Source organism: Nostoc sp. FACHB-888, from assembly GCF_014696655.1.
Taxonomy (GTDB): domain Bacteria; phylum Cyanobacteriota; class Cyanobacteriia; order Cyanobacteriales; family Nostocaceae; genus Nostoc.
The window spans coordinates 1-57,671 of record NZ_JACJQM010000013.1 but is presented as its reverse complement, the minus strand read 5'-3'; the positions used below and the strand labels follow the sequence as shown (position 1 = coordinate 57,671).

Below are 57,671 nucleotides of genomic sequence, written 5' to 3'. Positions count from 1 at the left end.
ACAACTTTAGGAGATAGCCAGACGTTTGAAATTTCCCAAAAAGTTGTCAAAGACATCCAGATTCGTTTTATTAATGGCAAAGATGAATTGTTTGATGACAAAGGTCAGCCAATCAAAGGGCGGACTCAGACAGATTTTATCATTGGTTTGCTGAGACTCAAACCAGGTCAGGTATTCCGTGAGGATTTACTTCAAGCAGACTTACAACGATTGAGGAGATTAGAGTCATTTAATCAAGTCAATGTTTACTTTGAAGAAGATGCTTCTAGTATTAATATCATTTATGAAATCAAAGAGCGTAGCTTCCCTTCTTTCATCTTAGGAGGCGGTAATAATGAAGATGTTGGGCTATACGGGCGGGTAGGTTACAAAGATGCAAATATTAGTGGTTTGAACGATAAATTAGATACAACTGTGCAGTTCAGCAGTAAAGATGTCCAGTTTAATGGTCAATTCACTAGTCGTTATCGTCCTGAAGAACCAAACCGTTTAGGCTATAGCATTAGAGGTTTTCGTAGTCGAAATATATCGGGAACTTTCAACGAAGATATCAGATTGTCTAACGGCAACAAAGTGCGAGAGGGAAGGTTTGGCGGTTCTGTAGGACTCTTACGCTCTTTTGATGACTGGGATACAACCGTGGCTCTCAACTATACCCGGATTAGCCTACGCGATCAAGAATATAATGTTGCACAGGTCGATAGATTAGGTAGTCCCCTATCTGTTAGCGGTACTGGAATTGATGACCTATTTACAGTATCATTTGCTGTATCCAGAGATCAACGCGATCGCCGAGACAATCCGACTCAAGGATCAATCCTCACCTTCAGCACAGAACAAGCGATTCCCATTGGACTGGGCAATATTTCCAGCAACCGCCTACAAGGAGACTATATTCAGTATTTACCAGTCAGTTGGATAGGTAATGGTAGACCAACCGACAATCCAGAAATGTTGGCTATTAACTTACAAATTGGTACGACCATTGGAGACTTTCCACCAGCTGATGCCTTTAATATTGGTGGGCTAGATTCTGTCAGAGGTTACGGTTATGGTAAAATTGCCAGTGGTCGGAGTTATGGTTTAGCTTCCATTGAATATCGTTTTCCACTTTTTCAGTCAATAGGGGGAGTTCTCTTTACTGACTTAGCCTTAGATTTCGGCTCTAGCGAAACCGTGCTAGGAGAACCAGGAGTGCTGCGAGACAAACCTGGAAGTGGCTTTGGTTACGGCTTAGGATTGCGAGTCAATTCATCTTTTGGGCTGATTCGAGGCGACTTAGGAATTAGCGACCAAGGAGAAGTTAGATTTGAAGTGACTACAGGTCAGCGATTTTAATCTCATTCGTTTTTACTCTACGTTCCTATCCTGGGGAAGGCGTTCGCGTAGCGTCTCGTAGAGAAGCGCCTATGCGTTAACTTAGACAGAATAGTGACGCATGATAATATAGGCGATCGCTGGGATAAAGCTAACATTCATGATTTTCGCGGAACCTTTGGTGGTTATGTGCGCGAAAGGGTAGATGTACAAATTCTACAGCCCCAAAAAAGTGCTTCTATCTCAACACCAGCAAGCATTTCACCCCGCTAATTCACCAATTGCCATCCGCGCAATCTTTGAAATACTTACAAAAGGTGAGTTTCAACTTTTAAGGTTTTCCGGCACTCTTTCCAAACAAATTCTCTAATGCTATGATGGCTCTAGAATCGCGCAACCGCACCTTGAAAACTAAATATAGCTTGGCTTTCAGGCTCCCGCTATTGCAATTAATCAAAATCCCTATTAGGGATTGAAACTTAAGTAACCACCTGTTGACAGGTAAATAAAACTATTGCAATTAATCAAAATCCCTATTAGGGATTGAAACCACTCACGGTAATAAAGAAGATAGATCAAGCAGTGGAATTGCAATTAATCAAAATCCCTATTAGGGATTGAAACCGGGCTACCCATTGGCATCTGGCAACTCTTGAAGCATTGCAATTAATCAAAATCCCTATTAGGGATTGAAACGTGGTAGTGCTGGTGAGTGCGGTATGGAAGACCACAAATTGCAATTAATCAAAATCCCTATTAGGGATTGAAACGCGTAACTCTTATTTTCCAGATGAATGTTAAAATACTCTCCAATGAAGCAACTTCAGACACGTAATCTCGACTATTTTATTGCGAGTTGATACATGAGATGACTCAGGAAGAATGGACTGCGGTCGATGATTACTTTACCGATTTGCTTGTGCCGCCCGATCCTGTGCTGGATGTAGCTCTCCAGACCAGCGCCGCAGCCGGACTGCCACCGCATAACGTTTCACCAAACCAGGGCAAACTGCTGCTGCTGTTGGCGCAAATCCAAGAGGCGCGAACCATCCTAGAGATTGGCACGCTAGGCGGCTACAGTACTATCTGGCTAGCACGGGCGTTACCCAGCGACGGCCGTCTGATTACGCTTGAAGCTAACCCAAAGCACGCCGAAGTCGCCCGTGCCAACATCGCCCACGCTGGTCTATCCGACATTGTTGACCTGCGCCTCGGACAGGCACTCTCTACGCTGCCAGATATCGCCGCAGAGGGTCATACATTTGACCTGATTTTTATTGACGCAGATAAACCAAACAATCCAGATTACTTGACATGGGCGCTCAAGCTTTCCCGTCGCGGCAGCCTGATCATCGCCGATAATGTTGTGCGTAACGGAGCAGTGGTTGATGCCACTAGTAACGATCCTAATGTCCAAGGGGTGCGTCGCTTCAACGAACAGCTTGCCTCTGAGCGACGCCTCAGCGCTACGGCGATCCAGACTGTAGGCAGCAAAGGATACGACGGGTTTGCGATCGCAATAGTAAACCAAAAATAGCAAAAGATTGTTATTTGCTCAGTCTTGGGAACGATTTTGAGGGAACAGGTAGGCGATCGCAGCATAACCCGAAACACTGAGTAAACTAACTAAAAAAGCAGCCAGAACAAAAGGAGACATACAAAATTATACCCAAATGCCAAATCAACATATTCAATGCAATTCCAAAATCTTGGCATCTATTCAAAAAATAAGATTTTGGATACCTTCAAATTAGCAATTAGGTATGACACAACCGTGACTAGCTTATGTCAATCCTTTGTATCTCCAGATTTTGACTCAACTTAAGCCAAAGGCAGAAAAAACCGAAACGTACTGCCAACTCCCAACTCGCTTTCTACCTGAATCTCACCGCCTTGTAATTCAATCAAACGATGGGAAATAGTTAAGCCAACACCAGTACCTCCCGAATGGCGATCGCGTGATTGGTCGGCTCGCCAGAAGCGTTCAAACACATGGGGCAAATTTTCTGGAGCGATACCAATACCTGTATCTATAACCGCAATCCAGAGTCGAAATGCTTCAGTTCCAACACGAATGGTAATTGAACCTTCGTTAGTGTAACGCACTGCATTACCTAGCAAATTAACCAACACCTGTTCTGTCCGGTCAATATCTGCCAACACAGGAGGTAGCACAGATGGACATTGTAAGAGCAGAACTGGCCCATCTTCCAACAGTTGGTCGGTGAATTTCTCCACTAATGACTCTAACAACGGACGCAGATTTACCCGTTGTATATTAATTGGCAAATAACCAGCTTCTGCCTTAGACAGTTCTTGTAAATCGTTCACCAACCGCTCTAAACGCCTAGTTTCTTTAGCTAAACGCCGATAAATTTCAGGAGACGCTTCAATTTCCCCATCAGCCAATTCTTCCAAGTAACCGCGCACAACTGTTAATGGTGTCCGTAGTTCATGGGTCATGTCTCCAATCACTTCTTGCCGCCGCGCTTCTACTCCTTCTAAACTGGCTGCCATTCGGTTGAAACTAGCACCCAGTCTATTAAGTTCTGGAATGTCAGACAGAGGTAATCGTGCATCCATCTGACCAGCAGCAAATTTTTGGGTGATTTGTTCCATCTCCGTCAAGCGTTGCATAATTCGTCTGGACACCCAGTAACTCAATCCTCCAGCTGCGGTGCTACCAACTAAGACTGACCAAATAGTGCTTCGCTGCCAAGCAAATTCAAATCCTGTAACCAATTTAGTACGAACATTGATTAAGTTGAACCCCTGATTTTCTAATCGTTCCAAATGCAAGATAAACAAGTGGGGGGAAGAGATTTTGCTGATGCTTACTAGACTAGCTACCCCCACAATCATTACTACTAAATGGGAGAAAAATAAGCGCTCTCTCAGCCCCATCTTCATAACATTTACGCTACCAGAGGATCTTCAAATTTATAGCCAACCCCAACAACAGTTTTAATAAAAGTAGGATTTGCCGAATCAGGCTCAATCTTTTTTCGCAACCGAGCTACATGAGTATCTACTACTCGTTCATCGCCAAAAAAGTTATCTCCCCAAAGTTTATCAATTAGTTGAGTGCGGTTCCAAACTCGACCAGGATTGCTGACAAATGTAGTTAGCAAGTTAAATTCTAGGGTAGTTAAGTCCAAAACTTCAACCTCTTGAGAATTCAGCTGACGACTAGCAGTGCGCTGCTCTACATTGACAATAAAGTGTTGCGTACGATTGACTTGATGTTGTCCCCCTTGCCGGAGGCTACGCCGCAATAGTGCCCGCACTCTAGCTACCAATTCTCTGGGGCTAAAAGGTTTGACCATGTAATCGTCAGCACCTGTAGACAAACCAATCACGCGATCAATTTCCTCACCCTTAGCCGTGAGCATCAAAATGTAAGGATCTTTTGCACCTGGTTTCTGGCGAATTCTGGCACAAACCTCCAACCCATCCAAACCAGGAATCATTAAATCTAGAATGATTAAATCAGGTAGTTGCTCCTGAAACATCTGCAAGGCATTCACACCATCGCGGCTAATGCGACAAAAAAATCCTTCTTTTTCTAAAGATAGTTGGATTAAATGAGCAATTTCTGGTTCATCTTCAACTATTAAAATGTCCATTTCAATTAATAAAAATACAAACTGTTGGTATCACAGCTTACTAAGTTTTTCGCAAACTCAAACTTAATATTTTGTTATATATTGCAAAAAAAATCAATATTGTTGTTATGCAATATTTTTACAAAATGTTAAGGTCATTTCATGAAATATTTGCTAATCTTTGTGGCTTATGGATTGTATTTAAGACTACAAATTCACTTAATGCAAATATCCTCCGAAAGTTAGATGGAAAGGGTAGTCATTAATTAGTTTATTACTTTGTATGGAAATGAATTGCATCATACCGCCTAAGGATGTAAGTCCAAGAATTAAGCCTGTTTTACCCTCAATACTCACCAGCTTTTGCTATTTAGATTAGATTAACCTCCAATTTAAGGCTGAAAGGGTGCTGATTCAATTGCAAAAAGTTGCTGGCTCATTAGAACTAGCAACTTGGATTAGCGTTTAAGGAGATGTAATTAAATTGCATGGCCACAAAATATCCTAAATTTAACCAGGATCTCGCACAAGACCCGACTACACGTCGGATCTGGTACGCGATGGCTACAGGAAATGATTTTGAAAGCCATGATGGCATGACCGAGGAAAATCTTTACCAAAAGATTTTCGCTACTCACTTTGGTCACGTGGCAATCATTTTTCTGTGGGCATCTAGTCTATTGTTCCACGTAGCCTGGCAAGGTAATTTTGAACAGTGGATTAAAGATCCCCTTCATATTCGTCCCATTGCCCACGCGATTTGGGACCCTCATTTTGGTAAACCAGCAATAGAAGCTTTTACCCAAGGGGGCGCTAACCATCCTGTTAACATTGCTTACTCTGGTGTCTACCACTGGTGGTACACCATTGGGATGCGGACAAACAGTGACCTTTACCAGGGTTCAGTGTTCTTGTTGCTGTTAGCAGCGTTATTTTTGTTTGCTGGTTGGCTGCACTTGCAACCCAAGTACCGTCCTAGCTTGGCTTGGTTCAAGAGTGCTGAACCTCGCCTGAATCACCACCTAGCAGGTTTGTTTGGTGTTAGTTCTCTGGCTTGGGCCGGACACCTTGTTCACGTTGCTATTCCCGAATCTCGCGGTGTTCATGTTGGTTGGGAAAATTTCCTGACTACCTTACCTCATCCAGCAGGTTTAGCACCTTTTTGGAGAGGGGATTGGGGTGTTTACGCGCAGAGTCCTGATACAGCAGGGCATTTGTTTGGCACATCTCAAGGCGCAGGGACGGCAATACTGACTTTTTTGGGCGGTTTTCATCCCCAAACTGAATCGCTATGGCTGACCGATATGGCTCATCACCATTTAGCGATCGCAGTTATCTTCATTGTCGCTGGTCACCAGTACCGGACTAACTTCGGCATTGGTCACAGCATCAAAGAGATGCTCAACGCCAGAAATTTCTTTGGTGTCCAAACTGAAGGTCAGTTTAACTTACCACACCAAGGCCTGTACGACACCTACAACAACTCCCTGCACTTCCAGTTGTCCATACACCTGGCAGCGTTAGGTACTGCATTATCATTGGTAGCGCAACACATGTATTCGCTGCCTCCTTACGCCTTCATGGCTAAGGACTACACCACACAGGCGGCGCTGTATACCCATCACCAGTACATTGCTGGCTTCCTGATGATTGGTGCGTTTGCCCATGCTGGCATCTTCTGGGTTCGAGATTATGACCCCGAGCAGAACAAAGGTAACGTACTTGAGCGTGTCCTTCAGCATAAAGAAGCGATTATTTCACACTTGAGTTGGGTGTCGCTATTCTTAGGTTTCCACACCCTCGGTCTGTACGTCCACAACGACGTTGTTGTTGCCTTTGGCACTCCTGAAAAGCAAATTTTGATTGAGCCAGTATTTGCTCAATTCATCCAATCTGCTCACGGGAAACTGATGTATGGGATGGATACTTTATTATCTAACCCAGATAGTATCGCCTACACAGCTTGGCCCAACTACGGTAACGTCTGGTTACCAGGCTGGACAGAAGCAATCAACTCTGGCACTAACTCCCTGTTCTTGACGATTGGGCCTGGTGATTTTCTGGTTCATCATGCGATCGCTTTAGGTTTGCACACCACCACGTTAATTTGTGTCAAGGGCGCATTGGATGCCCGTGGTACCAAATTGATGCCTGATAAAAAGGACTTCGGCTATACCTTCCCCTGCGATGGGCCTGGTAGGGGCGGTACTTGCCAAACTTCCTCTTGGGAACAGTCTTTTTATCTCGCTATGTTCTGGATGCTGAATCTCCTTGGTTGGGTAACTTTCTATTGGCACTGGAAGCATCTAGGTGTTTGGCAAGGTAACGTCGCTCAATTCAATGAGAATTCCACATACCTGATGGGTTGGTTCCGTGATTACCTCTGGGCTAACTCCGCTCAGTTAATTAACGGTTATAACCCCTACGGCACAAACAATTTGTCTGTCTGGGCTTGGATGTTCCTCTTTGGACACTTGGTTTGGGCAACTGGTTTCATGTTCTTGATTGCCTGGCGTGGGTACTGGCAAGAGTTAATTGAAACCTTAGTTTGGGCACACGAACGCACTCCTTTGGCTAACTTAGTTCGCTGGAAAGATAAGCCTGTTGCTCTGTCTATTGTCCAGGGTTGGTTAGTAGGTCTAGCTCACTTCACAGTTGGCTACATCCTTACCTATGGAGCATTCCTCATAGCCTCAACCGCTAGTAAATTTGGTTGAACATTTTTAAATCCTCTGACTTAGCCATCTCCCCCTCTTACCTAACGGTATAGAGGGGGATTTTTGTATATTCAAATGAAGGCTGATGACCGTTAACAGTTAACGTTTAATGCACTATTTTAGCCTTGCCACGCTACTACGGGTATTTCAAAAATCAAATCAAATATAATTCCTATATAGCAAGTTCCCATTCAAATGCGGTACAACCTTATACTCCGAAGTCTAAAGGCACAGCAGTGCTGTGCCCCTACGGATGTACCTCACGTAAACGAGAAACGCTATAGTTACTTTAGGTACTAGTATTTGATTCTTCACCTGGCCGTTCAGTAGCAGGAGGATACTTGACACTTTCTTCGACTCTATGGACTTCTGTGTTGGTTTGCTCCTCAGACAGGAGATCATCAGGGTTTAATGATTCATCAGCAGCATCATCAATTACTCCATTAGCATTAATATTGGGTTTATTGGAAGTGCTTTTATGGCTTGCATGTCCACCAGGCATAACTATTACCTCTCATTTTTATAACTAAACATCTCCAGCCTAAACTCTTTTCTTTAGCGAAATCACTATCAGAAGGCTTATAGCAGAACTATCAAAATCCAGTCTGGAGTTATATAGATTTCTCATAAAGGCACAGCAATGCTTATTGGTGTCAACTTAAGCAAAAAGAAACCGTAAAATGTAATTTAAGAACATCAATCAAGATGTTCTTAAATTACATCATGAGTAGAAAACGCCCAGCCCGAACAGGAAACCCAGACCTGCGGCAACAAAAACATCTACCAGCGCCGCCAATAGAAGAAATCGAAAAACAACTAAGCTATCGCCCATCTAAGTTGCACATTTTTCTGTGTTGACTGTTGACTGCTGACAGTTAACAGTCAACAAACCTGATGAGTTATTTCTTATGCCAAACTGACTTCTAGGGTATAAGAAAAATCAGGACTAGAACTGTTACCAGAGAAAATTCCGCCATCTTCAGGCAAGAAAGCAAATTTACTCACTGAAACGGAGTACGTACCTGCGCTTAGTGAAGTGGTGATTAATGACTCCAAGTCACGGGCATTATCATCGTTACTTTCTAATAAAGTTCCAGCACTGTTAAACAGGCCAAGAACTGTATCTCCAGATGTCAGCGTACTGATAGTGACAGTTGCTGAATTTGCTAAAGAAAATGTAAAAAAGTCGAAATCGGAATTATCCCCTGGTTGAACTGTTCCCAACTGGGCTGAGAGATTAATGTTTGAGCCTGATGATAAGGAACCTAATCCTTCAGCGCTGTTTAGTGAGTTGTTTGTACCTTCTCCAGCATTTTCTCGCTCATAAAAAAGGAAGTCATCACTATCAAGTCTGAGATTGGTTTTCTCTTGCAGAATACCTATGATCTCATCTTGCTCTCCTCCCGGTTTGTCTAACAATAATCGTGTGTTATTTCCAATAACTTGCAGGCGGTAGTCCTGTGGAGCTCCTTTGAGTTCAATTTGATCTTGGCTAGAGTCGAAGTCAGTAATACTAGCCAAGTCGCCAAAACCAGGACTTGCAGTGTTGTTATCGTCGTAGAAAACATTCACTATGTCCCCTAGGATAAATCTATCTACCCCAGCCCCGCCAGTAAAGTTATCAGTTTCTCCTAATCCAGGTGGAAGCGGACTACCAGGGAAAACACCGATGAGGATGTCGTTTCCAGACCCTCCATTGAGTACCTCATTGCCTGGCCCGCCCTGTAGGCTATCATTGCCGTCGCCACCATTGAGGATGTCATTGCCATTACTACCATCTAAAGTATCATTACCTCCTCCGCCATTCAAAGTGTTGTTAGAAGTATTACCAAAGATAAAGTTGCTAAGATTGTTACCTGTTCCGGTGATGTTGCCACCTTCCCTCAGCGTCAGGTTCTCTAGATTGGCGCGTAGTGTGTAGGTGACAGAAGACCGAACGGTATCTGTGCCTGAATTCGCAGCCTCTGTAATAGTGTCGGTAGTACTGTCAATGAGGTAAGTGTCGTCGCCTGCTCCCCCATTCAAAGTGTCAGTACCCAAGCCCCCATCAAGTGTGTCATTGCCATTATTACCAAACAATTGGTTATTTTGGTTATCACCAACAATGGTGTCATTTGCATTTGTGCCTTTGACATTGTCAAAGTTGACTGCGGTAAATGACAATGATCCCAAACCAGGAACGTTATTGGCAGCCAAACTTTGGGTTCTTAAATTAACACTGATAGCTACCCCAGGCAAAGATTGGGATGCATCTATAGTGTTGTTGGCAACATTAGCATCAGCAATAACTCTTTCTACTCTAAACAGTTGGTCTTGCCCCAATCCACCAGCTTTTTGAATGGTTCCGACACCTGACAAGGTAATGGTTTGACCTAGTTGACTGTAGTCTGCGGTATCATTGCCATCTCCGCCATTAATGCTGTCGTTACCCCTACTGCCTCTGAAGGTGTCATTACCTGCATCACCGATTAGAGTGTCGTTTCCCGTGCCTCCATCAAGTGTGTCATTGCCTGCACCACCGATTAGACTGTCATTCGCTGTTCCACCAGCGAGGGAATCGTTACCAGCTGCACCATTCAAGGTGTCGTTACCAGAGGTACTATTGGCATTACTACCAACAGCCCAACCAACTATCGTGTCATTTCCCGAAGTCCCAGAGAGATTGTCGGCACTTGTATTGCCAAAAATAAATGCCATATTATTTATCCTGATTTTCTCACTAATATGTTAAGTTCAGCCTCAGTCAAAGAACTATTCATCAGTTCAATGCAGATTAACGCAGTTTGTAATAATTTGTAATATGTTTGTAGAATTTAATTTCGATATTATTTTCAAGAATACTAACTTTTGAGTAAATGTTGCGATATATTTCAGATCAGGTAGTACTGTCATTAAGTTAGATTTCAATATCAAATTGTTTGGTAAAAAAGTATTTTCTTATTAAAGAAGCGCTAATTTCAGATTTATCAAATTTTTCAACATTACCGTAAACCAGATTTACCAACAGACTTTGATTTAGGACTTACGCATGAGTTACTGAATAACGTAGACGCTTCGGCTTGCCGCAGGCTACCGCAGAGGCACAGAGAAGCCAGTGCGCCCTTGCGGTTCCCCGACTTGTACTCCTACGGGGAAGCAAGCTACGCTCTTAGCGTTCCCGCAGCGTAGCAACTGGCGCTGCACGGAGAAATTAGAGTTTGAGAGATATTTTGCGTAAGTCCTATGATTAAATGCCTCTGCATTACGAAGAAGGGCATCTGGTAATAGATTTGTTTTTATCTTTCAAGTTAATGTGAATTAGTATTTTGTTATTTTTATCCAGCAAAAGCAGTTTATATCTGTAAATGGCTAGAAATCCATGCTTACCAGCCAGCGATCGCTAGAATAAAAAGACCAAGGTATAGGAATTACGAATTACAAATTATGCGTAGCGATACTAGTGTTATTTGCCTGAAAATGAAGATGAAAATTAGTAAAAAATCCCTCAGAAGAAAGCCAATTCTTCCAGAGCTTGCGGCATTCATGCTGCAAATCTATGAATTCTTTATCTGAGATATTGCTATGAAATTCAGCTACTTTCTCTGCAATATATGGTATTTCTTTCTCATCTATCCAGACGCAATACTTTTTCCAGTCAATAACAGAATCGTAAGGTAAAACGCAGTCTGTATCGATAAAAACTGGAATCCGACCACAACTGAGGGTTTCATATAGTCGAATGGAATAGTTTGCAGAGCCGCGACAACACAAATTGTAGTCGCTCTCGACCATATTTTTCACAAATTCAGCACGAGTCTTTTGTCTTTTATCTGGGTCTTGTGTAGTTAGATATACTGATTGTGATCCTTCTGTGATAATAAAGTTTGTATTCACTAATGATGGGCTGTCTGCAAGTATTCTCATAGCTTGATTACGCAGAATTTTTCCCTTGTAAGGCGAAACTCCAAGCTTTAATGATTTACTTAACATCAATCCGTGATATGTAAATGCTTTCAGTTTAAGATCCCAAGAATCTGGTTGTGCTAAACCACAAAATCCAACAACAGGTTTAGCAGATTTCTGCCTGATAGAAATTAGACCTCCCAAATATTCTTTAACATAATCTTCCACTAAAGCAGGAATAATAATATCCTTTTGCCTCTTTTGGGAGCGATATACCGCAGGCCGGATTATTGTTGCATTTTTTATAGGTACTTTTTCGGCACAACAATCGCCCGCGAAAAAAACAACTATTTCTTTGCCGATATTAGCTACTTTTTCGGCAAATTGCATAGATATATCTTGTGCTTGTTTATTAACTTTATCTCTCCAGCTTTCTCCTCTGATCGCTCTCCAGTTTGCAGGCATAATTGCTAAGTCAGCTTCCTTTAAAGAAGTCATGTTAAAAAGGGAATTACCGACCTCTATATAATTGTGATGAATTCTATTCCAAGGGTATTTTTGATTAGGAATAAATTCTTTCCAAAAGGGATAAAGCATTGGAACTGCTCTTATTCCATTAGAAAGATAATTCTTATCAGAATAGATATTTAATTTCATATTTTTATATGAGTTTGATTATTTCAAACATTTAGAGGTTAGTGTATCATAGACGCGCTTAAAGGATGTTTTAAAAGTGGAGCTATTATAAAAAAGCTTATAAGGCTTATATTTACTGTGCCGGTGTAGGAGTGACTGCTTCTGTGGGAGTTGGTGTAGGGGTGATTGGTGTAGGAGTGACTGTTTCTATGGGAGTTGATGTAGGGGTGGGAGTTGGTGTAGGAGTGACTGTTTCTATGGGAGTTGGTGTAGGAGTGGAAATTGGGGTGGGATTTTCTGCTGTAATGGTGAGTTGATAATCTACTGGTTTCGATGTTGTAGAAACCACGGAAAACTCGTAAAATCCGTTTTCGGGTAATTTAGTTGACAAACTACGCTGGGTAGAATCTTCCAAAAATCGAATTTTGCCAGAAGGTGAATAGACTGATAACAATACTTGGGAATTTGCTTGTAGCTTCAATTCTAGAGATTGGTCTTTGGCAAGTCCAGCAATGAATACTTTACCACCACCAGGTTGGAGAGTACCACTGACTGTTTTGCTAGTAGCGCCCGGATCAAAGACAAGCTTTTGGAAAGCGCTACCGACGAGGATAGCACTGAGTTTATCGTTAACAAATCCGTACCAAACTTGTCCAATGGGCTGATCTTGGGAATTTTTACCGCGCTGTTCAGGGAATACACTTAAGAAGGCGGCATCTCCCAAATCATATAAAGAACGACTACCAACGTTGATTTTGTTGACTTCCACTTTCCAGCGATCGCGTTCAGCATTTGTGTAAGTTCCAAGCTGTCGGCGTGTATTAGCACTTAGTGGCGCTAGTTTTTCTAGCAATTCTGAGGCTGTTTTATCCCATTCTGCCCGCAAACCCTCATCTTCAGGGCCATCGCTGAGAGTGCGTCCCCGTAAACTGGGATTTCTGTCCCAAAAAACTTGATTCACTAAGTTAATGTAAAATCTCTCATCAATACCCAACTGTTGACGGCGATCGCTTAATTTTTCTTTACGCTGCCGTTCTGCTGGTGAATATTGCGCTAAAGGATCGGTTGGTTGATCATTCGTTGGAACTGGGCTACCTGTAGGATTAGGTTGGACTTCCCCGACATCTCGGCTGCTATTCACTCCCCACCAGATTAATCCAACAGTACCAGCTACGATCGCGGCCACTAGGAAGATTTTTGTTGGTGTCCACCAGGAGGGAGGTGGAGATGAAGGATATGAGGGGGATGGGGGAGGTGGAGAGACGGCGACGGTGGCGGATGTAGGTTGTGGTGGGGTGGGATATTGAGTTGGGGGAAAGTTAGCTGGAGGCGGGTTCAGAACCTCGAGTATTTGACGGGCTGATTGATAGCGATCGCTTGGCCTGGCAGATAGCATTTTATCTAATACCTGTGCCAAAATTGGACTCAGGCTTACTTCGCGTCGCCATTGCCAGGTAAGATTGTAGGTATCAATTAATTCTTGGGGCTGTTTTCCTGTCAGCAAAACCAACATTGTTGCGGCCATCGCATACAAGTCACTGTGGGGAGATACCAACCCAGTTTGCATCTGTTCTGGAGGAGCAAATCCTATCTTCCCCAATAGAGTTGGTGATGGCGAAGATGCAACTACGCCGGGTTGATAATATTGGGAAGCAACGGTTGCTACTACTTGTTTGACACCGCCAAAATCAATTAACACTGGCAGTTTGTCAACAGTGCGAAGCATTAAGTTATCGGGAGATATATCTCGATGAATAACGCCTATGGAATGGATATACTCTAAGACTGGTAAAATTTGCTGCAACAATTGGCGTATTTCCGTCTCTGTAAAACGCAAACCCTGCTGTAAGCGGGCATTTAACAAAGAATTGTAAGTTTCTCCTTCTACATAATCTTGCACCAAAAACAGATATTCTTTGCCCCCTAAGTTCATGCGAAGCAGTTCTCGGAAGCGGGGAATTTGGGGATGTTGCAGTTTATAAAGAACACTTGCTTCTCTCTTAAAGAGTTCTTCAGCTTTTTCGACAACGTAGGGGGTTTGAACTTGGGGAGAAAATTCCTTTAAAACACAAAGTTCGCGGAAACGGTTGACATCTTCAGCTAAATAAGTGCGTCCAAAGCCACCCTGGCCAATTTGACGCACAATCACATAACGATCGCTTAAAGTTAGTCCCGGTTGGATACTAGAACTCATGGGCGTATCCAACAACTTTTCACCACACTGGAGACAAAAGCGACTACCTGGGGAATTTTCATGTCCTTGAGAACAATATATTTTAGTCATTAGTTATTAGTCATTAGTCATTTGTTATTAGTTATTCTTCCCCAGTCCCCAATTCCCTTACTTGCCAGATTGTACTTTACTGACTTGATCAGCTGCGATCGCATACCAAATTTGACCAAAAGTCTGTTGATTGAGTTTCCAACGCTGCTGATCAGAAAACAACCGATCAAATTTTTCATTTGTGTATTTGTTCAGCTGATCAATTGTATAGTTCCCCAGCTGCCCTGATCGTGCTTGTCGTCTCCATGTTTCGTAATCTTTTTGGCTGTATTTACCCAATTTCTGACGAGCTGCTGTACTTAGGTTAGCCTGTTCTATTTTATTCAACAAATCGTTAGCAATACCAGACCATTCATCTCGTAAACCAGCGTCTTCAGATTTAGATGTGAGGCTACGTCCCTTTAGTTCTGGATTTTTTGTATAAAATAAATTATCTACGAAAGGAATAAAAAATCCTTCAGTAATTTCTAGCTGTTGGCGACGACTGACTATTTCCTGGAGATCACTATTTTTTCCTTTATCGCTGACTGGTTTACCAATCGGATTTGGAAATTCTGGAATTTGCGGTAATGAAATTGACGGAATAGTGATTGAAGTTACACTCCGAATGACTGCATTTACCACCGCCCAAGCACCTGCGCCAGTTAAAACAACTACAGCCGTCCCGCCGAGACTCATCACAAAAGGGCGAATCCAAACAGGCAAAGTTCTTGGTTTTGCAATCGCTTGGGTTTTATTCTGGAATCTACTCATAACAGCGCTGGCGCGTTGTCTTCCCGGAGCAACTACCATCGTCTTGAGCTTGGTGGTAATATAATTACCTGCGGATTTAGTTGCAGTTGGCGATGGTAAATCTTTGAGGATTTGTTCGGCTCGTTGGTAGCGATCGCTCGGTTTATAAGCCAGCATCCTTTTTAACACCGCTTCCAGTTGGGGACTAACTCGAATTTCCTTTCTCCATCCCCAAATTCCCTGATAGCTGTCGTATAATTTTTGCGGTTCTTTCCCTGTAAGTAACACCAGTGATGTTACCGCTAAAGAATATAAATCACTACTAAAAAATGCTTTTCCCTGCCGTAGCTGTTCTTCTGGAGCGTAGCCTTTTTTACCCAGTAAAGTATTATTTTCAGCTAGCTTAGTCCGCCAAAAACCTTGAGAAGCTGGCAATTGCTTGACACCACCAAAATCAATCAGCACTGGTAGATTATCAGAACGCCGCCAAATCAAATTGTCGGGTGAGATATCACGGTGAACTACATCTTGTGAGTGGATGTAGGATAACACAGGTAAAATCTGTTGCAAAAGGGTGATTACTTCCTCTTCACTGAAAGTCTTTCCTTGACTCTCGCGTTGTTCTAATAGTTGGTAGTAATTATCACCATCCACATAATCTTGCACTAGAAAGAAAAAATCTTTAGCGCCTATCTTCACTTGTAGCGAGGCGTGAAAACGCGGAATTTGTGGATGCTGAAGTTTTTTTAGAACATTTGCTTCTCGCTCAAATAACTCTTTAGCTTTTTGTAAATCTTGATGTTCTTGTACTTGGGGTGCAAATTCCTTCAGCACACAGGTTTGATGGGATTTATTTATATCCTCCGCCAAATAGGTGCGTCCAAAGCCGCCTTGTCCTAAATGACGAATAATTTGATAGCGATTATCCACCACCTGTCCCACAGCAAGAGGTAATGGCTCACCACAATGGGTACAAAAGCGGTTATTACCATTATTTGTGTGTTGTTTACTGCAATAGAGCTGCATGGTGCCCAAGGATAGATTAAGGTTTTATTGATTAACTACAACGCGCATACCCTTATTTTCGGATATCCTACGAATTACGAATTACGTTAGCGTAGCGACTCTGCGTACTTCTGCAAAGAAGCAAGTTACGCCTAGCGTCTTGCAGAGAGCGTCATTACGAATTATTTTAACGGTGTTGGTTCTACTTCAGGATAAAAACAAGCGTCATGAACCGCAAGCTACGACAACAGCGAACAATTAAAGCATTTGAAGATTTTTTGTCTACCCCCCTAGAAACGATACTGCAACGGCATCTCAACACTCAAAGTTCGGCAGCTTTAACTTTATTTCACGATGTGGCGGCTAATGTACCTGCCTACAAAGCTTTTTTAGCAGAGAGGGAAATTAATCCCGCAACTATTCAAACCTTAGAGGAGTTTCAAAAATTACCAGCGATCGCTAAACAAAATTATATACTGCGTTACCCTTTAGCTGACTTGTGCCGCAACGGACAATTAGAAGCGTGCGACATGATAGCTGCTTCATCAGGTTCCAGTGGGAAACCCACATTTTGGCCTCGTTTTTTCACAGATGAACTCCAAATCACCACACGCTTTGAACAGATTTTTCACGATAGTTTTCATGCAGATACTAGACGTACTTTAGCTGTGATTTGTTTCAGTTTGGGCACTTGGGTAGGTGGAATATTCACCACTAATTGCTGTCGTTATCTTGCTAGCAAAGGTTATCCCATCACTGTAATTACTCCTGGTAACAACAAAGAAGAAATCTTGCGAGTTGTGCAAGAACTAGGTTCAGCATTTGAACAAGTAGTGTTATTGGGATACCCACCATTTTTAAAAGATGTGATTGATACTGGTATCGCTCGTGGTGTAGAGTGGCAGCAATATCAGATTAAGTTAGTGATGGCGGGAGAAGTATTTAGTGAAGAATGGCGGAGTTTAGTTGGCGAAAGAATTGGTTCACAAAATCCTTGCTATGATTTTGCATCACTTTACGGCACTGCGGATGCAGGAGTTTTGGGTAATGAAACACCCTTAAGTATCTGCATCCGCCGTTTTTTGGCACAAAATCCCGATGCAGCTAGAGCTTTATTTGGGGAATCGCGTTTACCTACACTAGTACAATATGATCCCTTCACTCGCTTTTTTGAAGTTCAAGATGGCGGATTGTTGTTTTCTGGAGATAACGGTATTCCCTTAGTGCGTTATGACATCTTAGATACTGGCGGAATAATTAGCTATGATGCCATGCTGCAATTTTTAGCAAAATGGGAATTTAATCCCCTCGAAAATCTTCGTTGTGATACTCAAAACTCACCTAGAGGTATTCATCAACTACCTTTCGTTTATGTCTTCGGCCGTTCTAACTTTACAGTTTCTTACTTTGGCGCAAATATCTATCCAGAAAATGTGACGGTGGGATTAGAGCAACCAGTAATTCAAGAATGGGTGACAGGTAAATTTGTATTGCAGGTAAAGGAAGATGCTGATAAGAACCGATTTTTATCTGTGGTTGTAGAGTTAGCACCAGGGGTAGAGGGTAGTGAAGATCAAAAACAAGCGATCGCATCTTCCATTCTTTCACAACTGCTACGCCTAAATAGCGAGTTTGCTAATTATGTTCCCCCAGAATATCAAACACCACAAGTTACATTAGCCCCAATGGGTGATTCCGAATATTTTCCCATTGGAGTGAAGCATCGTTATACCCGTCAGAGGTAGTTTTTCGCTCTCTTCCATGTGCAATGGTTTGCAGTATAAGTAATTATTTATTAACAACTCAGAGAACAGTAGCACTGATACCGCATACAAAAATATCTACACAGGTTTCAATATAGTCATCACAGCTATAGCTGCCTTGATTGAATTTTGCACTGCGGCATAGCATTCCAGCTAACAGCATTCCTGTAAACATATCGACTGCTGGAAAAGGATCAAGGTTTGCTTTAACAGTGCCTCGTTTCTGACTCGATTGCAGATAAGCTACCAGTTTTTCCTCTAAGGGCTTGGCAGCTTCTTGAATCACTTGTTTCGCTGCCTCCGGATGGCGTTTGGCTTCTCCAATGAAGGTACGAATTAAGTCTTCCTGTGCCTCAAGCATAGTATTGTAAAGAATGGCATACTGTTTTAAATCAATTTTTAGATTCTGCGTCCAGGCTTCGGAGTGTGCAAGAGCCTCTGTCTGAAGCGCTAAAGCATTTTTGATTACTGCTCCCAAAAGTTGTTCTTTGCTAGCAAAGTGGCGAAATAAAGTTACCTCATTCACACCAGCAACACGAGCTATTTCACGGGTAGTTGCTCCTTGAACACCTAAACTGGCAAATACTCGCGAGGCGGCTTCTATCAAACGTGTACGGGTGAGAGTTGATGAACGGATAATTTTATTCATTTATGATGGCAAGTACTTACTTACATCATAGGTTATATAGAAAAAGTTGTTGCAACTTGGGTAAAATTGATCTTGATACCAGCATTCTTATATATGCTCAAATTTATATCGGTGCAATAGCTAATATTTTGCTCATTTTAGTAACTGCAACAACTACCCCACTTCTTAAATAATGAGGCTCTCTTTGGATAACAGTAAATCCTAGTCGTAAATAAAACCCTTCGGCATAAAGGCTAGCAGTTGTAATTACCTTATCTATACCTTGATCAATAGCTTCATCGCAAAAATGTTGAACTAAGATACGCCCGATCCCTTGACCTTGATATTTAGGATGAACATATAGACCGATTAGTTCATCAACAATAAAACTAGCAAAACCTATAACAGCATCTCCCTTGATCGCAACCCTGCAAGTTTCCACTTTCATACTCTTCAAGATATTTGAACCATCAGGTTTGTTGCGGTAATTACGCCAAACTAAAAGTTCTTTTTGGGTATAGAAAGTTGGAGGTAAAGCTTTAATAGCAGCAATATGAATTGCACTCAGTGCCCATGCATCTGTTTCCTGGGCAGGCCGAAGAAATATTTTGTTAGCACTCATAAGTTCAGGACTGGCATTCAGATTATATGCCTGTTTGACTTTCTTATACAAAGATATCAACTTTGGTTATAAGAAATTTTAGTTGCATAGGTCTAGCCCATCATAGACATCGCAACACATCAACTAGCCAAATTCTCAACTGCTTTGGCGATCTTAGCAATTTACAATTGTGTCACAACTCGCTGGACAATTTGCCGTCTGATTTCTTGAAAATTTTGGCTCGCATTTGTAACACGAGCAAGTACAGCCGCAGGGGCAGTTTGGGGAGAACCACTATTAAAAGGGGGTTGGGGATTGTATTCAATTTTTAGTTGAATTTCTTGGGCGATCGCTTCCCCGAATAACTCAGCAGCTAAAGCTAGCCCAAAATCAATGCCTGCTGTCACACCGCCGCCTGTAATTCGATTGCGATCAACGACAACTCTTTGTGCAACTGTCTCAACTCCCAATATCTCAAGTAAATCTAATGATAGCCAGTGAGTAGTGGCGCGATAGCCCTGAAGTAACCCCGCCCCCGCCAGTAACAAAGAGCCAGTGCATACAGCTGTAACGTAGCGGGCTTGTTTCCCTTGAGTTTTTAAGAAGTCGAGAAACTTTTCATCTTCCATTTTGGCATTGATACCTGGGCCTCCTGGCACAAATAACACATCTAAAGCTGGGGCTTGAGCAAAGGTTGTGTCAGGTAGAAAGGTAAGTCCGCAATCGCTCCGAATCGGTTCGAGTGTTTCCGCCAGCAGGTATAATTGCACGTTTGGCAATTTTGCAAAGACTTCATAGGGCCCCGTGAAATCCAACTGCGTCACATTTGGGAACAACACTATCCCAATAGATAGAGAAGAAACTTGTTCTGTTGCAATCATTATTTATGTCCTTATTAACGAAAATCCTGATTTTATCGCTCTCTTAACTTGCCCAATAGTATAACCACTGACTTATAAGTTACATCAATAGCATCGGGCAAATCTATAACAAATTTAAATTTACATTAAATCTATCGACAAACCGTATATTATGAATAAAGCAATAAAATAACCTACTTCAAAAGGCATATTTTGAATTAATCAAGCGATATATTGTGATATTTAGCTAATTTTGTGTTTTTTATTTAAATATCTTTTTAAAGCTTGTTAATTCAAGTATTTACCAAGCTGGAAGCCATTAGAGAGTCAAAAGGAGTGAATGTGATCAACGCCATACAGATTAACGAAAACTTAGCGACAACAGGACAAGTTATACCAAAACAGCTTGAGCAAGCTATCCAAGAAGGTTTTAAATCTGTTTTAAATCTGCGATCGCCTGATGAGCTAGGATTTTCCCAGGATGAGCAAAAAGTAGCGGAAGCATTGGGGTTGCATTACACAAATGTCCCACTCAAGGTAGATTTAAAAAATTTGAATGAAGAGGCGATTACCAAAATCCTCACGACACTAGAACAAATTCCTAAACCAGTAGTTGTGCATTGTGCAGCCGGGATGCGATCGACTGGAATTGCGCTTTTAAGTATTGCTATCCAGGAAGGATTAACACCAGAGGAAACCTTAGCAAGAGCTAAGAATCTGGGTTTTGGATTCTTTGAACACGCTGGCGTTAGTCCCCGACTGAAGCAATTATTTGTGGACTACGTTAACAAACACGCGAAAGTAGCCGTCCCTAGTTACTGAAACAGCAATACAGTTCAGTTAAGGCTAAAAGCTAAAACTAGTGTAGGTTGGGTTGAGCGACAGCTCAACCCAACAAAGCCTTGACGGGGCGACAAGAATGGTAAAAGTGTTACAGGCAAAGGGCTTGAAGTAAAAGACCCTCTCAAAAAAACGAAGCTTATTGACAATAACTGTGCAGTTATTTTGAAATGGTATGTTTAGTCTCAATTATTTACCTTTTAACATTTTTGTCTTCCAATGCTTTTACTTTGTCTGACAATGCTAAAATTGTTTTTTGCTGTTCCTGAACAACTTTAGTTAGTATCCCTACAATATCCATAGAACTGAGTCCTTGTCTATCAGGGGTTGCTACAAGCTCTGGAACATCTTCTGCAATGAATCCAATGTGGTGTGTTTTTTCTGTATCAGCTTTGTATTTGAACTTGACAGGGTTCAGGTCTTTTAGTGTCTCAAGTGCTTCTTTACTTGAAAGCTCGGCAATATTTTCCTTCAACTTCTTAGATGAACCCTGGATTAACGTACCACTAATTGAAACATTTCCATTGGGGTTCAAACTCATTACATTGTTATTTGTAAGGTTTGAAAAGAAATTCATTACGCTGTTATTACCAGAACCAACTGCGATATCCCAAAAGGCAAAATTAGCCACATTGAATCGCAATCGGGCAAAATCACCAGCCTGTGTCTGCCTGATCTGAATTTGAGGAAAGTCAAAACTAAGATTATTACTGACAAAAATCCTTTGGCTCTGTTGTGCTTGTGCTGGTTTATCGCTAAGGATTTTTGTGGCTGCTGCTCCAGCAATAAAAGCGCTAGTTGCCCTTAAAATTTGATTCCGAGAGAAGTTATTAGACATATGCTTATAACCAAATGGAATGTAAGGATAAACTAAGTACCTCTAGTAGTTAATCAAGTATAGGACTCACGCAAAAGTACATACTGTAGGGACAATTCATGAATTGCTCCTACTTGAAAATAAGGGTTTCGGTTATTGTTTGCGTAAGTACTGAACTAGACTAACTCTTAAGCATAATATCAATGTACGCGTTAACAGAAGAGAGATATTTACAATACTTACTATAGTACATAAGTAATACACAGCATTTGGGTATTTCAGCCATGTTTAGCATTCAGCGATCGCAATGAATCGTATTGACTGAAACAGATGTACTCAGGTAAGGTGTTACGCATTTAACTTGAACATTTACATAAAGGCTGATGACGGATGAGTGATGAGTGATGACTGTTGACGGTTAACAGTTATCGCCCCATAATAACTGGTGGTTAAAAGCTTTTGCTTGAGAGGTGTGAGGGTGCGATCGCCTTTAGTATAGCCATCAAGCTATGGAGAGGATTAGCACTTATAATAAAATCTAAAAATCTTATCTAAGACTATTGGATTATTTCAGAATACGCGTTACACTATTTCCATGAACCTAAGCTAAGGTTTTTGGAAATTAGTCAATGTCAAAAATTATATACGATCTCATTCAGCGTTTTGAGGTAGAAAACGGGGTTCCCCGTTTGATTTCAACAAACATCCAGGTGATTGAAGGTGGGGAAGATTTAATGTCTTTAGCTACCAGTCTGCTGGATAAACTTGGTTTTTATAACAAGTTTCAGGAAAAACGTACATCTCAATACATAGGTTATAAATTGAAAAATCCAGGAAAAGGAGCTAAACGTTATCAGCTTGTTTTTGCTCAAAGAAAAGAAGGTTTATCCATTTCTATTCCTCAAGAGATATTAGAGCCATATTTACTAAAGCTAAACTTTTCAATCAATTTTTTTACAAAAATGCCTGAATTGAAAAATGTAGTAACAATATTTCATGAAATATCAAAATTTTATTGGATCATACCTAGTAAGAAAAACGCTTTTTTTGATTTAAGCAAAGAGTATAGAGAAACTTTTAAAAACCGAATTGCAGGAGATTTTGAATTAAATTTTGATGGTATAGCTTATAAAGAAGCACAAAATGCTTATTCTGATTCTAAAATTCAGAATATTAATGATATGCAACTCGTTGATATAATACAAAATAAATATATAAGTAAGCATCCACTTTCAAATTCTTTGGATAATAGTGACTGTTGCTTAAACATTGGTAAAGGCGACATAGGTAAAGATAAGCTTTTTAATTATGCATATCAGGTTGCAATAAATTCAAGAGAGGTTTTAGAAGAATTTCTTACTTATTTTGCAAAAATCCTTATGGAGCAACAATAATGTCTGTCAAAGTCAAAAGGCTAGTTAATGCATACGAAGAAAGGATGCTAGAGTTTTTGCAAACTTGTGTAGATGATAGTTATAAAATTCATACACAGGTTAGCTTATGTCAATTTTGCGAACTAGATAACAGCATTGATTGGGAACTAAAAAAATTTTTCTTTAGCTCTAATGTGGATGCATTAATAACAAACCACGATTATAAACCTTGTTTAGTTGTAGATTTTCAGTCTTCATATCATGACTCAGATGAAGCAAGAGAGCGCGATCGCAAAAAAGCAACTTTACTCGCTCTTGCAGAGGTTCCCTTACTTTATTCCCGGGTGAAAGACTTCGGATTACTACATCTTTACTCTCAATCTGAAGAAGTAGTATGTAATTTATTTACAGGAAAGCGACGCGAAAATGCCCAAGCCCTAATTAGAAAGTATTGCGAACAATCTTTTTCTTCTGACGTTCGAGTTACAGCTTGTTAAATCACAAGATATTTGCACGTCAATAGTTATAAATCTCAGCGATGCCTCCGGCTGGAAACTACGCAAAATTAGCATACTATGATATCGCTTTGGCTCGATTAAATTACTATAAAATATAAATAAGGTTTTATATCAAAGGAGTGGTTATCCTTCCAACAGCAGCACAAGCCCTTAAATGTGTCTACCTATGTCAATTATTGACGACTGCCTACAAACCAATTTACATGGTGCGTCTAGATGAGCGCACTGGAAAAATATTCATCTTGGCTGGAGAAGATATAGAAATTCTGATTAGTCTTGATGGCAACTGGGAATATCCATGAGTAAACTAAACTTTGATGCTATGAGCAAGGCAGAATTACGCGCCTACGTCATTGCACACCAAGATGATCATGAGGCTTTTTACGCACTTGCGGATCGTTTGACGGCAAAACCTCCCTCTGCGACTTATCCCGCATCAATGACTCCAGAGGAAATCCACAAGGCAGTATTAGACATTATTCAACAGAAACAGCGTAGGCGCAGCCCGTCATAGACATCGCTAAACTCCGAAAAAACAGCATAAATTATTAACACCCTTGCTCCCAGATAGAACGAAGGTGATACACTACATCCATGCTAGGGGTGCCTATATAACCAGGCTGAGATCACACCCTTAACACCTGAGTCTGGGTAATACCAGCGGAGGGAAGCTGTTTATTGAGGAATTACAATATGCGGACAGAATGGGTTGCTAAACGACGTGGGCAGGTTAATGTATCTCAAATGCACTACGCTCGCCAAGGTGTTATCACCGAAGAAATGCACTACGTCGCCCAACGGGAAAACCTCCCGGCTGATCTCATTCGTGAGGAAGTGGCGCGGGGACGAATGATTATCCCCGCTAATATTAATCACACTAACCTAGAGCCGATGGCTATTGGCATCGCCTCCAAATGTAAGGTAAATGCTAATATTGGCGCTTCCCCCAACTCTTCTAATCTTCAAGAAGAAGTTGATAAGCTGAATCTGGCGGTGAAGTACGGTGCTGATACCGTGATGGATTTGTCCACAGGCGGCGGGAACTTGGATGAAATTCGTACCGCCATCATTAAGGCTTCACCTGTTCCCATTGGTACAGTGCCAGTTTACCAAGCTTTAGAAAGTGTTCACGGCACAATTGAAAACCTGACTGCTGATGATTTTCTCCATATCATCGAAAAGCACGCCCAGCAGGGAGTAGACTATCAAACTATCCACGCAGGGATTTTGATTGAGCATTTGCCTTTGGTGAGAAACCGTATCACTGGTATTGTCTCTCGCGGCGGTGGTATTTTGGCACGGTGGATGTTGCATCACCACAAACAAAACCCGCTTTATACGCACTTCCAAGATATTATTGAGATTTTCAAAAGGTATGATGTTTCCTTTAGTTTAGGAGATTCCCTGCGTCCTGGCTGCACCCATGATGCCTCAGATGAAGCACAATTAGCTGAATTGAAAACCCTTGGACAGCTAACTCGCAAAGCCTGGGAAGATGATGTACAGGTGATGGTGGAAGGGCCTGGACACGTGCCAATGGATCAAATTGAATTCAACGTCCGTAAGCAAATGGAAGAGTGTTCTGAAGCACCTTTCTATGTTTTGGGGCCATTGGTGACAGATATTGCTCCCGGTTATGACCACATCACTTCAGCCATTGGAGCAGCAATGGCTGGATGGTACGGTACTGCAATGCTGTGCTATGTAACACCTAAAGAACATTTGGGTCTACCAGATGCCGAAGATGTGCGGAATGGGTTGATTGCCTATAAAATAGCGGCTCATGCGGCTGATATTGCTAGACATCGCCCTGGCGCAAGAGATAGAGATGATGAACTTTCCAAGGCGCGTTACAACTTTGATTGGAACCGTCAGTTTGAATTATCACTCGATCCAGAAAGAGCTAAGGAATATCACGATGAAACTCTGCCCGCAGATATCTATAAAACTGCTGAGTTTTGTTCAATGTGTGGGCCTAAGTTCTGCCCAATGCAAACTAAGGTTGATGCTGATGCGCTGACAGAATTAGAGAAGTTCTTGGCGAAAGAAACTGTGACTCAAAGCTAACAGATTATTATATCGAGTCCAGTTGAATCCCTATGGCTCACATGGATGAGATATGGGATAGAGGGCGCACAGCTAGCTGTGCGCCCCCATTAGTTCATATGTGAGAGAGTATGGAAAGCGAAGCGTCTACCACGTCTATGGAAAGAGGTTTTCCAAATATGATGCGTAAGTCTTAAATTTTTGTATCCAAAGTCAAATAAACTGATAAATCAAAAATCATTATTGATGATAATCTGCTTTTATGCCTGACTCATCTAAAACAATTCAAAAAAAACATGATGATTTATTCTTTAATAGTTTCAAACTGCTAACTGTTGTTTTAATAGTTATAGGTATATTGATAAGATTTATCAATCTTGATGAAAAAATAACTTGGGCAGATGAAACATTTACTTATTTAAGAATTTATGGTTACACCAAATCAGATTTAATGCAGGAAGTAGTTAATAGCCAAATATTAACTGCTGGAACATTATTACAAAAATATCAAAGTCCTGGAGTTGGAAAAAGTATCATTGATACTGTTAAAGGTTTAGCGCTAGAAGATCCAAAACATCCACCCTTATATTTTGTGATGACAAATTTGTGGGTGCAATGCTTTGGAAGTACAGTCGCAGCCACAAGAAGTTTTTCTGCCTTTATAAGTTTATTAGTTTTTCCTGCTCTTTATTGGCTATGCCAGGAATTATTTCAATCAAAAATCGTCGGTTTAGTAGCAATTGCCATTATAGCTGTATCACCATTTCATCTTGTGTATGCCCAAGAGGCAAGAATGTATAGTTTTTCTACACTAAATATCTTGTTATCTAGTGCTGCATTACTCAGAGCAATCAGGTTGCATACAAAATCAAGTTGGAGTATTTATTCTATCACTTTATTGATAGGATTATACACAAATTTATTGTTTAGTTTGGTAGCGATTGGGCAAGGTATTTATGTAGCTGTCAATCAAGAACTCCGAACCAGAAAAATATTGATTGCTTATCTGAGCGCATTATTGGCTGGAATATTAGCTTTTCTTCCTTGGTTATTTTTAATAATTACTCAAACAGACAAAGTTCAAGAAACAATAAGATGGTCGAAGCTTATTGTGCCACTAAATAATTTAGTAGATTTATGGCAGATTAATTGGGCGCGTATTTTTTTTGATATAACATCTAAGTCTAGTTACTCAGATCAGTTACAAAACAATGTATGGTTTTTAATTATTAGACTGTTAGTAATTTTATTATTTTATGCAGTTTACTTTCTTTGTCGTAAAACGCCCAAGTCAACTTGGTCTTTTATTCTAATATTAATTTTATTGACAGCATTAGCTCAAGCCATACCCGATCTAATTTTTGGTGGGATTCGTTCGATCATTATTAGATACTCAATTCCTGTTTATTTAGGATGCCATTTAGCTGTGGCTTATTTATTAGCTCAAAAAGCTATCTTATCTCCATATATGAATATGCGTAAGCATTTATGGAGATTATTGCTCCTTGGGTTAATTTCTCTACAAATCATATCATGTTTGATTATTTTACCGAAAAAAACTTGGTGGAATAAAGCTTATAATTCTGACAATATTCCTATAGTAAATATTATTAAGCAATCTCCAAATCCTTTAATTATTTGTTTAAAATGTGGGAGAGATTGGGGTTGGGGAAATGTATTATCTATAAGTTATCTTCTAGAACCACAAACAAAATTCCAATTATTTCCTGAAACAAATATTAAAGAAATCCCTGATACTTTTACTGATGTGTTTTTCCTCAATGCTTCTGAAAAATTACAAGATACTTTGAAAAAGGAACAGGGCTTGAACATAGGTTTAGTTTTCAAGCACAATCTATCTCTATGGAAATTAAAAAAATAAATACTACGCCGAGCAATTCACACATACAGCATATTTCAGGTAAATGGAGTAGATGGGTAGGGGCACAACATATTGTACCCCTATGATTATGTCTACCTGCTTATCTTTAAGCTAGTATGCTTGGGTTAAAATTCAATTTCAATGGTCAAGCTGCGAATCTTTCCTGTATCTGCGTTAGCTTTATCTGCAACTTCCATAGTCCAGGTTCCTTGGGGACTTTTACCTTTAAAAGCAGCAAGTTTAAGGGTATTTACCTCGTCATAGGTTGTTTTAATATTATCTGTAGCTCCGCCCTGGCGATTGTGCAAAATTACAGGAAGTACGCCTGTTTGCACTGGGGGAAGGAGAGTAACTACAAGGTCACCAATAAAAGTATGCTCGATGTCTACATTAACTTTGATAGATTTTATCAGGCTAGTACTAGCGATCGCCAACGACAATGTTGATATCTGCAAATCGTTAATTGGGATATCTTGCACTGCCTTAAATATGCTGATGGGCGATGTTTGCGTCGGTTTGGCCAATTCTACAGCTTTGAGAGCATTCATTCGACCGTAACCGTAGAAGGGACTACGACCATTAGCATCATATTTACCTCCAGCTTGATCAATACGATCGCAAGAGCGTTTAATAATATCTCTTACTTCGTCCCAACGCAGATTTGGATTTCTGGCAATAATCAGAGCTGCTACACCAGCTGCACCCGGACAAGAACTGGAAGTTCCGCCGAATTCATTCGTGTAATTACCTCCGTTGTCACCCAGATTTCGATTACCCGAATTATAGCCAACCATACCACAGCGATCGGTTGTCCAAACTCCAGGAGTTTGAGAACTGTTGCCATTGTTGCTGGGGAAAGCGCACCAGACGGCCTGACCAAAATCACTGTAAGAGCTTCTCGTGCCGTAGTCGTTACAAGCTGCCACAGCAATCACCTTTTGGTAGCTGGCGTAGCCATCATTATCCACGCTTTCGTTACCATTGCCAGCCGCAAATAAAATTACACAGCCCTTGCCATTGCGTCCCTTATTGATTGCAAAATCCATAGCAAGCCGTGTGGAGTCAGGCAAAGGCACTTTTTGGTTGTGTACAGGATCGTTTGGTTCAAACCAAGTACCGTCTGCTGGCCCCCAGCTGCAAGAAATAACATCAGCACCATTTTGAGCCGCCCAAACAAAAGCATCTGCTTCATCCTGCGATCCCAGCGCCGAAGCTAAACGAATCGGCATCAGCTTTGCACCCGGTGCTACACCAGATGCACCAAAGTTGCCATTTGCACAAGCTACTCCTGCACAACCTGTCCCGTGGTTATTATCGTTTCCCGGTCTGGGATTGTCAGTTTTGCGTGTGACATCACGTGGGGCAACAATTTTTCCAGAGGAACGGAACTCTTCATGATCGAGATCCACACCGTCGTCAATAATTGCAATAATCGTCCCTGTGCCATCGCTCAACTTCCAAGCTGCCTCAACGTTGGCATGGGCATTGATTACCTTACCATTAATTGTTGTTTGCTTTAAGTGCCACTGCTGCGGAGAAATCTGACGTTGGCGTGATTCACGCACTAGTTCAGGATGGCACAGCTCAACTGATTCTTCATTCAAAAGTCTTTCGGCGATGTCAAAGATGGCTATACCAGTATTTGCAGATGCACTGACAAAGTAAGCATTTGGAGCATATTCCAGTTGGCGTTTGATTGTTAAGTCGTAACGTCTTAAGACTTCTTGGCAAACCGTTAACTCTTCTTCGCTATGGAATTTAAGGAAGAGGTTTTCGGTGTAAATTACAGGTTGTTGGGATACTGGATCGACAAGAACACGTCCGGCAAATTGGACTTCAGGCTCTTGGTTGAGAATTTCACGGGCGCGATCGCGCAAAGCGATACCTTGAGTCGGAACTTTCGCTCGCAAAATTTCTACACCCGCTTGCCGAAACCGTGTTGCTAACTCGAATTGGTTAAGAATTCTGCGAGCTGGGGGTGATACAGGTGCAACTTCAAAGGGTCTTACACCGACAAGAACACTGCGGCTTTCGGTACGCACTACAATGTGTTCGTTACTGATAGCAAGTTCATACTGTTGACCATTCTGCCCACCATAGCGAACCTGAACCATAATTTAATCTCCTGGGATATTTGGAATATTAAAGTGACACTATCTTAAAAAAAATGTTTAAGTTTTATCCTTTTGCACTGCCCAGGATTGAAAGGCAGGCGATCGCACTGGTCACAATTGCGGGAAACTGAAAGCAGATTAATTAGGAGAGGAGAACCTAATGAGTTGGACTAAAGTTCTTACAGTCGAAGCACTTTCGCCAGGTACGCGACAAGTGGTGAAAGTAGGCAACCGGAAAATTCTGGTTTTGAATCACGAAAATCAGCTTTATGCAGTAGATAACAACTGTCCCCACTTAAAATTACCGTTGAAAAATGGGAAAATTACTGAAAGTGGAGCAATTGTTTGTACCTTCCATCGCAGTGCTTTTGACCTGCGGACTGGTGAAGTACAAGGCTGGTGTTCCTGGCCGCCTGGTGTAGGTAAAGTACTTTCGATGGTTTCGCCACAAAAAGTATTGCCAGTATTTCCGATTCGTGTAGAAGAAGGCAGTATCTGGGTTGATGTGCAAGAGGAATAAGCTAATAATTACGGTTCTACTAATACGTTACAGCGTAAATAGAGCAACCATTGAAAATCCTTAAAGAGCTTATCCCATAATACTTTTGACTTGTGCCTTGCGGTACTAATCTATCTATTTTTTAGGAGTTAAGCGACAAAACCCCAGCCGATAAGTTTAGCTGGGGTTTATCTCAAAATGTACCTATTTCCAAGATATAGGAACTATTAAATGGGAGAATAGAAGATTTCCTCAAGTAGTTTGAACACTTTGTTGTGATGTAATGTTGGGTTGTGCGTTACCATTCCCAGCTTCTATAGAAGCTGTAGCACTTTGAGCGTTGCCTAAATTGACTTTGAATACCTTGTTTTGTTCTTGTTCCAGTTTAGGTAAGGTCAGAATTAAAATCCCATCTTTCAGGTCTGCCTTAACTTGTTGATTCTGAACTTTGCTTGGTAGAGGAACTATTCTAGTGAAGTTGCCATACCGGAATTCAGAATGAACTTTAGCGTTAGATTCAGAATGTTTTTCGTAACGATGCTCACCAGAAATCGAAACTGCATCTTGAGTAACTTGAACATCCAGGTTTTTAGCTTCTACGCCTGGAATCTCAACTCTTAATACGAACTCTGAACCATTGTCAGATAATTCAACAGCAGGAACCCACGCTGTTCTCGGTGATGCAGAAATATCGGAGTTGTCGCGCTCGGCTGCTGTAAGCTCAGAGAAGAGTTGATCCATTTGCCGACGCAGAATTTCCATTTCACGGAATGGTTCCCAACGAATGAGTGCCATATCGTAATCTCTCCTTAACTTCATAATTCACTTTTGAGTAATCAAACAAAGTTTTAGAGGTATTTAGAGGTTTCAGATATTTAATCAATTATCAAACCTCTACTTTTTAGAGAGAAGTTTTATTTGCTTTTTTTCTTCTCTCTAGTAACTAATTTAATCAAATAAAAATCTAAAAAAAAGTTGGGTAAACCGTACAGACATAAGTTGGATTTACCGTATCAAACAAAAAAGCAATGAAAAGCTTGACTTATTAAACCTGGAGAACCCCACCCCGCAAAGGCTACACTTTGTCTCCCTTGCCCCTAATCCCCAGAGGGGGCCCCGAGTTCCCCGGCTTGCCTACGCTGTACACACAAATTGTCCGATTACCCAAAAGTCCTCAATACCTCACCCTGTCCGATAGAAAAAGGTGAGGTTTTACCAGGATGAGCTATCTCAGTGGCTCTGAAGCGTAACCTTAAATTCCGTTCAAAAAGAATTGTCTGTACACAGTAGTAAAAATGTTACATGGTCTGATCCATTGCTACTGGTGCGCGTAATCTAGCTCATGAATAAGGATAAGTCGTTTGCAGAGCAAGTAACTTATACATTTGTGGACTTGATTCTTTATAAAGGTCTACTTTTTTGACTTAAGTCTTGTTAAAGCAACCAAATCACAACACTACTATTAATTAAATCTCTACTGGCTTCTAAGCGAATTCCACCATCAATTCTACAAGAGCCTTCTTGTCTTTCAATCTCTAATTTGGATACTCAAGCATTCATTCAATCAACCAGCACTAGATTAGATTTATATTCTGTTAGGTACTAGTAACTGGAACCTCTTTTGTTTCTACTGTTTCTACAAAAGTTTCTCGGCCTGTAATCAATCTAGAGCGACGATTACGAGTAATATAATTCCACGCCCACTGAAATACTACTAGTAATTTAGTGTCAAACTCGATTAAGAAGTAGATGTGAACTAATAGCCAAAATGCCCAAGCAATGAAACCTGTGAGTTTGATTAAGCTTAAATCTACAACAGCTAAATTTTGCCCAATCATCGCCAAACTACCCACATCGTTGTAATGAAATTGTGGCAAAGTCTTACCTTGAAGCCGTCGTCGAATTAGTTTACCTACATACTCTCCTTGTTGTTTAGCTACGGGTGCAACACCAGGTAAAGGTTTAGCATCTTGATGGGAGAAGTTGGCTAAATCTCCAATTACGAAAATGTTGTCATAACCCTCGATAGACAAGTCAGGTTCTACAATTACACGCCCAGAGTAATCGCGCTCTACACCTGTAGTTTCTGCTAAGACTTTCCCCATTGGGGAACCTTGAACACCTGCTGCCCACAATATAGTGTTTGAGGCAATTTCTGTAAATTCATTGTCTTGCTTGAAAGTAACGATACCACCTTCAATATTTGTCACCCTGGTGTGAGTGTGGAGTTCTACACCCAACTTTTGCAAAGATACTGCTGCTGATGCGGATAATTCTGGCACCATGTGTGGGAGGATGCGAGGGCCCCCTTGTAATAGTAAAATTTTCGTTTCTGAGGTGTCGATGCTGCGGAAATCTTCTTTAAGAGTTTTGTATGCCAATTCTGCGATCGCACCTGCTAATTCTACACCAGTTGGGCCACCCCCCACAATCACAAAACTCAACCAAGCCCGGCGTTTTTCAGGATCAGTTTCTTTTTCTGCTGCTTCAAATGCACCAAATATCCGGCGACGCATTTCTATGGCATCTTCTACAGTTTTCAAGCCAGGAGCAACTTTTTCCCAGCTATCTTTACCAAAATAGGAATGGTTCGCACCTGTGGCGATAATTAATGTATCATAAGGTACTACTTCATCACCCAAAATAACTTGTTGGGCTTTTGGATCAATATCACTTACTTCTCCCAACAACACTTTTGTATTCTTGCTTTTCCTAAATACAGAGCGCAATGGTGCAGAAATATCAGAAGGTGATAGCGTACCTGTGGCAACTTGATATAAAAGCGGCTGAAATAGGTGAAAGTTACGTTTATCAATGAGAGTAACATTTACATTCGCTGCATTCAAAGCCTTTGCTGCATACAATCCACCAAAACCACCGCCAACAATAACAACCTGATGTGGTGCATTATTCTCCAGTGAGACTGCCATAATCAATATTTCCTTGTGTTAAGAAGTTGTAACTATTCTTAACAAAGATGTAACAGCATTATGATGTGTGTTGCTGTTTATTTAGAACAATTGAAAAAATAATGAAAGTAGTCAAAGTTAGTAATGAGTGATTATCTGTCTTTTTTGCTTCATCAACAAAGCCTATAAAAATCCTAATCGATTTATTACAATCTGTAAAATTTTCAGTATAGAAGCATAAACTATTGCCTTATCTTTCTTTGTTAATACCAAGAGAGTATAAACTAGGAAGAAATCGGAAACAATCAGTAGTAAGTATAGTTACACATCACAGACAGACAGTAAACGCAATTGTCTTCATAAATAACTATATAATTATTACCATTAGCGATCGCTACATTGATAATGTTGTATCAAAATCCAATAAAAAAGCTGCAAAAATTCATCCAAAAACAAAGTTTTTTGCATATAGGGATTTTTCTGACAATTCTGTTAGGGATCATATTGTTCAATTGGGTAGCACTCTCGCAGCGACCAGTTACCCTCAATATGTTGATTACTGCCCCTGATGCCCAACCTTGGAAGCAGGGTTTGATTAGAGACTTTGAGGCTGAAAACCCAGGCATTCGCATTAATTTAGTTGAGGGGCCGAATGCCACAAATTTGCTCGAAGACCTGTATACCTCATCTTTTATCTTAGGTGAATCTCCTTATGACTTGGTGAATATGGACGTTATCTGGACGCCCAAGTTTGCTGCTGCTGGATGGTTGCTACCCCTAGACGATCGCATTTCTAAGCAGGAGTTGGCAGCATTTTCACCCAAGGATGTAGAAGGCGGACGTTACCAAAACAAGTTGTACCGCATTCCCGTACGTTCCGACGTGGGAATGCTTTACTACCGGGAAGATTTAATCAAAGAAGCAGGATTAAAACCGCCAGAAACCTTTGAAGATTTGATGCGAATTTCCCAAGTCTTGCAGAAGAAAGACGAGGTGAATTGGGGCTATGTTTGGCAGGGGCGGCAATATGAGGGACTCGTGGCAATGTTTGTGGAAGTCCTTAATGGCTTTGGTGGCTTCTGGGTTAATCCCGAAACGTTGGAGGTTGGGCTGGATAGCCCAGAAACATTACAAGCAATTGAGTTTTTGCGTAGTACCGTCAGCCAAGGCGTTTCTCCTCCTGGGGTAACAACCTATCAGGAAGAAGACACCCGGCGCTTATTTCAAAGTGGTCAAGTAGCCTTTTTACGTAGCTGGCCTTATGCATGGCCTTTAGCCCAAGAAAAGAATTCGCCAATCAAAGGCAAAATTGCAATTAAACCGATGGTTCATGCTCCTGGTAAAACTGGTGCAGCTTGTTTAGGAGGTTGGGGTATAGGGATTTCTAAATCTTCTAAACATCCTGAAGAAGCTTGGAAAGCAATTCAGTACTTTACCAGCCGGGAGGCACAACGGCGATTCATTCTGAGTGCAGGCTATGTGCCAAGCCGCCGGGATTTATTTACAGACCCAGAGATTGTTGCTAAATATCCCTACTATCCGCAATTGCTGGAGGTTGTGGACAATGCAGTTTTACGTTCGCCAGTCGGGCAATATGCCCAAACATCAGATATTTTACAGCGTTATCTCAGTGCTGCGCTATCCGGTCGGATAAATCCAGAAAGAGCAATGCAAGCTGCTGCTAATGAAACACGCCGACTGTTGGGGGCAGGGGGCAGGGGGAGATGAGGGAGCAGGGGGAGCAGAGGAAGAATTATTGATTAATGACAAATGACTAATGACTAATGACTAATGACTAATGACTAATGACTAATATGCATACACTCCGAAGCCGGGAACAACGGACTGCCTGGATTTTACTAACACCAGCATTATTGCTGTTGTTGTTTGTATTTGCCTATCCGATTTTACGAGCATTCTGGTTAAGTGTATTTACTAGGAATTTGGGAACGGAACTACAACCCGTATTCTCTGGTTTAGAAAATTATGTGCGGATGGCAGGGGATGGTCGTTTCTGGCAGAGTTTCTCGGCGACGGCCGTGTTCACAACAGCATCCGTGCTTTCAGAATTACTGCTAGGACTCTTGATTGCTCTAGTTCTCAATCAGGCGTTTATTGGAAGGGGCATAGTGCGGACAATAGCCATTCTACCTTGGGCTTTGCCTACCGCTCTGATTGGTCTGGCATGGGCTTGGATTTTCAACGACCAATTTGGAGTTGTAAACGATATTCTGCGGCGGTTAGGGCTAATTACAACTGGGATTAACTGGTTAGGAGATCCAACTCTGGCGATGGGTGCGGCAATCTTTGCTGATGTTTGGAAAACTACACCTTTTATCAGTATTTTGCTGTTGGCTGGCTTGCAATCGATATCAGCAGACCTCTACGAAGCCTACTCTGTGGATGGGGCAAATCCTTGGCAAAGCTTCCGCAATATTACTCTGCCATTGCTGCTGCCACAAATCTTAATTGCAGTCCTATTTCGATTTGCTCAAGCTTTCGGGATTTTCGACTTGATTGCTGTGATGACCGGGGGTGGCCCTGGTGGGGCAACTGAAGTTGTGTCGCTATACATCTATTCCACGGTGATGCGCTACTTAGATTTTGGTTATGGCGCAGCCCTAGTAGTAGTGACATTTTTAATATTAATTGCTGCGGTGGCGATCGCTAGTTTCTTGCTTAATAAATCCCGTGCTAAAACATCAGGAGTTATTTAACCATGAGTTCAACTCCACAACCGATAGCAAAAACCAGATTTTCTCTGAAAAAAATCTTGCTGTTAATAGCAGTTACATTCGTAATGTTATTCAGCCTAGCGCCAGCCTTATGGCAATTGCTGACCTCGTTTAAAGTTAACGAAGATATTGCTGCCGTTCCCACTGTTTATTTCCCCACGCGATTCACTTTTAGTCATTACATTGAGTTATTCACTCGTCGTCCATTTTGGCGCTACATCTTCAACAGCGCCTTTGTGTCGATTACTTCTACAGCTTTAGCTTTAGCGATCGGCGCACCTGCTGCTTATGCGCTGGCACGGTTACGCCCTTGGGGTGAACGAGCTATCCTCGCTAGCGTTCTGATGGTGACTTTATTTCCTGGAATTTTGTTGTTTCTGGGACTGTTAGAAATTATCCAAGCCCTTAGATTAGGCAACAATTATTTAGCGCTCATTATACCATATACTGCCATCAATTTACCCCTGACAATTCTAGTACTCAGAAGCTTTTTCCAACAATTACCTAAAGATTTAGAAGATTCTGCTAGGGTCGATGGTTACAACACCTTTCAACTACTGTGGCAAATCGTGTTGCCTATGACCCTTCCCGCCTTAGTGACTACTGGAATACTCACCTTTATTTTTGCCTGGAATGAGTTTATCTTCGCTCTAACGTTTATGACTCGTGAAGAGATGAAGACGATTCCCGTTGCTGCTGCTCAGTTGGGTGGTGCGACAGTATTTGAAATTCCCTACGGTGCGATCGCTGCTGCTACTGTTGTAGGGACGTTACCCCTGGTTTTAATGGTTTTGTTTTTCCAGCGCCGGATTGTCCAAGGTCTGACTGCTGGTGCTGTTAAAGGATAAAAAAATGGCTAAACTCGAACTCAAAAATTTGAATAAAACTTATACTTCCAAAGTCGTCCCGGTCAAAGACGTTAGCTTAACAGTAGATAACAATGAGTTTCTCACTTTACTTGGCCCTTCTGGCTGTGGCAAATCCACTGTTCTACGCATGATTGCAGGTCTTGAAGAACCTACTCGCGGTCAGATTAAGATTAACGAGGTGGATGTCACTTATAAGTCAGCAGGCGATCGCAACATCGCAATGGTATTTCAAAGTTATGCCCTGTATCCGCACATGACAGTGTACGACAACCTTGCTTCTGGACTCAAGCTGAAAAAAGTACCACCTACAGAAATTAAACAGCGAGTGGCAGAAGTCGCAGAAATTTTAGGATTAGCAGAGTTAATGAACCGCAAGCCTGGCCAAATGTCTGGAGGTCAAAGACAGCGGGTTGCAGTTGGTCGTGCTTTGGTGCGTAATGCCGATGTGTATCTGCTAGATGAACCGTTAAGTAATTTGGATGCGCTGTTACGAGAACGAGTTCGAGCTGACCTCAAACAAATTTTTGCAGTCCAAAAAGTTCCTGTGGTCTATGTTACCCATGACCAAACTGAAGCAATGACACTCTCTACAAAAGTAGCTTTGCTTAACGATGGCTATGTTCAGCAACTTGACCCACCCGAACTGATTTATAACCATCCAGCTAATTTATTTGTGGCTGGATTTGTTGGTAGTCCTCAGATGAATTTGCTTACTCTCCCTTGTAAGGAACGCTATGCAATACTAGGGAACTTTCAAGTACCTCTGCCAGATATACCAACTGTACCACCCCAGATTGTGCTAGGTATCCGCCCAGAAAACGTTCGCATTGCCCAACCAGGTGATACCCAAACTATCCAAGGGCAAGTATATTTAGTAGAAAACTTAGGTATGCACTATTTAGTCAGTGTCAAGGTTGAGGGTTCACAAACTGGAGCCATTATAGTACGTGTTTTGTTGCCAACAGACCAAAATTGGAGTACTGAAAATATCACACTGACATTGCCCCCTGAAGATATTCACTGGTTTGATGTTCAATCTGGACATACTCTTGTGAGAAGACAAATGTCAAGTGTCAGAAGCTAGTAGCGGCGGAGGGCTTTTCAATGGTCTGCTTATTTACGCCATGCTGTACTAGTAATCATACCTGCCTTATCGCGATCGCTTCAGTAAGCCTTAGTTGCGATATACCAAAGGCAACTAATTCCTATCGGTTCGCTCATTTTGAGGCAGGAAAGGGAATAAATGTCATTTAATGATATACCAAATACCGTTATTACTTTGACGTAAAACTTGGTATCTTTGCTCAACAAATTCAAGCATTTTGGGGAAATATTCTTTGATTATAGCTTGGGGTTCATAATCAATAAAGATATAAGGAGGCTTTGATGAATCTAACTGTTCTATAAGGCTTGACCATTGCTCAGGCAGAAAATATTCAAGTGCCCAACCACGTAGTATTGTTGCTTGAGTCCGACCAGAAAAGTAGTAAATAGATGGATCACCAGCTACGTAAATCTCACCAGCAAGGGTTCCTGCTTGAGAGATAAAGTTACCTTCTGAATGAAGTGATGGATATTTTTTTCTAAAGACAGTCTGATATTTTAATCGTGTATCTTCAGTTAAAGCAAAGTTATTATTAACTAGAGTGGCACTCTTTTTGGTTAGGGTGGATGATAAAGGTAAGAACAATAAAAATATGAGCAAAATTGTTGGAATTGGGGAACTCAATTCTTTTAAATAGTCCCATAATACATCTAATCCTTTAGTTGCTAAAATACCTATGGGTACAAACAATAGTAAAAAATGGTATTCCCATAATGCTTTATATTGTAGAGCAATAACACTCAAAGCAAAAACACACCAAACGACAAGTAACAAAGTCAATATATTCTTAGACTTACGCAATGAAGCATCTACTGCAATAATAGCTATTAAGACTAAGGAATAAAAATTTTGTAAAAACCATTTTATTCCCGAAATAAAGTCATTTTGATCTAATGCAGAATTAGCAATAATCAGAGGTGGATATATAAAAAATGTCTGATATAATATTGAAAAACTATTAAACCAAACAAAGTAGCTGGCAACGATTAAAAGAGGAAAAATAACTCCGATAAAAATTGGCAAACAAATTTCAATAAGGATTTTTTGAATACTCTGCCGTTTTATTAATACAGAATACATTAATATAGTTAGCCAAAACGAAAGCAATATCAGTAGAAATATTAATTTAAATAGCAGGACAATTCCACCAATAAAGCCTGATAGTAAAAGCAGGATAAATCTTTGCTTCCCTTCGTTTTTAAAAGATTGAAAAGTTAGCCAAAGACAAAGGAATAAAGGAAAGCCAACCAGCGCTTCAACTTGAGTAAGGTGCCAAGCGCCTGAAACAACATAATAAACGCCAACAGTTAACAAAGGTACTAAACTTGCGATTATCTGATGCCGAAAATAGCTTTTTAGAGTCAGCAGCAATATTATCGAAAAAAATACCATGTAAATCAGTTCAAAGGCATGGATGCCAATCTCATTAAAACCAAACAAAGTTCCTGCCAAAAAATAAAAGCAGAAAATCCCCGGTTGCTTAATATCCCAAAAATCACGATAGAGTACCTTTCCTTGTTGCATCTCCAAAGCACCTAGCCTAAAAAATGCTTGATCTCCGTCAAACGGGAAAGGTAAATGTACAAAACCAATTAAAATAATAAAAATCAAAACTAGAAAGTCAATTTTATTTAATTTAGTAATAGTAATCATGAAAGTTTAATTGGATTTAAATGATTATTCCGCAGTAGTTCATCTACTAACCAGATATAACAATCCTATTTGAATTATAAAAATTATCGTAGACACGCAGCGTCTCGTTAGAGAAGAGTGCTAAGAGAAGAAGGAAATAAATTTACCAATCATTTAGGACTGCTACAAGAATAATTATGTAGCTTATTCGTTACTGATAATGTTTAGAAACCGTAAAGAAACTGTAATGGTAAATAGTTATAAGCCTCTTAGTAGTTAACTATAATCTTAACTTTGCTATAGTTTTTAAACTTTGCAAATATTGGCAGTCTAAGCAAAACTGCATATTCATATATTGCTTCAATAAATAGGTAGGCACGAAAAAACTAAACTATATAAAGATAAATAAGTCGAATATATTTACCGAGATGACTTAAATACAAGCACTCACAGAAGCTCTAAACGGTTGCTTTGATCAACTGCGCGTATATCAGTAAGTGTGTCTCAAGTATTAATGTGGATATAGACACAGCACAATAACTTGCATTAAAGGAAATACAGATGGATCGTTCAAAATTAGTTGCCATTATTACAGGCGTGATTTCGATCATTTTAGCGATCGCTTACCTCATCTTAGTCCAACTGCTGGACTACCGAGACATGAAACCCGCCCCCATCAGCCAATTTCACCAAGCACCTGCAATTATTTCCGTTTTTTCGCAGATTGACAAAATTACCGAAGTGTAAATTACATTTAGCTGGCTTGTAGAGGCGCAATCGATTGCGTCTCTTGTCGTTAATGTCAATAAGTAAAAACTCATAATAACTCTTGATTAAGCCAATGGTTAATCCATAGATAAAAAACAATAGTTATTATTTATTGCTTCAATAGTGTGTTATATAAGTTTTATTTAGAGTAGATATCTCAGATTTATTTTTCTCAAGTAATTCCATTTGGTCAGATATGACGGTAAGCTATTTTTAATAAGATTAAATAAAGATAAATTTATCTTATCTACATTGCTTGGCTAACTGGGATCAACGCAAGTTGATTCAAAACCCCAAATTTTTCATGACAATATAGAGGTAAGTTGATGGCTCAGTTTCTACTTGAGACTGTTTGGCTAGTTCCGTGCTATGCCTTAATAGGTGGCTTGTTAGCCGTACCTTGGTCGCCGGGGATCATTCGGAAAACGGGGCCAAGACCGGCGGGTTATATAAACTTAGTGATGACGTTTTTGGCGTTCTTGCATAGTGCGATCGCCTTACAAGCAACTTGGAATCATCCAGCCGAAGAAGTATTTATTCCTTGGTTATCTACAGCTGGTTTAGACCTCACCATTGCTTTAGAAATATCCTCAGTTAGCGTCGGCGCTTTGGTTGTAATTACTGGCTTGAATTTGCTGGCGCAGATTTATGCGATCGGTTACATGGAAATGGATTGGGGTTGGGGACGCTTCTATTCTTTATTAGGATTATTTGAAGCGGGACTATGCGCCCTGGTTCTGTGTAATAGCTTGTTCTTCAGCTATGTAATTTTGGAAGTCCTAACGCTGGGAACCTACCTACTAGTTGGCTTATGGTTTAGCCAGCCGTTAGTAGTCTCAGGTGCGAGAGATGCTTTCTTAACTAAGCGGGTAGGAGACTTATTCTTATTAATGGGCGTGTTGGCATTATGGCCCCTAGCCGGAACTTGGAGTTATCCAGAACTAGCTAAGTGGGCAGCTACTGCTAACGTCAACCCAACAACAATGACATTGGTAGGTTTAGCCTTAATTGCAGGGCCAATGGGTAAATGTGCCCAGTTCCCCCTGCATTTGTGGTTGGATGAAGCAATGGAAGGCCCGGTTCCTAGTACGATTTTGCGGAACTCGGTAGTAGTTGCTAGTGGTGCATGGGTGCTAATTAAACTGCAACCTGTGTTAAGTCTGTCACCCATAGTTTCCTCGGCTATGGTAGCCATTGGGGTAGTGACGGCGGTGGGTGCTTCTTTAATTGCGATCGCTCAAATTGATCTTAAGCGCTGTCAATCCTATTCTGTCAGTGCCTACATGGGTTTAGTATTCATCGCTGTGGGAGTGCAACAATACGAAACGGCGCTGTTGTTAGTACTCACCCATGCCATATCCGCAGCCCTATTGATGATGAGTACTGGGGGAATTATTTGGAATAGCATTACCCAAGATGTAACTCAATTAGGCGGATTGTGGACACGCCGCCCAATTTCAGCAATAGCCTTTATCGTCGGGACTTTAGGATTAATCGCTTTTCCACCACTGGGTAGTTTTTGGGCCTTGGTGAAACTAGCAGATGGGTTGTGGGAAACACAACCTTGGTTAGTGGGAGTAGTGATAACGGTAAACGCTTTGACAGCCGTGAGCTTAACCAGAGAATTCGCTTTAATCTTTGGCGGTAAAGCTACACAAATGAGTCAGCGATCGCCTGAAGCTCACTGGCCCATGATTCTGCCAATGGTGATTTTACTTGGCTTCAGTCTACATCTTCCTTTAGTGTTGCAAAGTTTATCGCTTTTACCCGATTGGACAACTCTCAATAAAGATGTCGCACTACTTTTAATTTGGTCGAGTATTTCCAGTTGCAGCATTACTGCTGTGGTTTATTTAGGCAATATTCCTAAACCGATTCGCCTCCCTTGGCAAGGTTTACAGAACTTGTTCGCATACGACTTTTACACCCCTAAACTCTATAAAATGACCATTATTTTTGGAGTTGCCAAAATTTCCCAATTTGCCGATATGATTGATCGGTTTGTAGTCGATGGCATCGTTAATTTTGTTGGTTTATTTTCGCTATTAGGCGGCGAAGGTCTTAAATACAGCACCTCTGGACAAACCCAGTTTTATGCCTTAACCGTTCTTTTAGGAGTGAGCATTTTAGGAATGTGGGTAACTTGGTCATTTTGGGAAGTGCAGTTTTTAAATTTGATTTCCTAAATCACTAGATTTAGGTATTCAATGCCGTTTTATTACAAACAGTTTAATATTGTGAGGATAGTTCCATGAGCATACAACGTTCCAAAATTAATCTTTCTAGAAGAACTTTATTCAAGTTTGGTGCAGGTGCGATCGGTACAGGTGTATTGACAGCCGGACTTGGATCAAACTTGCTTGCAGCCGAAAAAACACCAGCAAAAGAAGATATTACGCCCGATAAGGCATTACAAGAGTTATTGGATGGGAATGAAAGGTTTGTCAAAGCAAAACGGCGTAATCCTAACCAAACACTTTCACGTTTAGCCGAAGTTGCCAAAAGTCAAAAGCCTTTTGCTTCTATTTTAGGTTGTGCAGATTCACGAGTGCCTTCAGAAATTGTTTTTGACCAAGGACTTGGAGATTTATTTGTCTGTCGCATAGCTGGTAATATTGCCACAACACAGCAAATTGGTAGCTTAGAATTTGGCAGTTTAGTATTAGGTGCTAAAGTCATTATGGTAATGGGGCATGAACGATGTGGTGCGGTAGATGCCGCAATCAAAGACGCTCAAGTGCCAGGGCAAATTGGAAGTTTGCTTCAAGCAATTAAACCAAGTGTAGAAAGCTCAAAAGAGCAATCAGGAGATAAGTTAGAAAACGTCTGTAAAGCAAATATTTTGGCGCAAGTTGAAAAGTTGAAATCATCATCAGTTTTATCTGAGTTAATCAAGGCAGAAAAACTGAAAATAGTCGGTGGCTATTACGATTTAGATACTGGCAGAATCAGTCTAGTTAGTTAGATGTTGTAGATATAGTTTCCAGGTATAACCTACCTGGAAATGTACTTCATTGATGTGCTACCGCAAGTTAATAAATATTGATAACAATCATTAATTTTATCAAATCCGAAATTGCCATGTTAAGTGTTTTGATTTGGCTGCCAATTTTAGCTGCTGCTCTCATAGCAATATTACCTGTAAGTTTCCCTAATCATCGTATTCGTTTAACAGCATTAATCTTTTCTGGGATAGTTCTTGTCTGGAACCTATTTATCCTGCTAAAGTTTGATATCAGCAATCCAGCAATGCAATTTAAAGAGTATTTGCCCTGGAATGAAACCCTTGGTTTGAGCTATCAAATAGGTGTTGATGGGCTTTCTATATTAATGTTGGTGCTAAATAGTCTGCTCACCTGGATTTCAATTTACAGCAGCAATAAAGAAACTGAACGCCCCCGGTTATTCTACTCCCTGATTTTATTAGTTAGTGGAGGAGTTGCAGGTGCTTTCTTAGCTGAAAATTTGCTGCTATTCTTCCTATTCTACGAACTAGAATTAATCCCCTTCTATTTACTAATTTCCATTTGGGGAGGGGAAAAACGGGGTTATGCTGGGATTAAATTCCTGATTTATACTGCTGTTTCAGGAGCATTCATTCTGGCGACATTCTTGGGTATGGTGTGGCTGAGTGGTTCTACCAATTTTGCTTTTGATGCATTCTCTACAGAAAACCTGTCAACAGCAAAACAAATTCTTTTACTAGCAGGGATAGTATTGGGTTTTGGTATCAAAATTCCCTTAGTTCCCTTCCATACTTGGCTACCCGATGCTTACGTTGAGGCTTCAGCACCAATTGCCATTCTTCTCGGCGGCGTGTTGGCAAAGCTGGGAACTTATGGATTGTTGCGATTTGGATTAGGTATGTTTCCCCATGCTTGGAGTATTATTGCACCGACTCTGGCAATTTGGGGAGCAATCAGCGCTATCTATGGAGCAGTAATTGCGATCGCTCAAAAAGACATCAAGCGCATGGTAGCATACAGTTCCGTTGGTCACATGGGTTATATCTTGCTAGCTGGTGCTGCTAGTACTTCCTTAGCACTCGTTGGTGCAGTCGCCCAAATGTTTAGCCACGGTATCATCCTGGCGATTCTCTTCCACTTAGTAGGAGTCGTGGAAGCGAAAGTCGGAACGCGCGAGTTAGATAAACTCAATGGTTTGATGAGTCCCATACGCGGCTTACCTCTAATTAGTGCTTTACTAGTTTTAGGTGGAATGGCTAGTGCTGGTATTCCGGGTTTAACAGGATTTATCGCGGAATTTATCGTCTTTCAAGGTAGTTTCTCTGCCTTTCCCATTCCGACAATTTTGTGTGTAGTAGCTAGTGGATTAACCGCAGTTTATTTTGTCATTCTCCTCAACCGCACTTGTTTTGGCAAACTCGATAACTTCGCCTACTACCCTAAAGTTCTTTGGTCTGAGAAAATACCAGCTTTAATTTTGGCAGCTTTCATCATCTTTTTGGGAGTACAACCCACTTGGTTAGTGCGTTGGAGTGAATCCACAACTACAACAATGGTGGCTGCAATTCCCTCCTTAGAAAAAACCGTAATCTCTAAAGTCGCGCTGAAATAGGGTTACAGTTTCTTCCCCATTCCCCATTCCCCATTCCCCATTCCCCATTCCCCATTCCTCATAACATGACAGCAATTAAAACAGCAATTAAATTACCTCCTTCAACGCACGAATTTGCTGATGTAATTCACCGCTTAGAAGCAGGCGGTGCAATGTTACCCGATACTCCAGAAAATTTGATGCAAATCATCGGTTTATATAAAGCTTATGCTGTGCCAATGGATTTTTACTGGCGTGACTTACTTTATATTGCCGAACGCGAATTTTTAAACCCGCTTCCCTTCTTTAAATACTTCTTACCCAAAGAGTATTTAGAACTACATAATCATTACGCTGGCGATGATGCCGATTTGCGAATTTGGCGCGGCGAAGCTACTGCACATCCAGAACTTTTGGCATTTATTGAAAAAGGTGAAACCTTCAAAATGCCGAAGTTGTTGCATCACTTGTTCCACGATCGCATTAACATGGAATTTGCTGAAGCTTGTATGCGGGCGATGTTGTGGCATAGAGGAATGGGTGGACAATTTGACCCTTACCTAGATTCAGACGAATACAAAGCCAACGCTGATAGGGCAATAAAAGCTTACTTCCAAGGTAACCCCGTCATGCTGGGACTTTACAAGCTGTTCCCCGATATGTTTTTGGAACAGTGCCGCCAGATGTCGTATTACGCAAATCTGGGCTTATTCTGGGAAATCATGGCCCCAGTGTTCTTTGAAATGTCCGATCGCTATGACGAAGGTAGCATTAGCAGCGTCCCAGAGGCGATGAACTTCTTAGTTAATGGTATATTTGCGATCGCAGGTCGTCCGATTTACCATCACGTTTATATTCGTGGTGAATGCTACGAAATTATCCCCAAATCCAAGGGTTTCATGTGGCTATATGAAGCCGCATTACCTTATGTAGAAGCTGTTTTCTACCGCACCGCACCCTTCCGAGGAACAAAATCTTATAATGCTCAAGCGCGTCAAGTACCAGCAGACCAAAAAGACTTTCACTATGGTATTCTTTACGCTGATGTATTCCCGGTAGGTACTGCTGGCATTCCTCCCACATTATTAATGCAAGATATGTTACATTTTTTGCCACCATATCTTGTTGATTACTACAGCCAACATTGCCGGGGTGAAGAAGATATGTTGATTCAGTTGGGAGTTAGTTTCCAACGGTCAATGTACTGTGTAACTTCTGCGGTAATTCAAGCTTTGCGAACTGCTCTTTTATATCCATTAGATGATCCAAATCCCAAGCATTTACAAGCAAATCGAGAGTTTTTTGAGATGCAGCTAAATCGCTTTACCCGAACTGACTACAATATTCGTGATGCCGCTCGTTTGGGAAGTATTCAAAAGCAAGATTATCGATAAGAGATCCCCCCAACCCTCCTTTTTAAGGGGGGCTTTTTTTATTATTTTTTTGGCTAGGGGAGCTAAACGCTGTCGGACAACTCTAAAAGCTTGTATATAGTACAAAATTATATCGCAAGGTGTAGGGAATATGCCGTGCCCCTACGGGTGTACCTCACGTAAGCGAGAACCGCTATATACACCGACCGTAGCCTTAATTATTATGAACTAGATAATACTCCTGGAATACTCATTAATTCCATGATTTTCTCAAACTGAAAATCATAAGCTAAATTATTAATAAAATTCCGTAGTACCACATTTTCCGAAGGTATTTGCTCAATCAATTCTAAAATTAAGTCATCACTACATTGGGCTGCGGCAGTGTACACCTGTTTTACCCATTCAGGCGACATTTCAGACAATAGAGGAACTAAATCTGCAAGTTTCAAGGTTGATTCTGTTTCCTGTTGCCTCGCATCTGCTATTTGATAGCTTTCTTCTTGATAAATATATTGAACTTCTAAATATTCGCTCAATTTTTCTAGTAATTGTTCTTCGCGGAAAGGCTTGTTAATATAATCATCGCAACCCGCTTTGATCATTGCCTCTCGCTGTTCCTCAAAGGCATTAGCGGTTAAGGCAATGATAATAGTCTTGCGATTTTGAATTGAGGTGTCTTCTCTGGCTTTAATAATTTTTGTGGCTTCGTAGCCATCCATAATTGGCATCCGCATATCCATTAAAATTAAATGTGGTTGCCATGTTTGCCAAAGTGCGATCGCTTCAGTTCCATTTGCCGCTTCCTGGACTGTAAAACCGATAGATGTCAAAATTTTTACTAACACTAAACGGCTGTCTGTGGAGTCATCAACCGCCAAGATCCGGTATTCGCTTTGAGCGGGTGCTAAACTAATAACTTGGCGTCTGATTTGCTTGATCTGTATTTCGCTGGCTGCGGCTATACCAATTTGAATATCAAAGGCAAATTTACTTCCCTCGCCAACAGTGCTAATAACACTAATATCTCCCCCCATTAGTTGCACGTATTTGCGGCTAATTGCTAAACCTAGTCCTGTCCCCTGTTGCGATTTCCTTCCAGTTTCAGTTTGCCCAAAAGCTTCAAACAGTAAGTCAATTTCTTGTGGGGCAATACCACGACCAGTGTCTGTAACCTCGAAGATTAGGGATTGGGCATTGTGCATTGGGCATTGAAAAGATGCAGAGGGGCAGGGTGCGGGGGACAGTGAGGAAAATTCTCCCTTGCTCCCTGCTCCACTTCGACTCCTAACTCTTGGAGACGCTGCGCGTAGATTGCTTCCACGTTTGCGGAGCGTGCCGTAGGCAAGTGGTACTAAGCTGAGGGCAAGACGCTTAGTGACCGCCTCCTCCCCTGCTTCTTCCCCATGCCCGATGCCCACCCGCAGCATCACTCTCCCAGTATCAGTAAATTTGATTGCATTTCCCAAGAGGTTAAGCAACACTTGACGCAGTTTACTTTCGTCAGCTTGGACGTACTGCGGGAGGTGAGATGTATATTCAAAGACCAATTCTAACCCTTTGGAGGTGGCGCGGAAGCGCAACATTTCTTCGAGGTTTTCTAAGAGACGAATTAAGTCAAAACTGTTGAGATTTAGTGTTATTCTGCCGGCTTCTATTTTAGACATTTCCAAAATATCGTTGATTAAGTTGAGGAGATGTTCGCCAGCACGATTGATAATTGCTAGGTTTTGCTGATGTTCAGTAGATAAAGCATGATCGTGGCTCATGATTTGGGTAAAACCAAGGATGGCGTTGAGTGGAGTCCGAAGTTCATGGCTCATGTTGGCTAGGAATTCGCTTTTGGCACGATTGGCAGCATCAGCTGTGATTACAGCTTCTTGCAATGCTTGTGACTGCCTTTGAGTTTGCGCCAGCAATTGTGCCTGCTGAAAAGCAACACCCAACTGATTGCCAATTTGAACTACGATGTTGATTTCTCCTGGTTTCCATTGGCGGGGATTGGAGTTTTGATAGCTCGCTAGTAATCCCCAAAGCTGATTACCATATAAAATGGGGACAATAATGTAGGCTTTAGCCTGAAAACGCTCTAACAAATTGATATAAGAAGATTGAAACCCAGCGTTGTAAATATCTGGGACACACAGGAAACTTGCACCTTGAGTTGCTTGCAGATAAGGATCTTGCACCTGGTTATTCGTACTATCCAAAATTTTTGCTAGGCAACGACCATCTTGTAAAACACCTTCTGTCAGATAAGGGTCATTTTTGTGTTCTTCTATCAAAGAAATCCAACCATTACCCACCGACTCAGAGATAAATTCGCCGCTCCACTGGGGATTGAAACGATAGACAACAACCCGATCACAATTAAGCGCTTGCCGTAATTCTTGGGTTGTAGCCGCAAATATAGTCTCTAAATCGAGTGTTTGGCGCATCCTTTGAATCACTTGAGCGATCGCTCTTTCGCGTTCTGCACTCTCACGCAAGGCTTCTTCTGCCAATTTTCTATCGGTTATGTCTGTAATTGTGCCGATGTAACCTTTAAGTTCTCCATCATCTCCAAATTCTGGCAAAGCCTGACAAATTACCCAAACAATCGTACTATCATTACGGAAGAATCGATGCTCATATTTATACATTACCTTAGTGGTTGTTGCTTGATCCCATACGAACAATAACTGCTCAAGGTCGTCTGGATGTACGGCTTTTGTCCAACCTGTTCCCAAAGACTCTTCTAAACTACATCCAGTAATTTCACTCCAGCGTTGATTAAAATATAAGATATTGCCATCTATATCTGCGTTAAATATACAAACTGGTGAGGCTTCCGCTAGAAGTTGATATCGCTGCCGACCGGACTGTAAAGCTAATTCTGCCAATTTGCGATCGCTAATGTCTGCCCAATAACCAACGCATTCTATAGGGTTACCAGCTTCGTCACGGATTAACCTCATCTTTTCGTAAAACCAGTGATAAGTTCCGTCAGCGTGTAACCAACGGTATTCGTAGGAGCTGTACTCCCGTTCAACAAGCTGGGAAAATTTTTCCGAGATCAGTTCAACATCTTCTGGGTGGACGTGATGGAGCCAGAAACTGGGATTTTCGATAAATTCTTGCGCTTCGTAGCCAACCATTACCTTAACGTTCTTACTAATAAAGGTAGTGCTAAAATCTCCTGAAGTTTTTTTGCTGCTATAAATGACCACAGGGCTAGAGGTGAGCAGATATTGTAGGCGTTCGTTGGCTAAACGCAGTTCTTGTTCGACGTGTTTGCGATCGCGTAGCGCGGCTTGCCGTTCGCGTAGTGCTGCTTGCAGTTCGCTAATTTCTACTAAAACTGTTCCCACGCCAGAGGGGTGATCGTCTTCACCAGGAATCGGAAAATAAGAAACTAAGAAGTGGCGGATAACATCTGGTTGTTTAATTGACGCACCGCTTAATTCTTGATTAAGAATGGGTTGGCCAGTCAACAAAACCTGTTGATAAATTGGTTCGACTAAAGGCGCTATGTGGGGTAAGACTTCATAGATTGTGTTGCCAATATGATCTTGCTGGGGTAAGCCATTAATCTCCGCTAGCAGTTGGTTGATTTGCACAAACCGCAGCTGGTTATCTACAATGTTCATACCGACGGGAGCACTGCTAAAAAAGGCATTGAGGCGAGCTTCTCTCAGTGCTAATTCTTGTTCTAGGGTTTTGCGCTCAATCAAACCACCTAACTGAGCAGCAACAGCACTGACTAGCAAAAGCAAACGTTTATCTACCAATACCGAGCTACGTTTAAAAAACACTAGAACAGCTAATACTTGGTTTCCAGACAAGATGGGAACACCAAAACCAGCTTTTAATCCTACTTTGGCAGCTTGTTGCGATCGCCAAAAAGCTGGTTGTGTAACTTTAGAAACATCTTCTATCCATTCTGGTTCCTGGCTTTGCCAAACTCTTCCTGGTAGCCCTACTCCCAGAGCAAAGTTCATAGCTTGGCTTTGGTGGGAGAATTCTGCTAAACTACTTTCCTCACCATAGGAAACCAGGCTGTGTTCTAAATTACCATCTTCATTAGGTATCCATGCTTCACCAAAATCCCAATCAATCGTGCGACAAATTAAGCGCAAAACTATTGCTAAAGCACTGTTGACATCACTAGCGCGAGTGATAGCTTGGGTTGTCAACAATAGCAAACTGCTTTCATTTTCTGCCTGCTTGCGTTCAGTAATGTCTTTCGCTGTGCCCAACACGTACCATTGCCCATCAATCTCGATCATTTCTGCACTAAACAGTGTTGTCCTGATTTCTCCTGTTGAAGTGCAGACATCAATCTCATAGTTGCGGATAGCTTTTGTCTGTTGCAAAATCTGGGTGAGAAAATCATATTCTTCAGGATTTACCCAAATATTCAATTCATCATCGGTGTGATCAATAACCTGAGAACGAGAATAACCAAAAAATAGGCAAAAGCTGTCGTTAACTTCGATATAGCGTTTGTTGGGAACAGTAATTAAGGCAATTGGATCAGGAGATGACCGAAAAGCTGATGCTAACTTTTCTTCAGAAACCCTTCGTGCTGCTTCTGCGCGTTGGCGTTCTTTTGCCTGCAATACTAAGGATACAAAATTGCTCAGAGAACGAGCGAAATTTTGGTCTTCTAGCGTCCAATGATAAGCAACTCCCACTCCCTCCATACATAAAACTCCTACGGTTTTTCCCTCCAGCCTAATGGGCGTATCAAGTATAGAAGTTATCCCTAATCTTGAGTAGTAAGATGCAGAAAATCCTCTAGTTCTGGGATCAGCATGGGCATCATCTGCGGCGATTTGTTGATCTTGCTGCAAAGCTTCAAAATAAGCTGGATAGTTTGCTACTACCAAGGAAAGTCCTTCGCTATGTCGGTTGCGACTGGCCTCAAATAGGTCAAAACACTGGATTTTCATGCCTGTTTCGTCATACAGCCAGACACTGGTTCGTTCCACCCCAATATTTTTGACAGATGTTTCAGTGATTTTACCCAAAGCTGCTTTTAAGTCACCCTGATACAGCGTCTGATTTTGCGCCAGTTCGGTTAGCACCAGGTTATGATTGCGGAGCTTAATCGCGCTTTCTTTGAGTAATGTTTCTGCTCCTCGGCGCTGTGTAATATTACTACCAGTGCCTGTCATACCTATAACGACACCCTCCTCGTTGCGTAAGGCGATCGCATTAAACATTAAATAAAGTAAAGTACCATCTTTAGCTATACAGGTAGTTTCATGCTGAAAGATCGGCTTTCCCTGAAAAACACACTCAAAGGCTGCTTTATCTTGAGCAACTTGTGTCGGCGAGATAAAATCAGTCAAGGTACGCCCGATCATTTCTTGAGGTTCGTAACCATAAATCTGCTTAACTGCCGGGTTGACAAAGGTAATAAGTCCATCAATATCTACCGACCAAATCATATCCTGGGATGTCTCTACTAAATGGCGATACTGACTTTCACTCTTCTTTAGAGCAGCTTCGACTAAAAGGCGTTCGCTTTGAGAAATTTCTTTACATAAATCTTTGCCAATGCTAACGGGAATTTCTTTAAAAATATCTTCTATTTGTTTGTTGCGAATATTTAACTCAACACCAACCCGTTGGTGTTCTTGAATCTCCTTTTGCAGTTGGTCATTTTGTTCTTTTAACTGCTTTCTCAGCCTTTGAAGAGTGAGTTGATTTTTTACGCGTAATAAAATTTCTTGAGTTTGGAATGGTTGATTAATATAATCAATATCGCTGAAATCAAAAATATTTATTTTTTCAAAAAATCCATCTAAAATTCCGAAAAAGATTATCGGAATCTCTTGAGTTTTATAGTTAGCTTTCAAATGTTGACAAACTTCATAACCATCCATCTCTGACATAAGAACATTTAGCAAAATCAAATCGGGGGGAGACACAAGTACTGTATTGATTGCTAATTGCCCAGAAATAACACTTTGCACCTGATAACCTTGGTGTTGAAGGATGTCTGATAAAAAATGTAAATTCTCTAGCTTATCATCAACTAATAAAATTTTTATCTTTTGAGCATCCATATCAGTTACTGAATTGATTTTCAATCAGGAATAATTTATTTAATCAAACTGAGCATAAAATCAGAAAGAAAAACTTTGTTAAAAGTAAATAAAATTATTATTGCTTACTACCATACTTCAGGGTAGGGTATAGAGCTGTTAAGTTAAGCCAAAACCCTCTTTAGCTAGAGATTGAACTCTGTACAAACGGCCATACACTATAATACATAAGTAACTTTTATACATAAACTATTTGGAGGTGATTATACTATGGCTTCACCTCAATTCTGCATCAGGATTCTAAAATACGAGAATGAGAGCCTTGTAGGCGATACCAAATAAAACCGTATGGCTAAAACCAGAGTAATAATTGATGCTTCGGCTGATTGCCTGGGTTGTTCTAATGATGTGTTAAACAATTCTGGATTGATCCCATGCCTGCCCCTTTACGCACTTTTAGATTCCCCCTAACCACCTTAAAAAGCAGGGTGGTTTCATGCGAATAAAGAAAAATACATAAGTCTTGATTTCTCGTTTTGTAGCATGGCTTTTTACGCTACTTCCATTCCCCTCTTTGAAAGGCCGCGAGGCTTTGAAACCCAGTTTTAATTTTTCTCTGGCTTGTATAAAAGCACCCTCTGCCTTATTTGATCATAAGGGCGCTGTTCCAGCAAAGATACGATCAATAGTAGTAACTCTGCTGGAATTAAACTCTATGCCTTTAACCGAAGAAGTTCTTTCCCAATTACCAGGTGATGTTTTAGGAGGTTTGCGCCAAAGCGATCGCATCCTCACATCTTTGCGAGAAAACACCGCCCCTGTACCAACGTTAGTTAAAGAAAATCAGCAGCCTTTAGGCGTTGTAGACAACGATGTGCTTATCTGCGGTGGTACTTTGGGCATTTTAATTGGTTGCGCCTTAGCGGTGAAGGGACTACGGGTGGCGTTGATGGAACGGGGTATTTTGCGGGGGAGGGAACAAGAGTGGAATATCTCTCGCAAAGAATTAGATGTGTTTGTGGAATTAAACTTGCTAACAGAGGAAGAATTAGCAAGTGCGATCGCCACTCAATATAACCCAGCGCGAGTTAGCTTTGATGGTGGTACAGAAGTTTGGGTAGAGGATGTTTTAAATATCGGTGTAGATCCGGTTTATCTACTGGCTACGTTGAAAACCCGATTTCTTGCCGTTGGTGGAAAGTTGTTAGAAAACACACCTTTTACCGAAGCGGTGGTTCATCCAGATGGGGTGATGGTAAATAACCAATTCAAAACTCGGTTATTAATCGATGCAATGGGACATCTTTCACCCATCAGTCAACAAGCACGCCAAGGTAAAAAACCAGATGCGCTGTGTTTAGTTGTAGGAAGTTGCGCCCAAGGGTTTGCCGAAAATAACTCAGGCGACTTGTTATTATCATTTACACCTTTGCAAAATCAATGTCAGTACTTTTGGGAAGCTTTCCCAGCCAGGGATGGCAGAACAACTTACTTGTTTACTTACATGGATGCACATCCCCAACGTTTGAGTTTAGAAGCTTTATTTGAAGAATATCTGCGTCTATTACCAGAATATCAAGGAGTAGAATTAAGCAAGCTGAAATTTCAACGAGCGCTATTTGGTTTCTTTCCCACCTATCGCCAAAGTCCGCTAAAAACTCCCTGGAATCGCATTCTCCCAGTTGGAGATAGCAGTGGTAGTCAATCTCCCTTGAGTTTTGGTGGTTTTGGGGCAATGGTGCGTCACCTGAAGCGTTTAACGTATGGCATTTACGAAGCGCTAGAAACAGAACAATTATCTGCAAAAGCGATTACACTGCTGCAACCTTATCAGCCAAGTTTGACTGTTACCTGGTTGTTTCAAAGGGCGATGAGTGTTGGTGTAAATCAGAAAATTGCTCCAGATCAAATTAACCAACTACTCTCGGCGGTATTTGAGGAAATGCAGCAGTTAGGTACACCAGTGCTAAAACCATTTTTACAGGATATAGTGCAGTTTTCGCCACTAACGCAAACACTGTTAAAAACTGGTTTATCTCATCCGGTATTAGTTGCCAAGATAATTCCGCAAGTAGGTTTGACAAGTTTGTTAGATTGGGTGGTGCATTACGGGAACTTAGGTGTATATACTGCCTTCTTTTGGTTTAGTGCAATGCTAGAAACATGGATTAAGAATCAATCAAATGAACAGCAATATTATTGGCATCGTTTGATTGATGCCTGGAAGTATGGTTCTGGTGGTGATTACTCAGATTAAACTTGAATGATACCTGTGTGAGGTTAACATGATTGAACGGAAATCTTTAGGAATCAAATACTTTGCAGTGTTGATTGGATTCCTGCGCGATCGCCAAGGATTTCTAGAGGAAGTTCGCCAAGGTATAAGATTACCAAATAAAATCATTTCTCTGCTAGTTTGCAGTTCCTTATTTCTTGCCGCTTATGGCGGAATCATTGGTGCATACCATAGTTGGATGCAAGCTTTGTCTTCCGCCATTAAACTTCCAGCCCTTTATTTAATCACACTCCTGATTTGTATCCCGACGTTATTCTTTGCCAATATTATTTTTGGCTCAAAGCGGACTTTTGCACAGCATTTAGCATTAGTGCTGACTGCGGTTTCAGTCACGAGCGTGCTTTTATTCAGCTTTGCCCCAATCACACTTTTTTTCTTAATTACCACCAATAACTACCAATTTTTAATTCTGTTAAATGTATTCATATTTGCCTTAACTGGGTTTATTGGTATTTCGTCTTTATATCACGCCACGAGTTTAGTTTTAGAACAAGATAATGAAGGTAGCAAAACACGCCAGAAAATTTTACAATTTTGGCTATTTCTTTACGCTTTCGTAGGTAGTCAGTTAGGATGGACTCTCAGACCGTTTTTTGGCACGCCTGATTCTGTTTTCCAATTATTCCGCGAAAAAGAAGGTAATTTCTATTTGAGTGTAATTCAAGCTATCAGCTATTTATTGGGAATCCATTAATTAAATATTCGTAATTCCATAAATGTGGAGTAGATAAATTTATGATAGACAAGAAAAATCGCGGAATTCAACAATTTGGAGTCTTGGTTAATTTACTCCGCGATCGCCAAGCGTTTTTAGAAGAAATTCGTCACGGAGTAAGATTACAAAATAAAATCAGTTCTCTATTCGTATCTAGTTCCATTTTCTTTGCCATCTATGGCGCAATTATCGGTGCTTCTCATAGTTGGGCACAGGCGTTATCGGGTGCTATCAAACTCCCAGCCTTTTATTTATTAACATTAATTATTTGTTTTCCAACTTTGTTCTTTTTTAATGTTTTATTTGGTTCTCGGAGTAGTATCCAACAACATTTCGTTGTGTTGCTCACATCTGTATCAGTAATTAGTGTGCTTTTATTCAGCTTGGCACCAGTTACGCTCTTTTTCCTCATCACTACACCCGATTCTTATCAATTTTTTAAACTGTTAAATGTGTTAATTTTTGGCATAACAGGCATCTTTGGTGTTAAATTCCTTTATGAAGGAATGCAATTACTTTCTCAACAAGATGAAGTTGGTAAAAAAACCCGCACCACTATTTTAAGATCCTGGTTATTGCTTTATGCTTTTGTTGGTATGCAATTAGGATGGTTTCTCAGACCGTTTTTTGGTGCCCCTGACTCTAACTTCCAGTTGTTTCGAGCAGTGAAAGGCAACTTTTATCTGGATATTGTAGCGGCGGTTTCCGAAATTTTAGGTTTGCGTTAATCTAACCCACATTCCGCACTTCAATTTGAAGTATGAATTAATTTCAGTTAATGACAACGCAAAAAATTAGGATAATTAAGAAAATAATACTCAACGAATTTAATTTTGAAGAAAAATAATCAAATATAAAATATTTTCTGTCATCAAGTAGTTTATCTAAGCAATAAAAATTAGAGGAACGATTATTTTCCTTTGTAAATTAATAAATTGTCATTCTATTATGTTGTTTAGATTAAGAGATTAGATAATATTTCTGACAAGACACTGGGAGAAAATTCAAAATATAATTGCGTTCTTGGGTTAGATTAACAATTTGATTAACTCCATTCAAAGTCAAAATGTGAATCCCTTGAAAGCATTGAAATATCCATCTTAATGTGGGACAGTTCGTTAATTTACCTAGTTGATTTTTAACTCCGATATTGGCTCTTTTTAAGCTATTCCTTAGTTCCCTCTGACCGAGATTATAAACTAATAAACACAAAGACATTAAAAATAACATCGTCTCGATTCTTTCAGGATTTTCTACAAAGAAACTATCAGTGAAAAATAAAGGATCTTTCAGAAATCTAAATCCTCTTTCGCAAGACTGTTGATTTTTATAATTTGTAATGATTTCTGATGGCTCTAATTTCTCATCTTCAACTAAATTAGTTGCTAAAATAAATCTTCCAGCTTCTTTTTTTATCATTGCTACCTCTTCTAGTTTTTGATGATACACTCCCTCTATTTTATAAATAGTTTTATTTTTCGATGTACTGTCAATAAGTTTAGCTTCTTGAATTTCAAATAACTTTAGTTTTTTGTTTATACTTTTTAGTTTATATCGAGCTTGTTCGGGATTTTGAAAATCTTCTTTTTTTAATTGTTTGAGCAGTTTTTCCACTTTATCTTTTTCTGATTTGAGATTTTTCTCTAGCTTCTCTAAATCACTTTTTTGTCTTTTTTGACTTTCTACTATTAGCCAGATTTGCTTGACACCACCATAATTTACTATTTCTTCTTTCCACTTGTATCCTTCTAAATTTAGGGATTTTCTCTTCTCTATTTCTTCTGAATCTATCTCTTCTATCTTTACCGACTGAACTAATTCCTTTGCTCTTTTTATCGTCATCGGTACTCTAGTTATCCATTTTAGATGTTCGATTAATTTGATATTTTCTTGACTATACAATGCACTATCACAGACCATGACACTCTCAAAGTTTATTTGCTTTTTAAATTATACTAATATTTTTCCAAAAACTGCTTTATCTGCTTCGTTCCCATCTCCAACTCTCATTAGTAATGGAATGTCTCCATCACTACTTGTTATTAAATCTAAAACGCATTGCTTTAAATCTGGTCTATGATCACGAGAATATCCTTTAGTGATAATTATTGGTTTTTCTTTGATTATTTCTGCTTCTTTCTCTTGTTTCTTTTCGCTTGTGTATTCTCCATGTAGATGAAATGATGTGGCATCTAAATGAGAATATTTGGTCTCTATATTAAATTTATTTATAACTGATAACACAATTTCTATAAATAGACTATTCAATCCATATTTATATAATTCATCCATGACTCTTCCGATTTTATCGTCATTTATATAACCACTTTTTACTCCCAAACCCAATAAGTTTTCAATTCCTTTATCTTCAAAAAATTGACTAAATAAGTATAAAGGTCTTGAGACGAATCCTAATCCATTGATTAAAATTGCTTTGACCACTGTTCCCGATGAAATTTTTTCTCTCCCGTCTATGCCTAATTTGGAGTTGATTGTTTCAACTATTCCTATTTCATCAATTAGTCCAGCTACTATTCCTAAGTGATCTAAGTTTTTAA

42 protein-coding genes, 1 pseudogene, 1 CRISPR repeat array and 1 riboswitch (1 of these 45 running past the window's edge) are annotated in these 57,671 nt (G+C 40.7%); of the genes and pseudogenes, 26 read left to right on the top strand and 17 right to left on the bottom strand.

Translation table 11 applies throughout. The features are described from left to right. The 3 genes from H6G26_RS10775 to H6G26_RS10765 form a co-directional block, all read left to right on the top strand. On the top strand, window positions 1-1,338 hold the 3' portion of the coding sequence (locus tag H6G26_RS10775) for a BamA/TamA family outer membrane protein (protein ID WP_190729244.1). It extends 192 nt beyond the left edge of the window; 1,338 of the gene's 1,530 nt are visible here — the last part of the coding sequence; its start codon lies off the left edge, out of view; its stop codon occupies window positions 1,336-1,338. A 93-nt stretch (window positions 1,339-1,431) separates the two neighbouring features. Beyond that, window positions 1,432-1,590 (top strand): hypothetical protein, encoded by a 159-nt coding sequence (locus tag H6G26_RS10770; protein ID WP_190729243.1) that lies wholly within the window; start codon window positions 1,432-1,434, stop codon window positions 1,588-1,590. A gap of 169 nt (window positions 1,591-1,759) precedes the next feature. Beyond that, window positions 1,760-2,087: a CRISPR direct-repeat array (repeat unit 37 nt; unit sequence ATTGCAATTAATCAAAATCCCTATTAGGGATTGAAAC). A 98-nt stretch (window positions 2,088-2,185) separates the two neighbouring features. Then, the gene (locus H6G26_RS10765; protein ID WP_190729242.1) at window positions 2,186-2,854 is read left to right on the top strand and encodes an O-methyltransferase; all 669 of its coding nucleotides are present in this window, start codon (window positions 2,186-2,188) and stop codon (window positions 2,852-2,854) included. Window positions 2,855-3,138: 284 nt separating this feature from the next. Here H6G26_RS10765 and H6G26_RS10760 read toward each other — a convergent pair whose 3' ends face one another. Continuing rightward, window positions 3,139-4,227 carry a HAMP domain-containing sensor histidine kinase gene (locus tag H6G26_RS10760; protein WP_190729241.1) on the bottom strand — a complete coding sequence of 363 codons (1,089 nt, stop codon included), beginning with the start codon at window positions 4,225-4,227 and terminating at the stop codon, window positions 3,139-3,141. 5 nt (window positions 4,228-4,232) lie between these two features. Continuing rightward, entirely contained in the window at window positions 4,233-4,943 is a 711-nt protein-coding gene (locus tag H6G26_RS10755; RefSeq protein ID WP_190729240.1) for a response regulator transcription factor, read from the bottom strand. A gap of 467 nt (window positions 4,944-5,410) precedes the next feature. On the opposite strand from H6G26_RS10755, the gene psaB reads away from it, so the two are divergent. Then, window positions 5,411-7,639: a photosystem I core protein PsaB gene (gene psaB / locus H6G26_RS10750; RefSeq protein WP_190729239.1), complete on the top strand. Its 2,229-nt coding sequence runs from the start codon at window positions 5,411-5,413 to the stop codon at window positions 7,637-7,639. A 289-nt stretch (window positions 7,640-7,928) separates the two neighbouring features. Here the strand turns inward: psaB and H6G26_RS10745 are convergent, their stop codons facing one another. Further along, on the bottom strand, window positions 7,929-8,141 hold the full coding sequence (locus H6G26_RS10745; protein ID WP_190729238.1) for a hypothetical protein: 213 nt from the start codon (window positions 8,139-8,141) through the stop codon (window positions 7,929-7,931). A 221-nt stretch (window positions 8,142-8,362) separates the two neighbouring features. On the opposite strand from H6G26_RS10745, the gene H6G26_RS43740 reads away from it, so the two are divergent. Beyond that, window positions 8,363-8,497, top strand: coding sequence for a hypothetical protein (locus H6G26_RS43740; RefSeq protein ID WP_277883789.1), 135 nt, complete (start codon window positions 8,363-8,365; stop codon window positions 8,495-8,497). Between the two features lie 48 nt (window positions 8,498-8,545). Here the strand turns inward: H6G26_RS43740 and H6G26_RS43735 are convergent, their stop codons facing one another. From H6G26_RS43735 to H6G26_RS10725, 4 genes are all read right to left on the bottom strand, one after another. Continuing rightward, the gene (locus tag H6G26_RS43735; RefSeq protein ID WP_190729237.1) at window positions 8,546-10,336 is read right to left on the bottom strand and encodes a pre-peptidase C-terminal domain-containing protein; all 1,791 of its coding nucleotides are present in this window, start codon (window positions 10,334-10,336) and stop codon (window positions 8,546-8,548) included. A 717-nt stretch (window positions 10,337-11,053) separates the two neighbouring features. Then, window positions 11,054-12,178, bottom strand: a complete 1,125-nt coding sequence (locus H6G26_RS10735) for an exostosin family protein (RefSeq protein WP_190729236.1) — start codon at window positions 12,176-12,178, stop codon at window positions 11,054-11,056. A 112-nt stretch (window positions 12,179-12,290) separates the two neighbouring features. Next, on the bottom strand, window positions 12,291-14,441 hold the full coding sequence (locus tag H6G26_RS10730) for a serine/threonine-protein kinase (RefSeq protein WP_190729235.1): 2,151 nt from the start codon (window positions 14,439-14,441) through the stop codon (window positions 12,291-12,293). A gap of 57 nt (window positions 14,442-14,498) precedes the next feature. After that, entirely contained in the window at window positions 14,499-16,199 is a 1,701-nt protein-coding gene (locus H6G26_RS10725; RefSeq protein WP_190729234.1) for a serine/threonine-protein kinase, read from the bottom strand. Between the two features lie 206 nt (window positions 16,200-16,405). Here H6G26_RS10725 and H6G26_RS10720 point away from each other — a divergent pair, with 206 nt between their 5' ends. Next, complete coding sequence (locus tag H6G26_RS10720) at window positions 16,406-17,923, top strand: phenylacetate--CoA ligase family protein (RefSeq protein WP_190729233.1); 1,518 nt, start codon at window positions 16,406-16,408, stop codon at window positions 17,921-17,923. Window positions 17,924-17,981: 58 nt separating this feature from the next. On the opposite strand, the gene H6G26_RS10715 is transcribed toward H6G26_RS10720, so the two are convergent. The 3 genes from H6G26_RS10715 to H6G26_RS10705 form a co-directional block, all read right to left on the bottom strand. Then, window positions 17,982-18,590 (bottom strand): TetR/AcrR family transcriptional regulator, encoded by a 609-nt coding sequence (locus H6G26_RS10715; RefSeq protein ID WP_190729232.1) that lies wholly within the window; start codon window positions 18,588-18,590, stop codon window positions 17,982-17,984. A 103-nt stretch (window positions 18,591-18,693) separates the two neighbouring features. Continuing rightward, window positions 18,694-19,242 (bottom strand): GNAT family N-acetyltransferase, encoded by a 549-nt coding sequence (locus tag H6G26_RS10710; protein ID WP_242053656.1) that lies wholly within the window; start codon window positions 19,240-19,242, stop codon window positions 18,694-18,696. A gap of 110 nt (window positions 19,243-19,352) precedes the next feature. After that, on the bottom strand, window positions 19,353-20,051 hold the full coding sequence (locus tag H6G26_RS10705; RefSeq protein ID WP_190729231.1) for a DJ-1/PfpI family protein: 699 nt from the start codon (window positions 20,049-20,051) through the stop codon (window positions 19,353-19,355). Window positions 20,052-20,372: 321 nt separating this feature from the next. Here H6G26_RS10705 and H6G26_RS10700 point away from each other — a divergent pair, with 321 nt between their 5' ends. Then, the gene (locus H6G26_RS10700; RefSeq protein ID WP_190729230.1) at window positions 20,373-20,852 is read left to right on the top strand and encodes a sulfur transferase domain-containing protein; all 480 of its coding nucleotides are present in this window, start codon (window positions 20,373-20,375) and stop codon (window positions 20,850-20,852) included. 211 nt (window positions 20,853-21,063) lie between these two features. On the opposite strand, the gene H6G26_RS10695 is transcribed toward H6G26_RS10700, so the two are convergent. After that, window positions 21,064-21,501 carry a tail fiber domain-containing protein gene (locus H6G26_RS10695; protein WP_190729229.1) on the bottom strand — a complete coding sequence of 146 codons (438 nt, stop codon included), beginning with the start codon at window positions 21,499-21,501 and terminating at the stop codon, window positions 21,064-21,066. A gap of 815 nt (window positions 21,502-22,316) precedes the next feature. On the opposite strand from H6G26_RS10695, the gene H6G26_RS10690 reads away from it, so the two are divergent. From H6G26_RS10690 to H6G26_RS10665, 6 genes are all read left to right on the top strand, one after another. Next, window positions 22,317-23,081 (top strand): hypothetical protein, encoded by a 765-nt coding sequence (locus H6G26_RS10690; RefSeq protein WP_190729228.1) that lies wholly within the window; start codon window positions 22,317-22,319, stop codon window positions 23,079-23,081. Next, window positions 23,081-23,557: a DUF2726 domain-containing protein gene (locus H6G26_RS10685; RefSeq protein ID WP_190729227.1), complete on the top strand. Its 477-nt coding sequence runs from the start codon at window positions 23,081-23,083 to the stop codon at window positions 23,555-23,557. Before H6G26_RS10690 ends, H6G26_RS10685 begins: the two co-directional genes overlap by 1 nt. Before the next feature lie 140 nt (window positions 23,558-23,697). Further along, complete coding sequence (locus H6G26_RS10680) at window positions 23,698-23,880, top strand: hypothetical protein (protein ID WP_190729328.1); 183 nt, start codon at window positions 23,698-23,700, stop codon at window positions 23,878-23,880. Beyond that, complete coding sequence (locus H6G26_RS10675; protein WP_190729226.1) at window positions 23,877-24,092, top strand: hypothetical protein; 216 nt, start codon at window positions 23,877-23,879, stop codon at window positions 24,090-24,092. The genes H6G26_RS10680 and H6G26_RS10675 overlap by 4 nt, the downstream gene beginning before the upstream one ends. A gap of 75 nt (window positions 24,093-24,167) precedes the next feature. Continuing rightward, a riboswitch (TPP riboswitch) is annotated at window positions 24,168-24,264 on the top strand. A gap of 7 nt (window positions 24,265-24,271) precedes the next feature. Further along, window positions 24,272-25,645 (top strand): phosphomethylpyrimidine synthase, encoded by a 1,374-nt coding sequence (gene thiC, locus H6G26_RS10670; RefSeq protein WP_190729225.1) that lies wholly within the window; start codon window positions 24,272-24,274, stop codon window positions 25,643-25,645. 241 nt (window positions 25,646-25,886) lie between these two features. Beyond that, window positions 25,887-27,506 (top strand): glycosyltransferase family 39 protein, encoded by a 1,620-nt coding sequence (locus H6G26_RS10665; protein ID WP_190729224.1) that lies wholly within the window; start codon window positions 25,887-25,889, stop codon window positions 27,504-27,506. A 125-nt stretch (window positions 27,507-27,631) separates the two neighbouring features. Here the strand turns inward: H6G26_RS10665 and H6G26_RS10660 are convergent, their stop codons facing one another. Beyond that, a complete protein-coding gene (locus H6G26_RS10660; RefSeq protein ID WP_190729223.1) occupies window positions 27,632-29,620 on the bottom strand; it encodes a S8 family serine peptidase in 1,989 nt (662 codons plus the stop codon). A gap of 160 nt (window positions 29,621-29,780) precedes the next feature. Here H6G26_RS10660 and H6G26_RS10655 point away from each other — a divergent pair, with 160 nt between their 5' ends. Then, complete coding sequence (locus tag H6G26_RS10655) at window positions 29,781-30,140, top strand: Rieske (2Fe-2S) protein (protein WP_190729222.1); 360 nt, start codon at window positions 29,781-29,783, stop codon at window positions 30,138-30,140. 231 nt (window positions 30,141-30,371) lie between these two features. Here H6G26_RS10655 and H6G26_RS10650 read toward each other — a convergent pair whose 3' ends face one another. Together H6G26_RS10650 and H6G26_RS10645 are read right to left on the bottom strand one after the other, a co-directional pair. Then, the gene (locus tag H6G26_RS10650; RefSeq protein WP_190729221.1) at window positions 30,372-30,914 is read right to left on the bottom strand and encodes an Hsp20/alpha crystallin family protein; all 543 of its coding nucleotides are present in this window, start codon (window positions 30,912-30,914) and stop codon (window positions 30,372-30,374) included. A gap of 800 nt (window positions 30,915-31,714) precedes the next feature. Beyond that, window positions 31,715-33,049, bottom strand: coding sequence for an NAD(P)/FAD-dependent oxidoreductase (locus H6G26_RS10645; protein ID WP_190729220.1), 1,335 nt, complete (start codon window positions 33,047-33,049; stop codon window positions 31,715-31,717). A 384-nt stretch (window positions 33,050-33,433) separates the two neighbouring features. On the opposite strand from H6G26_RS10645, the gene H6G26_RS10640 reads away from it, so the two are divergent. The 4 genes from H6G26_RS10640 to H6G26_RS10625 all read left to right on the top strand — a co-directional run bounded on the left by H6G26_RS10640 (window position 33,434) and on the right by H6G26_RS10625 (window position 37,716). Continuing rightward, entirely contained in the window at window positions 33,434-34,756 is a 1,323-nt protein-coding gene (locus H6G26_RS10640; protein ID WP_190729219.1) for an ABC transporter substrate-binding protein, read from the top strand. Window positions 34,757-34,833: 77 nt separating this feature from the next. Next, window positions 34,834-35,745: a sugar ABC transporter permease gene (locus H6G26_RS10635; RefSeq protein WP_190729218.1), complete on the top strand. Its 912-nt coding sequence runs from the start codon at window positions 34,834-34,836 to the stop codon at window positions 35,743-35,745. Window positions 35,746-35,747: 2 nt separating this feature from the next. Then, the gene (locus H6G26_RS10630) at window positions 35,748-36,611 is read left to right on the top strand and encodes a carbohydrate ABC transporter permease (RefSeq protein WP_190729217.1); all 864 of its coding nucleotides are present in this window, start codon (window positions 35,748-35,750) and stop codon (window positions 36,609-36,611) included. A gap of 4 nt (window positions 36,612-36,615) precedes the next feature. Next, window positions 36,616-37,716 (top strand): ABC transporter ATP-binding protein, encoded by a 1,101-nt coding sequence (locus H6G26_RS10625; protein ID WP_190729216.1) that lies wholly within the window; start codon window positions 36,616-36,618, stop codon window positions 37,714-37,716. Window positions 37,717-37,878: 162 nt separating this feature from the next. On the opposite strand, the gene H6G26_RS10620 is transcribed toward H6G26_RS10625, so the two are convergent. Beyond that, window positions 37,879-39,390, bottom strand: coding sequence for a hypothetical protein (locus H6G26_RS10620; RefSeq protein ID WP_190729215.1), 1,512 nt, complete (start codon window positions 39,388-39,390; stop codon window positions 37,879-37,881). A gap of 540 nt (window positions 39,391-39,930) precedes the next feature. Between H6G26_RS10620 and H6G26_RS10615 the strand changes: the two genes are divergently transcribed. The 5 genes from H6G26_RS10615 to H6G26_RS10595 all read left to right on the top strand — a co-directional run bounded on the left by H6G26_RS10615 (window position 39,931) and on the right by H6G26_RS10595 (window position 46,088). Beyond that, entirely contained in the window at window positions 39,931-40,116 is a 186-nt protein-coding gene (locus H6G26_RS10615; RefSeq protein WP_190729214.1) for a hypothetical protein, read from the top strand. Between the two features lie 347 nt (window positions 40,117-40,463). Next, a complete protein-coding gene (locus tag H6G26_RS10610) occupies window positions 40,464-42,323 on the top strand; it encodes an NAD(P)H-quinone oxidoreductase subunit F (protein WP_190729213.1) in 1,860 nt (619 codons plus the stop codon). 65 nt (window positions 42,324-42,388) lie between these two features. Beyond that, window positions 42,389-43,102 carry a carbonic anhydrase gene (locus H6G26_RS10605; protein WP_190729212.1) on the top strand — a complete coding sequence of 238 codons (714 nt, stop codon included), beginning with the start codon at window positions 42,389-42,391 and terminating at the stop codon, window positions 43,100-43,102. Between the two features lie 116 nt (window positions 43,103-43,218). Then, complete coding sequence (locus tag H6G26_RS10600; protein WP_190729211.1) at window positions 43,219-44,715, top strand: NADH-quinone oxidoreductase subunit M; 1,497 nt, start codon at window positions 43,219-43,221, stop codon at window positions 44,713-44,715. Window positions 44,716-44,780: 65 nt separating this feature from the next. After that, window positions 44,781-46,088 (top strand): CO2 hydration protein, encoded by a 1,308-nt coding sequence (locus tag H6G26_RS10595; protein WP_190729210.1) that lies wholly within the window; start codon window positions 44,781-44,783, stop codon window positions 46,086-46,088. 200 nt (window positions 46,089-46,288) lie between these two features. On the opposite strand, the gene H6G26_RS10590 is transcribed toward H6G26_RS10595, so the two are convergent. After that, window positions 46,289-52,123 carry a PAS domain S-box protein gene (locus tag H6G26_RS10590; protein WP_190729209.1) on the bottom strand — a complete coding sequence of 1,945 codons (5,835 nt, stop codon included), beginning with the start codon at window positions 52,121-52,123 and terminating at the stop codon, window positions 46,289-46,291. A gap of 694 nt (window positions 52,124-52,817) precedes the next feature. Here H6G26_RS10590 and H6G26_RS10585 point away from each other — a divergent pair. Genes H6G26_RS10585 through H6G26_RS10575 form a run of 3 tightly spaced genes read left to right on the top strand, consistent with a single transcriptional unit; the run spans window position 52,818 to window position 55,841 of the window. Beyond that, window positions 52,818-54,359, top strand: coding sequence for an FAD-binding oxidoreductase (locus tag H6G26_RS10585; RefSeq protein WP_190729208.1), 1,542 nt, complete (start codon window positions 52,818-52,820; stop codon window positions 54,357-54,359). 28 nt (window positions 54,360-54,387) lie between these two features. Continuing rightward, complete coding sequence (locus H6G26_RS10580) at window positions 54,388-55,092, top strand: actin-binding WH2 domain-containing protein (protein ID WP_190729207.1); 705 nt, start codon at window positions 54,388-54,390, stop codon at window positions 55,090-55,092. 41 nt (window positions 55,093-55,133) lie between these two features. Next, window positions 55,134-55,841: an actin-binding WH2 domain-containing protein gene (locus H6G26_RS10575; protein WP_190729206.1), complete on the top strand. Its 708-nt coding sequence runs from the start codon at window positions 55,134-55,136 to the stop codon at window positions 55,839-55,841. 232 nt (window positions 55,842-56,073) lie between these two features. Here the strand turns inward: H6G26_RS10575 and H6G26_RS10570 are convergent. Then, window positions 56,074-57,671, bottom strand: a pseudogene (locus H6G26_RS10570) (IS1634 family transposase); the annotation flags it as partial.

Coding starts and splice junctions, on each gene's coding strand:
- H6G26_RS10590 (WP_190729209.1), bottom strand. CDS start 52,123: ATGGATGCTCAAAAGATAAAAATTTTATTAGTTGATGATAAGCTAGAG.
- H6G26_RS10575 (WP_190729206.1), top strand. CDS start 55,134: ATGATAGACAAGAAAAATCGCGGAATTCAACAATTTGGAGTCTTGGTT.
- H6G26_RS10685 (WP_190729227.1), top strand. CDS start 23,081: ATGTCTGTCAAAGTCAAAAGGCTAGTTAATGCATACGAAGAAAGGATG.
- H6G26_RS10760 (WP_190729241.1), bottom strand. CDS start 4,227: ATGAAGATGGGGCTGAGAGAGCGCTTATTTTTCTCCCATTTAGTAGTA.
- H6G26_RS10630 (WP_190729217.1), top strand. CDS start 35,748: ATGAGTTCAACTCCACAACCGATAGCAAAAACCAGATTTTCTCTGAAA.
- H6G26_RS10655 (WP_190729222.1), top strand. CDS start 29,781: ATGAGTTGGACTAAAGTTCTTACAGTCGAAGCACTTTCGCCAGGTACG.
- H6G26_RS10665 (WP_190729224.1), top strand. CDS start 25,887: ATGCCTGACTCATCTAAAACAATTCAAAAAAAACATGATGATTTATTC.
- psaB (WP_190729239.1), top strand. CDS start 5,411: ATGGCCACAAAATATCCTAAATTTAACCAGGATCTCGCACAAGACCCG.
- H6G26_RS10755 (WP_190729240.1), bottom strand. CDS start 4,943: ATGGACATTTTAATAGTTGAAGATGAACCAGAAATTGCTCATTTAATC.
- H6G26_RS43735 (WP_190729237.1), bottom strand. CDS start 10,336: ATGGCATTTATTTTTGGCAATACAAGTGCCGACAATCTCTCTGGGACT.
- H6G26_RS10645 (WP_190729220.1), bottom strand. CDS start 33,049: ATGGCAGTCTCACTGGAGAATAATGCACCACATCAGGTTGTTATTGTT.
- H6G26_RS10720 (WP_190729233.1), top strand. CDS start 16,406: ATGAACCGCAAGCTACGACAACAGCGAACAATTAAAGCATTTGAAGAT.
- H6G26_RS10715 (WP_190729232.1), bottom strand. CDS start 18,590: ATGAATAAAATTATCCGTTCATCAACTCTCACCCGTACACGTTTGATA.
- H6G26_RS10580 (WP_190729207.1), top strand. CDS start 54,388: ATGATTGAACGGAAATCTTTAGGAATCAAATACTTTGCAGTGTTGATT.
- H6G26_RS10610 (WP_190729213.1), top strand. CDS start 40,464: ATGGCTCAGTTTCTACTTGAGACTGTTTGGCTAGTTCCGTGCTATGCC.
- thiC (WP_190729225.1), top strand. CDS start 24,272: ATGCGGACAGAATGGGTTGCTAAACGACGTGGGCAGGTTAATGTATCT.
- H6G26_RS10625 (WP_190729216.1), top strand. CDS start 36,616: ATGGCTAAACTCGAACTCAAAAATTTGAATAAAACTTATACTTCCAAA.
- H6G26_RS10595 (WP_190729210.1), top strand. CDS start 44,781: ATGACAGCAATTAAAACAGCAATTAAATTACCTCCTTCAACGCACGAA.
- H6G26_RS10675 (WP_190729226.1), top strand. CDS start 23,877: ATGAGTAAACTAAACTTTGATGCTATGAGCAAGGCAGAATTACGCGCC.
- H6G26_RS10585 (WP_190729208.1), top strand. CDS start 52,818: ATGCCTTTAACCGAAGAAGTTCTTTCCCAATTACCAGGTGATGTTTTA.
- H6G26_RS10605 (WP_190729212.1), top strand. CDS start 42,389: ATGAGCATACAACGTTCCAAAATTAATCTTTCTAGAAGAACTTTATTC.
- H6G26_RS10635 (WP_190729218.1), top strand. CDS start 34,834: ATGACTAATATGCATACACTCCGAAGCCGGGAACAACGGACTGCCTGG.
- H6G26_RS10735 (WP_190729236.1), bottom strand. CDS start 12,178: ATGAAATTAAATATCTATTCTGATAAGAATTATCTTTCTAATGGAATA.
- H6G26_RS10765 (WP_190729242.1), top strand. CDS start 2,186: ATGACTCAGGAAGAATGGACTGCGGTCGATGATTACTTTACCGATTTG.
- H6G26_RS10725 (WP_190729234.1), bottom strand. CDS start 16,199: ATGCAGCTCTATTGCAGTAAACAACACACAAATAATGGTAATAACCGC.
- H6G26_RS10730 (WP_190729235.1), bottom strand. CDS start 14,441: ATGACTAAAATATATTGTTCTCAAGGACATGAAAATTCCCCAGGTAGT.
- H6G26_RS10640 (WP_190729219.1), top strand. CDS start 33,434: ATGTTGTATCAAAATCCAATAAAAAAGCTGCAAAAATTCATCCAAAAA.
- H6G26_RS10615 (WP_190729214.1), top strand. CDS start 39,931: ATGGATCGTTCAAAATTAGTTGCCATTATTACAGGCGTGATTTCGATC.
- H6G26_RS10620 (WP_190729215.1), bottom strand. CDS start 39,390: ATGATTACTATTACTAAATTAAATAAAATTGACTTTCTAGTTTTGATT.
- H6G26_RS10705 (WP_190729231.1), bottom strand. CDS start 20,051: ATGATTGCAACAGAACAAGTTTCTTCTCTATCTATTGGGATAGTGTTG.
- H6G26_RS10650 (WP_190729221.1), bottom strand. CDS start 30,914: ATGGCACTCATTCGTTGGGAACCATTCCGTGAAATGGAAATTCTGCGT.
- H6G26_RS10660 (WP_190729223.1), bottom strand. CDS start 29,620: ATGGTTCAGGTTCGCTATGGTGGGCAGAATGGTCAACAGTATGAACTT.
- H6G26_RS10690 (WP_190729228.1), top strand. CDS start 22,317: ATGTCAAAAATTATATACGATCTCATTCAGCGTTTTGAGGTAGAAAAC.
- H6G26_RS43740 (WP_277883789.1), top strand. CDS start 8,363: ATGAGTAGAAAACGCCCAGCCCGAACAGGAAACCCAGACCTGCGGCAA.
- H6G26_RS10745 (WP_190729238.1), bottom strand. CDS start 8,141: ATGCCTGGTGGACATGCAAGCCATAAAAGCACTTCCAATAAACCCAAT.
- H6G26_RS10600 (WP_190729211.1), top strand. CDS start 43,219: ATGTTAAGTGTTTTGATTTGGCTGCCAATTTTAGCTGCTGCTCTCATA.